Source organism: Rhodanobacter sp. FW106-PBR-R2A-1-15 (assembly GCF_058789735.1).
The window spans coordinates 29,667-72,246 of the sequence record NZ_JBYTEM010000022.1 but is presented as its reverse complement, the minus strand read 5'-3'; the positions used below and the strand labels follow the sequence as shown (position 1 = coordinate 72,246).

Here is a 42,580-nt window from a genome sequence, read left to right as displayed (position 1 = left end):
GTCTTGCCGTGATCCACGTGACCAATCGTGCCGACGTTCACGTGCGGCTTGGTGCGTTCGAATTTACCCTTTGCCATAGCGCGCTAAACCCCGATGGAGTCAATGAATTGAAGAAACCTGCCCGTTCCGGGCCGGCCATGATGGCCGAATGGATGGTGCTCATGACAGGAATCGAACCTGTGACCTCTTCCTTACCAAGGAAGTGCTCTACCGACTGAGCTACATGAGCGGAGATTTCAGCCATCTTCCATGATGGCAAACCACAGACCGGCATCCTGCCGGACTCTTCGAAAAAGCTTCGACCCTTGTTCCGGTCGGCCTGCGTGACAAGGGCAGCGCAATGGAGCGGAAGGCGGGAATCGAACCCGCGTAATCAGTTTGGAAAACTGATGTTCTACCATTGAACTACTCCCGCCCTGCGCGGAACGCCTGCCGAACATCCTGTCCCTTCCCTCGCGGGTCGCGCCGCTCTCGCGTCGCGTATCGGAGCGCTCCTGCGACTCCGGTGAAACCTGCCATCGGTCAAAGCGGCCATCCGATGTCAACTTGCTCTGGTGGAGGGAGGTGGATTCGAACCACCGAAGGCGTAAGCCAGCAGATTTACAGTCTGCCCCCGTTGGCCGCTTGGGTATCCCTCCAGAATCTTTGCGTGTCGCGGAACCGGCAGATCTGCAATCTGCCTTCGTTGGCAGTCTGGAGATTCAGCCAACAAAGAACGCGTATTGTGTGGATCGAACCCCGGACTGTCAACACCTTGCAGCAGCGATGACGCACCAGCAGCCCACCCTTCCGCGGATAACATCAGTCCGGCGCAGCCGCACGCAGGTCGACCAGCCGTTCCATGCCCTTGGACAGTTCCAGCAGCTGTCTTGCCTGCTCCTGCAGCCGTCGCTCGTTGTCGTTGCGCGGCTCCCAATGCGGCACCGGGGTGGGTTTGCCGTCTGGGCTGTCCAGCGCCACGAAGACCATCACGCAACTGGTCGCCAGGCGCTGCTCATCCTTGCGCAGGTCGCGCGCCAGCACGTCGACGGCCATGTGCATGCTGCTGGTGCCGGTACGGATCAGGCGCGCCCGCACGGTGACCAGGTCGCCGATCAGGATCGGCGCCACGAACTGGATTCCGCTGACCGAGGCGGTGACGCAGTACGCCCCGCTCCAGGCCACCGCGCAGGCATAGCCGGCCTGGTCGATCCATTTCATCGCCATGCCGCCGTGCACCTTGCCGCCGAAGTTGACGTCGGTGGGCTGGGCGAGAAAGCGGAAGCTCACTTCGTGCTGCTGTCCGGGCATGGCTGGCGACCTCATCGCGGGTCCTAAAGCGGGATTATGCCTGACCGTGTGCACTTTCCCGCGTCCGGATACGGCTTGTCGGCTTGCAGCCCACCTGGCTTCATGGCTAGATGAGCCAGGGGAAACGGGGAGATCCGGCGGTGGCCTTGCGCAGTATTGCATCACGGATGGCGCTATGGGTTCTGGTCGGCTCCGCCGTGGTACTGGCCGCCACCGGTGCCTTGCTGCTCGGCCTGACCCGTGCGCAGATCCTCGAACACACCCACCGCGAAGCGGCCTCCCTGGCAGCCGACGCCGGCAACCAGATTCAGGCCCGGATCGACCGTGTCGCGGTTTCGGCACGCATGCTTGCCGCGATCATCGGCAGCCGCCGCGACGACGCCGAACCGCTGCTGCGCGACACGCTGGCCGCCGACCTGGACATGGACGGGCTGGCCGCAGCGTTCCGGCCCTCGGCGGATCCGGCCGCACCCCCGCCGTACTCGCCCTTCGTGCGCCGGCTGGACCACGGCAGCCTGGCTGACCGCGACCTCTCGCGCGACGCCAACCCCTACTGGAACAGCAACTGGTTCCTCGGCGGGCTCGGCTGCAGCAACGGCTGCTGGCAGCGGCCGTTCTTTTCGCAATCCCGCCGCCGCCAGCTGATCAACTACTCCGTAGCCATCCGTCGCGACGGGCATCCCGTCGGGGTGATCAACGCCGACGTCACGCTCGACTGGCTGCACCGGATACTCGGCGGCCTGGCCAAGCCCGCCGGCGCCTACGCCTTCGTGCTGGACAGCGACGGCAACTTCCTGGCCCACGACAACCCCACCATGGTCGGCCAGCGCGGCATGCCGGCGCTGCTCGGGGTGCTGGCCAGCGACCGCGCCGAGTCGACGCGCCTGCCGAAGGCGCAGAACCCGCGCGCGAACGGGCCGGTCTGGGTCTATTCCGCCCCGATCGAAGGTACCCGCTGGCGATTCGGCCTGGTGATTCCCGAGCAGCACATCTACGCCGGGGTAAGACACATCTTCCTGCTGAGCCTCGCGCTGGGCTTGTTGGCGCTGCTGGGCGTCGCGCTGATCACGCTGCTGACCATTCGCCGCACGATGGCGCCACTGAAGGTACTGGTCGACCGCGTCGAGCACGTCGCCCGCGGCGAGCTGGATTTCGAACTGCCGCCGGCCCGCCGTCCCGACGAGGTCGGTCGCCTCACCCAGTCCTTCGACCAGATGCGGCGCGAACTGGCCCTGCACCTCGAAGACCTCGCACGGGTGGCACGCGAAAAACAGCGCCTGGCCAGCGAACTGGAGATCGCGCACCAGATCCAGCTCGGGCTGCTGCCGAGCAAGCACTACCTCGATGCCGTCTGCGCCCAGTTCGAGCTGCACGCGGCGCTGCGTCCGGCGCGAGCGGTGGGCGGCGACCTGTACAGTTATTTCATGCTCGATCCGCAGCGCTTCTTCGTGATGGTCGGCGATGTTTCCGACAAGGGCATCCCGGCGGCCCTGTTCATGGCGCAGACGATCACCCTGGCCAAGGTGCTGGCGCCGCGCGCGCAGACCCCGCGGAGCCTGCTGCAACTGCTCAACCTCGAACTTTGCCGCGGCAACGACAGCTGCATGTTCGCGACCCTGCTGTGCGGCCTGCTCGATACCGGCAGCGGCAGCCTGCTGCTGGCCAGCGCCGGCCATGAGCCGCCGATCCTGTGCGGCCGCGGCGCGCCGCAGCTGCTGGAGTTCCCCACGGGTGCGGTGCTCGGGCTGTATGAGGACTCCGACTACCACGAGCACCGCCTGCGCCTGCACCAGGGCGAAACGCTGCTGATGTACACCGACGGCATCACCGAGGCCAGCAACCGCGAGCAGCGGATGTACGGCATCGAACGCACCGTGGAAAGCCTCGCCATGGTGCCGCCGGCGGCGCCGACTGCCGACTACATCGAACGGCTGCTGGGCGACGTGGATCGCTTCGTGGCGGACGCCGCGCAAACCGACGACATCACCGTGCTGGCGCTGACCTGGCACGGCGCCACACCGCCGGCTGCCCGGATCAGCATCGGCACCCAACTGGTGGACGTGTTCGGCGCGCTCGACCGCTGCGAGAACCTGCTGGAGGACGCCGAGGTGCCCGCCAGCCTGCGCAGCGACATGCGGCTGGTGCTGGAGGAGTTGATGGTCAACACCGTCGAGTACGGCTACCCCGACGGCCGCCCGGGCCAGATCCGCCTGCTGCTGCAGCCGCAGCCGGAGGCGGTCGTGGTCGAGCTGATCGACGACGGCATCGCCTTCGACCCGCTGCAGTCCGCCGCGCCGGACCTCACCGGCGACCTTGCCGACCGCGAGCAGCTCGGCGGGCTCGGCATCCACCTCGCGCGTACCATGGCCAGCGAAATGCGCTATACACGGGACGCCGACGGCAACCACCTGCTGCTTCGCTTCGCCTACCCAAACCTGGACGAATCTTCATCATGACGCTCAGCCTGCACCATGAATTCCCCGCCACCGATCGCGTCGTCGTGTACGTCGGCGGCCGCCTGGACGCCATGAGCTTCGGCGAATTCGATGAAGCCATGCTGGTCCTGCTGCCCCGGCTCGATGAAGGCGGCACCGTGGTGGTCGACCTGGCCGGGCTGGAGTACGTGAGCAGCGCCGGCCTGCGCAGCCTGGCCAGGATTCGCAAGAGCATGCGCGCGCGCAACGGCCACACCCTACTGCTGAACCCGCAGCCGCAGGTACGCAAGGTGTTCGACATCGTCAAGGCGGTGCCGGTGAACGAGGTCTTCACCAGCACGCAGGAACTCGACGCCTACCTGGACCGCATGCAACGGCAGGTCATCGAGGGCAACGGCGACGCCTGAGAGGTTGTGATTTTTTCAACCTCTCAGGCCGGCCACGGCGAGGGCATGGCGAGGGCATGGCGAGGGCATGGATGCCCGAGTTGAGGCAACGCAGGAGCAGTTGCCCGCTGGCCGGACATGAAACAGTCACCCCAGTGACTGTTTCATGTGAGCGAGTCCGGGCATGTACCGGATTCGCGATCAAAGAAAGCCACAGGATGTGGTTTTCTTCACAAGCTCTGAGCGACGCGTCAGACGTTGAACAGGAAGTGCAGCACGTCGCCGTCCTTGACGATGTAGTCCTTGCCTTCCTTGCGCAGCCGACCGGCCGCCGCCGCGCCGGCTTCGCCCTTGTACTGGATGAAGTCGTCGTAGCCGACCGTCTCGGCGCGGATGAAGCCGCGCTCGAAATCGGTGTGGATCACCCCGGCGGCCTGCGGCGCGGTGGCGCCGCGCTTCACCTGCCACGCGCGCACTTCCTTCACGCCGGCGGTGAAATAGGTCTGCAGGTCGAGCAGCTTGTAGCCGGCGCGGATCACCCGGTTCAGGCCTGGCTCGTCCAGGCCCATGTCCTTCAGGAACTCGTCGCGGTCGGCCTCGTCGAGTTGGGCCAGCTCCTCCTCGATCGCCGCGCACACCGGCACCACCTCGGCGCCCTCGCTCACCGCGCGTTCGCGCACGGCGTCCAGCAGCGGGTTGTTCTCGAAGCCGTCGTCGGCGACGTTGGCGATGTACATCAGCGGCTTCAGGGTGAGCAGGAACAGGTCACGCACCAGCGCCTTCTCCTCCTCGTCCAGCCCGACGCTGCGCGCGGAGCGACCTTCGTTGAGCGCAGCGGCCAGCTTCTGCAGCACCGGCTTGCGCGCCAGCGCCTCCTTGTCGTTCGCCTTGGCCGCGCGCTCGGCGCGGTTCAGCGCCTTGTCCACCGACTCCAGGTCGGCCAGCGCCAGTTCGGTGTCGATCGTCTCGATGTCGGCGATCGGATCGACCTTGCCGGCGACGTGGATCACGTCACCCTCGAAGCAGCGCACCACGTGGGCGATCGCGTCCACCTCGCGGATGTGCGCCAGGAACTTGTTGCCCAGGCCCTCGCCCTTCGACGCGCCGGCGACCAGGCCGGCGATGTCGACGAACTCCACCGCGGTCGGCACCACTTTCTGCGGGTTGACGATGGTGGCCAGCGCATTCAGCCGCGGATCCGGCACCGGCACCACGCCGACGTTCGGTTCGATCGTACAGAACGGGAAGTTCGCCGCGGCGATGCCCGCCTTGGTCAGCGCGTTGAACAGGGTGGACTTGCCGACGTTGGGCAAGCCGACGATGCCGCATTTGATGCCCATTTGAAGCTCCGGGATTCGGGATTGGGGATTCGGGATTCGGAGAGCGGGCGTCGTGCTTTTGACGAATCCCGAATCCCGAATCCCGAATCCCGGCTATTTCGTATGCAGCAACTGCATCGCCTTGTCGAACTGGCCGTCCACGGCCAGCGGCAGCACGTCCAGCGCGCGGCCGATGCCGTCGAGGATCGCGTCCTCGTCCGCGGCCGAGGGCCGGCCCAGCACCCACGGCGTGACCTGGTCGCGCTGGCCAGGGTGACCGATGCCCACGCGCAGCCGATGGAACCTGCCGTGACCGAGGTGGCCGATGATGTCGCGCAGGCCGTTCTGGCCGCCGTGGCCGCCGTCGAATTTCAGGCGCACGGTGCCGGGCGGCAGGTCCAGGTCGTCGTGCGCGACCAGACACTGCTCCGGCTCGATCTTGTAATAGCGCAGCGCCGAGACCACGGCGATGCCGCTCTTGTTCATGAAGGTGGCCGGCTTGAGCAGCCATACCGGTTCGCCGCCGAGGCGCACGCGGCAGGCTTCGCCGTGCAGCTTGCCGTCGAAGGCAAAGCGCTCGCTCTGCGCGCTGGCGAGGGCATCAACTAGCCAGAACCCGGCGTTGTGCCGGGTTCGGAAGTATTCGGTGCTGGGGTTGCCCAGCCCGACGATGAGTCGCAAACCAGCCATGCGGACAAGCAGCAGTGACGGCCCGCGCTCCAGACGAGCGCGGGCCGACGCGGCTTACTTCTTGTCGTCCTTCTTGGCCGGCGCGGCGGCGGCCGGAGCCGCAGCCGGCGCAGCAGCCTCGGCGGCCGGCGCTTCCTCGGCTTCTTCCAGCACCGTGTTGGCCGTGACCACCGCGATGTCGTGGCCTTCGCCGCCGTGCAAGGCGACCAGCTCGACGTTCTTCGGCAGCTTCAGCTGCGACAGGTGGATGATGTCGCCCGGCTTCAGGTCGACCAGGTCCAGCTCGATGGCTTCCGGCAGATCCTTCGGCAGGCAGGTGATTTCCACTTCGGTCAGGTTGTGCGAGATCACCACACCGGAGGTCTTCGCTGCCGCGGACTTTTCCTTGTTCAGGAAGTGCAGCGGCACGTTGACGCGGATCGCGGCATTCTCGTCCACGCGCAGGAAGTCCATGTGCATCATCAGCTGCTTGAACGGGTGCTTCTGCCAGTCGCGCACCAGCACCTTCTGCACCTTGCCGTCGACGTTCAGGTCGAGCACCGAGGAGAAGAACCACTCGTTCTTGGCGGCGAGCAGGATGGTGTTGTGCTCGATCTGGATGCTCTCGGGAGCCTGACCGGCGCCGTACACGACGGCCGGCACGAAGCTCGCACGACGCAGGCGGCGGCTCGCACCTTTCCCCTCGTCCTTGCGGCTTTGCGCCTTGATCTCATGAGTCTTGGACATTTCGTTGCTACCTTGGTTGGTGTTGGCCGCCTCGCGACGGCCGGGTAACTCCCCCGCGACCAGGGAAGTTGGTGTTTCGGGATTAGGATTCGAGATGGAGATTCGTCAGTGCCAACGCCGGCACTTTTGCGAATCCCCAATCCCGAATCCCGAATCCCGGCTCTCAATCCACATACAGCGAGCTCACCGACTCGCCGAAGGCGATGCGGCGAATGGTTTCGGCCAGCAGCTCGGCGACCGAGAGCTGGCGGATCTTGGCGCAGGCCTGCACTTCCGGACGCAGCGGCAAGGTGTTGGTGACCACCAGCTGGTCGAGGCTCGAATTCTCCAGGTTGCTGATCGCCGGGCCCGACAGCACCGGGTGCACGCAGTAGGCCACCACCTTGCGCGCGCCGCGGTCCTTCAGCGCGGCGGCCGCCGCGCACAGCGTGCCGGCGGTATCGACGATGTCGTCGACCATCACGCAGGTCTTGCCGTCCACGTCGCCGATGATGTTCATCACGGTGGACACGTTGGCGCGCGGGCGGCGCTTGTCGATGATCGCCAGGTCGGCGTCGTCCAGCCGCTTGGCGATCGCGCGCGCACGCACCACGCCGCCCACGTCCGGGCTGACCACGATCAGGTCGTCCATGCTGTGGCTGCGCCAGATGTCGGCCAGCAGCACCGGTGAGGCGTACACGTTGTCGACCGGGATATCGAAGAAGCCCTGGATCTGGTCGGCGTGCAGGTCGACCGTCAGCACCCGGTCGACGCCGGCGGCGCCGATCATGCTGGCAGCCAGCTTGGCGGTAATCGGCACCCGCGCCGAGCGTGGCCGGCGATCCTGCCGGGCGTAGCCGAAGTACGGGATCACCGCGGTGACGCTGGCCGCCGAGGCGCGCTTGAGCGCATCGGTCAGTGCCAGCAGCTCGAACAGGTTGACCGCGCTGGGCGCGCCGGTCGGCTGGATCACGAACACTTCCTGCTTGCGGACGTTCTCCTCGATCTCGATCTGCACCTCGCCGTCACTGAACGTGCCGACCAGCGCCTTGCCCAGCGGCACGCCCAGGCGATGGGCGACGTCCTCGGCGAGCGCGCGATGGGCGTTCCCGGTAAACAGCATCATCGGAGTGGACGTGTCCACGGTGGTTACCTCGAAACAAAAGCCATCATGAAATGGCTGGGGCGGCAGGATTCGAACCTGCGAATGCGGGAATCAAAATCCCGTGCCTTAACCAGCTTGGCGACGCCCCAGTGGTATGTGTGTATTGCCGAACCTGATCCGTCTCCAGCCGCCAACCGTCACGCCGCATGCCGGTGGCGCGCCGCGGCCTCGTGCAGGGGCGACACCTCGACACCCGTGGCCAGATGCGCCGTGAACGTCGCCGGGCACTGCCGCGCCACCGCCTGCGCCCGCTCCAGCGAGCGCAGCTCCAGGAACACGCAACCGCCGCTGCCGGAAAGCCGCGCCTGGCCGAAACCGCCCAGCCAGTCCAGCGCCGCGGCCACCCGCGGGTGTCGCGCGCGCACTGCTGGCGTGAAGGCGTTTTCCGTCGTTTCGCCGGAAACAAAGGATGAAATTGTCGCCGGCGGGGCATTTCGTGTCAATTCAGGCGCTTGAAACAGCGCCGCGGTCGGCACCGGCTCGCGCGGGTCGAGCACCACGTAATGGCGTGTCGGCAAGGCCAGCGGGGTGAGCCGCTCGCCGACGCCCTCGGCCCAGGCCGAGCGGCAGCGCACGAACACCGGCACGTCGGCGCCCAGCCGGCACCCCAGCTCCGCCAGCCCATCCTCGCCCAGGCCCAGCTGCCACAGCTGGTTCAGCGCCACCAGCACGGTCGCCGCGTCGGAGCTGCCGCCGCCCAGCCCGCCGCCCATCGGGATGCGCTTGTCCACGGCGATGTCGACGCCCAGCGGCGTGCCGGTGCGTTCCCGCAGCAACTGTGCCGCCCGCATCACCAGGTCGGCGGCTTCGGGGACACCCGCCACCTCGCGCGTGCGCCGGACCACACCGTCGTCGCGCACGCGCAGGCGTACCTCGTCGCCCCAGTCGAGCAGGCGGAACACCGTCTGCAGCTCGTGATAGCCGTCCGCCCGCCGCCCGGTGATGCGCAGGAACAGGTTCAGCTTGGCCGGCGCCGGCCACACCGTCCACCCGCCGGGCGCCGGCGGTGCCAGCGGCCGGCTCATGAATACCCGCAGCTCGTCGGGGAAGCCGTTCTCGCGATCGCGCTCACGCGCAAACGCAAACGCTGGATCGTCCTTGTCGACCACGGCAAAACCGTGTTTGGCGTAGAACGGCGCGTTCCACGGCACCTCGGCCAGGGTGCCCAGGCCCACCCACCGGTAACCGGCCTCGCGCGCCCAGGCGCAGGCATGCTCGAGCAGGGCCGCACCGATGCCGCGCCGGCCGTACGCCGGCAGCACGTCGATCTCGGCAATGCCGATCGCGCCATCGGACAGTTCCGTGTCCAGCCAGACGAAGCCGACCGGCTCGCCGGTGCCATCCCGCGCCACCCAGACCAGGCCGCGGCCAATTGCCTGGCCCAGCAGTTCCGACGGGATCGCCATGGCCGAGTAGCTGGGCCACGCCGGATGGCCGCGAAACAGTTGCACCGCCTGGCGCTCGATCGCGCACAGCGCCTCGACCTGGTTCGGCTCGGCGCGTTCGATCGGGAAAGGCATGCTCGGGTTCCGGTGCTGCGGCGACGCCAGCGGGGCGCCAAGCCTAACCCATCAGCGGAACTGCCAGGACTCGATCGACAGCTTCACCTTGTACGGCGGCTTGCCGGCGAACACCTTGGTCGGCAACGGCGGCTGGCGCGCCTCGTCCCACTCGCGGTAGTCGACCGTCCAGCCGTCCTGCTGCAGCAGCGAGGGCAACCGGTTCTCGCCAAAGCTCAGCTCGGCCGGGCCGCTGTCCGCGCGCAGGCCGAGCACCCAGGCGCGCAGATCGCGCAGCGGCACTTCCCAGCCGAGCGCCTTGTGCATCAGCGCCTCCGCATCGGGGCCACGCAGTGGACCATGCTCCACGCCTTCCAGCAGCGCACCGTCCGGGCCGCCGCTGAGGCGGAAATTCATGCCGCTGATCGCCGGCCCGCGCAGCACGAACTCGTACTGCGCGCCGTCCTGGGTCCAGCTGAAGCTGCCGCTGCCGCCGTCCTTGCCGTTGGAAACGCCAAGCCGGCCCTGCAACTCCCAGTGATCGACCCGCGCCAGCGCATGCTCGCGCGCGAATTGCGCGTCGAACAAGGCGGCGTCGCCCTTCACGCGCACCGCCGGCGGCACGCAGGCAGCAAGCAGCAGCGGCAGGGCGACGGCGGCGACAAGACGCAGCCAGCGCCTCATGGATGCAGCCGCTTCAGGGTTTCCTGCAGGGCGGCGTTGCGCGGATCGAGCTTGCGCACCTCGTCGAAGACCCGCTGCGCGTCCTGCCGGTGACCCTGCTGCCACAGCACCTCGCCCAGGTGCACGCCGACGTCGGCATCCTTGCGGGCCAGCCAGGCGCCACGCAGGGCCTGCGCGGCCTGCTCCAGGTTGCCCTTGCGGTACTGCAGCCAACCCCAGGAATCGGCGATCGCCGGGTCGTCCGGCTTGGCGGCGCGCGCGGCGCTGATCAGCCGCTCGGCCTCGGGCAGGTCGCGGTTCGCGTCGGCCAGGGTGTAGCCCAGCGCGTTGCTGGCGTCGACATCGCCCGGCTTGATCTTCAGCAGGCGCTGGAAATCGCTCACCGCCTGGTCGATCTGGCCGCCCTCGGCATAGGCCAGGCCGCGGCCGTACAGCAGCCCCGGGTCGTCCGGCACCACCTGCAGCGCATGGCTGAACGCCGCCTCGGCCTTGGCGTAGTTCTGTTCGCGCAGGTACAGCTCGGCATCCGCCTGCCAGGCCTGCCGCAGCTGCTCGGGCTGGTCGAGGTAGGCCAGCTGCAGCTGGCCCAGCAATTCATGCGCCTCGGCGAGCTTGCCTTGCGTGTGCAGGATCATGGCGCTGCGCAGGTCGGCGTCGAACGCATGCTCGTCGGCGTCGCCGACCTGGTCGTACCAGGCCAGCGCCTCGGCCTCGCGATGCTGCATCTCGGCCAGTTGGCCGAGCAGGTACGCGCTGCTTTCGCGGATGTCCGGCGGTGCGTTCTGCAGTTCCCGGTACAACGCGGTCAGCGCCTTGCCACCCTTCTCGTGCGCCGCCAGACCGGCGCGCATCGCATAGGTGTCGGCGTTCTGCGGGCCGCGCGCCAGCAAGCGGCCGGCGCCGGCGTAGTCGCCGGCCTGGCCGAGCATGCCGGCATAGGCCAGGCGTAACTGGATGCTCTGCGGTTCCTTCGCCAGCGCTTTCTGCAGCAGGGCACGGGCGCCGTCACGGTCGCCGTCCTTGAACTTCATCTGCGCCGCCCAGGCGTAGGTCTCGGCGCTCCTGAACCGCTGCATCGCGGCGTCGGCGATCTGCACCGCATAGGCGTGCCGGCCAAGGCGGTCGCCCAGCTCGCTCATCGCCAGCCAGGCGTGCGCGTCGGCGGGCAGGCGCGGCGGCGTGGCCAGCGCCTCCAGCAGGCGGGCCGCCTGGGCCTGGTCGCGGGCGCCCACCAGCACGCGGCCAAACTGGCGCCAGGCGTCCTTGTCACCGGTGTCGATCAAACGTTCCAGCTGCTGCCGCGCCTCGGCGGTATCGCCACGGTCCAGCGCCAGCTGGGCGCGTGCCTGTGCCAGCGCGGCCGGCGCGGCGCCCAGCACCTGCCAGCGCTGCAGCGCGCGTTCGGCGGCGGCGCCGTCATGCACGGCGATCGCCAGCCCGGCGGCGCGCTCGGCCACCTTGGGGTCGTTGCTCAGGGCCATCGCCTTGTCGTAATGCGCGGAGGCCGTCTTCAGGTCGGTGCGGGTCAGCGCCATCTCGCCGGCCAGCAGCTGCGCCAGCGCGTCGTGGTCGGCGTCCGGCGTGGCCACCGTCAGGTGCGCCAGCGGTTGCGGCGTGGCGATTGTCTTCGAGGCGGAACGCAGTGGCACGCCGGTACAGCCGACCAGGCCCAGCAGCAACGCCGCTGCTGCCGTAAAATGCCGCAGTTGCTTGAACTTGCCCGCACCGCTGCCCACACTACCGTCCATCCACATGCCTGCTCTAGTCACCACCTGGCGACGTCCCGCCAAGCTTAGCCTACGCCGCCGGATTCCTGCCGCCGAGATGTTCCGACCACCATGCCGTTGATCGCCCTCGGGCTCAATCACCTCACCGCGCCGGTCAGCCTGCGCGAGCAGGTGGCGTTCGACACGGACGCCACCGGCGAGGCCCTGCACGAGCTCACCCGCGAGCCCGGCGTGGAGGAGGCGATGATCCTGTCCACCTGCAACCGCACCGAGCTGTACGTGGGCGTCGCGGCGGGCGCGGAGAACATCCCGCAGGCATGGCTGAATCGTCATCACCATCTGACTCCCGGCAAGCTGGACGAGTTCCTGTACCGGCACGACGAGGACCAGGCGGTGCGGCACATGTTCCGCGTCGCCACCGGGCTGGACTCGATGGTGCTGGGCGAGCCGCAGATCCTCGGCCAGGTAAAGGACGCCTACCAGCTGGCGCGCGAGGCGCAGGCGCTGAAGGCGCCGATGGATCGCCTGCTGCAGCACACTTTCGCGGTGGCCAAGCGGGTGCGCACGGACACCCGCATCGGCGCGCACACGGTCTCGGTCGCGTTCACCGCGGTGCGCCTGGCCGAGCAGGTGTTCGCCGACCTGAAGCAGGCGTGCGTGCTGCTGATCGGCGCCGGCGACACCATCGAACTGGCCGCGCGGCACCTGGCCGAGAAGCAGGCGCGCCGGCTGATCGTGGCCAACCGCACGCCGGAAACCGCGCAGGAGCTGGCCGGCCGCCACGGCGGCTACGCGATCGCGCTGGCCGACCTGCCGCAGCACCTGGCCGAGGCCGACATCGTGATCTCCTCCACCGCCGCGCGGCAGCCGATCGTGACCCGCGCGATGGTCGAGCAGGCGATGGCCGCGCGCAAGCGCAAGCCGATGTTCATGGTCGACATCGCGGTGCCGCGCGACATCGAGGCCGACGTGGGCGAGTTGCCCGACGTGTACCTCTACGGCATCGACGACCTGCGCCAGGTGATCGACGACAACCTGCGCTCGCGCGCCGCCGCTGCACACGAGGCCGAAGCGATCATCGACCTGCAGGTGGAGCGTTACATGGCCTGGCGCCGTACGTTGACCCTGCGCAACCCGGCCATCGACATGCGCCAGCACGCCGAGGTCTACCGCGACGAGGTGCTGGGCAAGGCCCGTGCGATGCTGGCCCACGGCAAGTCGCCGGACGAGGCGCTGGCCTTCCTCGCCAACACGCTGACCAACAAGCTGCTGCACCACCCCAGCGCGCGCCTGCGCGAGGCCGCGCTGGCCGGCGACCTGGACCTGTTGCATGCCGCCGGGCGGCTGTACGGGCTGGACGACGACGCCGGGGCACCGTAGGCGCACCCTGTGCGCGAATGCTTTTCACCGGTCCCCGTCAAATAGCCATCGCGCACAGGGTGCGCTCCTACACAAGCGAACGCCCACGCATGACTCCATCGATCCGCCGCAAGCTCGAGGCCCTGGCCGAGCGCCACGAGGAAATCGGGCTGCTGCTCTCGCAGCCGGAAGTGCTGGCCGACAACACGCGCTTCCGCGAGCTGTCGCAGGAGTACGCCCAGCTCGAACCGGTCGCCGCCTCGCTGCGCGAGCACGACCGGGCCGAGCGCGAACTGGCGGAAACCCGCGCGATGCTGGACGACCCCGAACTGCGCGAGATGGCGGCCGACGACGTGCACCGGCTGGAGCGGCGCCTGCACGACCTCGACGACGAACTGCAGCTCGTGCTGCTGCCGAAGGACCCGCGCGACGAGGCCAACCTGTACCTCGAAGTGCGCGCCGGCACCGGCGGCGACGAAGCGGCGATCTTCGCCGGCGACCTGCTGCGCATGTACCTGCGCTACGCCGAAAGCCGCCGCTGGTGCGTCGAGATCCTCAGCGAGCACGAGGGCGAGCACGGCGGCTACAAGGAAGTCGTAGCGCGCATCGAAGGCAAGGGCGCGTACTCGCGACTGAAGTTCGAATCCGGCACGCACCGCGTGCAGCGCGTGCCGGAAACCGAGTCGCAGGGGCGCATCCACACCTCGGCCGCGACCGTGGCGATCCTGCCCGAGCTGGACGAGATCGACGACATCGAGATCAACCCGGCCGACCTCAAGGTCGACACCTTCCGCGCCTCCGGCGCCGGCGGCCAGCACGTCAACAAGACCGACTCGGCGATCCGCATCACCCACCTGCCCACCGGCACCGTGGTGGAGTGCCAGGACGAACGCAGCCAGCACAAGAACCGCGCCCGTGCGATGAGCCTGCTGAAGGCGCGCCTGCTCGACGAGGCGCAGAGCAAGCAGAGCGCGGCGCAGGCGCAGGAGCGCCGCTTGCAGGTCGGCTCCGGCGACCGCAGCCAGCGCATCCGCACCTACAACTACCCGCAGGGCCGGATCACCGACCACCGCATCAACCTCACCCTGTACCGCCTGCCCGAGATCATGCAGGGCGACCTGGGCGAACTGATCGACACGCTCACCCGCGAACACCAGGCCGATTTGCTGCAGGCGCTCGGCGGAACCTGAAAGCAGTACCAGCGGCAGGCAGCTCCGGCCCTTGCGCCCTCCCCTGCTTGTGGGGGAGGGCTGGGGTGGGGTCGCTCTTCATCGAGTCAGAATCAAAAGCTCACCCCCTCCCAGCCTCCCCCTGCAAGCAGGGGGAGGGGCCAAAACCGCCGCACTCGCCCCTGGCAAGAGCAGATCTGCTCCCTCCCCTGCTTGCAGGGGAGGGCTGAGGTGGGGTTCGCTCTTGATCTTCAACGCCTGAACCTCGCCGTCACGGCGGTCTGAATTACCCTGCAGCCACCCCTCCCTGTCGTCATTCCGGCGAAGGCCGGAATCGCTCTTGCGGTGTACGAGAGGCAGATGCGATGACCAGCTTCGCTGTTGAAAAACTCCTCCGGACTTCGCCGGAATGACGAAAAAAAAACGGTTCTTCGAGGCGTACATGAGCAAGCACTACCGCAAGGCGATCGAGGCACTGCAGCTCGACCTGATCCGGCTGCAACGCGGCCTGCGCAGCAGCGGCAAGCGCTTGCTGGTGATCTTCGAAGGCCGCGACACCGCCGGCAAGGGCGGCACCATCAAGGCGATCACCGAAAGCCTGGACACGCGCGGCTACCGCGTCGCCGCCTTGCCGAAGCCGAGCGAGGCCGAGACCACCCAGTGGTACTTCCAGCGCTACGTCGCCCACCTGCCCAGCGCCGGCGAGTTCGTGCTGTTCGACCGCAGCTGGTACAACCGCGCCGTGGTGGAACCGGCGATGGGCTTCTGCAGCAGCACGCAATACGAGGCCTTCCTCAATGCCGTGCCGGCATTCGAGAAGCTGCTGACCGACGACGGCATCATCCTCATCAAGTACTGGCTGGCGGTGGACCAGGTCGAGCAGGAAAAGCGCTTCGCCGAACGCGCCGACGACCCGCTGAAGCGCTGGAAGCTGTCGCCGGTGGACCTGGTCGCGCGGCAGAAATACGCCGAGATGGGCCGGCTGCGCGACGTGATGATCGAACGCACGCACGCCAGGCATGCACCGTGGTTCGTGGTCGATTTCAACGACCAGAAGCGCGGCCGGCTCAACCTGATCCACCACCTGCTGCAGCAGGTGCCGCTGCACGAGGAAGCCGTGCCCGCGGTGAAACTGCCCAAGCTCAAGGGCAAGCCGAAGACCGAGCAGGTCACCGACAGGGCACTGTGGGTACCGGCAGCCGAATGACCTCAGGGTTCGCGGACGGGATCCGGCAACGGGTTCGCTTTCACGGCATCCTGCGGGATCAGCCTCCGGTAAATCGTGCTGCGACTGACACCCAGTTTGCGCGCTGCCGCCGCGACGTTACCGTCGCAGGCTGAAATGGCCAAGTCGATCGCCTGCTGCCCGATCGCATGGAGGTCACCGGACAAATCGGTAGCCATCGGTGCCGTCGTCGATGGTGGCTTTTTCATGTCGGCCGGCAAGTCGTCGATGGTGAGCGTCGAACCGACCTCGCCCAGAGCCATGAAGCTGCGCAGCAAGCCGACCAGCTGGCGCTGGTTGCCCGGCCACGACATCGAGGCAAGATCTTTTACAAGAGTGGGATGCAGGTGCATCGGGATCTGCTCTGCGCCCAGCGCATGCCAGAGCTGGCGAATCACCGCAGCAATCTCCGGATGCCCCCGCAGCGCCGGCAGGCGCAAGGTCGACTGTGCGATGCGGTAATAGAGATCGGCGCGGAATTCGCCGCGCTCTACGGCGGTGGCGAGGTCGCGGTGCGTGGCGGCGACCACGGTGATGTCGATGGCATGGGCGCGGCTGCCGCCGAGAGGCGTGACCTCACGTTCCTGCAATACGCGCAGCAGGCGGCTCTGCGTACCCAGCGGCATGTCGCCCAGTTCATCCAGGAACAGGATGCCACCATCAGCGCTACGCAGCAGGCCGGGAGCGCCCTCGCGCCGCGCGCCGGTGAACGCGCCGGGCATGTAGCCGAACAATTCGGATTCGATCAGGTTTTCCGGCAACGCCGCGCAGTTCACCGCGACGAATGGCATCCCGGCACGCTGGCTGCGCTTGTGCAACTCGCGCGCTACCACTTCCTTGCCGGTGCCGGTTTCGCCCTGCAGCAGCAGCGGAATGTCGGCATTGAGCAGGCGCACGCTGCGGTCGATCTCGGCGTCCAGCGCCGCGGAAAAGACCGCTACGGGAGCGCGTGCCGGCCGGGCTCGTGCATTGCGCGGCACGCGCGGGGCGATGCTGTTGTAGCTCAGCGCGTCACGCCAGGCATGCAGCATCTCGCCATTCTGGCAGCGCATGTCAGCGAGGCTGCCCGGCCGCGGCAGCGCCGAGGCGAACAATTCGTCGTAGCGACGCTTGCCCAGTTCGCTCCAGTCGACGCCAAGCAGGCGCAAGGCATGGCGGTTCGCGGCCACTAACCGATGTGCCTCGAACACCAGCATGCCTTCGCGCGCGGTGCCGAGCAGGTCGGGATCGGGCTGGATGCGCACGATGTCGGTGCGGTCGAAATGACCTTCGAACAGGCGGTGCTCGATCTGTTCCACTGCCAACTGCACCATTCCCAGCGCGTGCAGGTGGTGCACCGAGGATTCGCCGGAGAGATCGAGCACGCCGACCACGTTGCCGTGAGGGTCGAAGATCGGCGAGGCCGAGCAGCTCAGCACGCGATGCGGCGCGTAGTAATGCTCCCCGCCATGCACCTCGACCGCGCAACGTTCGATTAGTGCCGTGCCGATCGCATTGGTGCCGGTGACCGACTCGTTCCACGGTGATCCGGGGCGCAAGGCCACCCGTGCCGCCTTGTCCAGGAAGTCCGTATTACCGAGGGCATCGAGGATGAAACCATCCGGTGCCGTGAGTATCACGATGCTGCCGGCCTGGTTGGCGCTGGCATACAGTGTTTCAAGTTCCGGCCGGCACATCCGGCGCAACGCTTCGTACCGTTCCTGCATCTCGCTCAGGGCATGTCGCTCGACCGGCGCGACATCGGGACATGCATTCGCCACCAGGCCCTGCTGCCGGCAGCGATGCCACGAGGCAAGGATGTTGTCGGGCACCAGTCCACGCGGTTCCAAACCACCGTCGAAGAAGCTGCGGCGGGCCGTGTTGATCGATTCGACCAAAGCCGGATGGCGCACGTGGAACCTCATGTGTTGCATTTTGCGACATCGTCAGAAACGGATGTCTCGATAGAAGACACAAGGCCGCCCAAAGTGCAACAACGGCGCCTCCATACCGATGTTGCGTTGCGGCGGATGAAATAAATCTGTCAAGACTTTCGGCGTAACACGGCGCCATGGTCAATTGCGCCGGTGCAGCAAAATCATCTTCATGCAGACCGTGGCACGGCTCCTGCTCTGACGTCATTACCTTTCCACCGACGCAGAGCAAGCCACTATGACCAAGCTCGAACAGCAACATCTCGCCGTGCAGGTTCCCTTTAAACAGCGCTATGGCAACTTCATCGGCGGCAAGTGGACGGCGCCGGCCAATGGCAAGTACTTCGAGAACGTCACGCCGATCACCGGCCGTCCGTTCTGCGAGATTCCGCGCTCGGACAAGGACGACATCGAGGCGGCGCTGGATGCCGCGCACGCTGCCAAGGACGCGTGGGGCAAGACCTCGGTGGCCGAGCGCGCGCTGATTCTCAACCGGATCGCCGATCGAATGGAGCAGAACATCGACCTGCTCGCCTACGCCGAGACCTGGGACAACGGCAAGCCGATCCGCGAGACCATCAACGCCGACGTGCCCCTGGCGATCGACCACTTCCGCTATTTCGCCGGCTGCATCCGCGCGCAGGAAGGCTCGATCGGCGAGATCGACCATGACACCGTGGCTTACCAGTTTCACGAACCGCTGGGCGTGGTCGGGCAGATCATCCCGTGGAACTTCCCGCTGCTGATGGCCTGCTGGAAGCTGGCGCCGGCGCTGGCTGCTGGCAACTGCGTGGTGCTCAAGCCGGCCGAGCAGACCCCGGTCAGCATTTTGGTGTGGGCAGAGCTGATCGGCGACCTGCTGCCGCCCGGCGTGCTCAACATCGTCAACGGTTTCGGCCTGGAGGCCGGCAAGCCGCTGGCATCGAGCCCGCGCATCGCCAAGATCGCGTTCACCGGCGAAACCACCACCGGCCGGCTGATCAGCCAGTACGCCAGCCAGAACCTGATCCCGGCAACGCTGGAGCTGGGCGGCAAATCGCCGAACATCTTCTTCGCCGATGTCGCCGATGCCGACGACGATTTCTTCGACAAGGCGATCGAAGGCTTCGTGCTGTTCGCCTTCAACCAGGGCGAGGTGTGCACCTGCCCGAGTCGCGCACTGATCCAGGAGTCGATCTACGACAAGTTCATGGAACGTGCGCTCAAACGCGTCGCCGCGATCGTCCAGGGCAATCCGCTCGATCCGAAGACCATGCTCGGTGCGCAGGCCTCTGGCGAACAAATGGAGAAGATCCTGTCGTACTTCGACATTGGTCGACAGGAAGGCGCCAAGGTGCTGATTGGCGGCGAGCGCAACACCTTGGGCGGCGAGCTGAAGGAAGGCTACTACGTGAAACCGACGGTGTTGTTCGGTCACAACAAGATGCGCGTATTCCAGGAAGAGATTTTCGGTCCGGTGGTTTCCGTGACGACCTTCAAGACCGATGAGGAGGCGTTGGCCATTGCCAACGACACGCTGTACGGGCTGGGCGCCGGCGTGTGGACGCGCGATGGCACCCGCGCTTACCGCTTCGGGCGCAGCATCCAGGCTGGCCGCGTGTGGACCAACTGCTACCACGCCTATCCGGCGCATGCGGCATTCGGCGGTTACAAGCAGTCGGGTATCGGCCGCGAGAATCACAAGATGATGCTCGACCACTACCAGCAGACCAAGAACCTGCTGGTCAGCTACTCGCCGAAGAAACTCGGCTTTTTCTGAGTCGACCGATAGCGAATGGCCGTCTGGCCGTCCGCTGTCTAACCATCGCCACGGATGAAGAACGGGCACGGATGCCCACCATTCCATAGCGACTTCACCGGGAAAAACCCGTACGCGAATTGTCTGCGGCAATCGCGCGGGATCGGCTTGGCCTCTGATTGGCTGACCGAAGCGCAACCACACGTGCCAACAACAGCGGCGTGTCGATCGAAGCCAAGACGTCGCAATTCATCAATCATCAATGGGGAGAGGCATGATGAAAAAACACACAAAGCAATGAGGACACGACGACGTGTCGGAGTAGCGCAGGCCAGCCTGTCGGCGGGGATCGTGTTGCTGGGTCTGGCGGCATGTCCGTTGACGGCCGGTGCCACCGAGATCAGTGGCGACAGCTGGAAGGTGGACATCAGAGGCTACGTCAATGCCTTCTATACGACGGTGAGCTGTTCGGGTGCCGCCGTGGGCGGCACCGCCCTGGCCTCGCAGGGGCTGGGCTGCGGCGGGCAGCAAAACCGCACGACGATCGGCAACGGCTTGCTGCCGGATGCCCTGATCAGCAAGTTCAGCACCAGCCAGGAAGGCATTGACGTCACCGCCCAGGTCGGCCTGATGGTGCACACGGCGACCTTCGATGCCCTAGCGGCAAACAACGGCATCGACGTCCGCCAGGCGTACTTCACCCTGGGCACACCGGATTTTGGCGCCGTCAAGCTTGGCCGTGACTACGGCATCTTCGGCTCCAATGCGATCCTGACCGACATGACGTTGCTGGGCGTGGGGGCACCCGTACAGGCCACGCAACGCGGTCGCGTGGCGTTGGGCCACATCGGCGCCGGTTACAGCTATCTGGGCAATTACGGCCAGATCGGCTAGCGCAGACGGTCATCTCTACGCATTCGATGCCAAGACGGGCAAGGTGCTGTGGAAGAGTGCGCAGCTGAGCTCCGGCGTGGAAGGTGTCCCCAGTACCTGGAAGGTCAATGGCAAGCAGTACGTGGGTGTGTATGCGGGCTGGGGCGGCGCCACACCGATCTGGGGTGGCGACATGGCCAACGACCCGCGTGTGGCCAACATCCCGGTGGGTGGTCACCCGTACGCAGGTCGATGTCGACCCGCGCCAGGCGACGTCGGTTGCCAGCCTCTACAACACGCGCAAGAGCATTCGCCAGAACCAGCTCGGCGCGATCTACGAACAGCAGACGGACAACGGCGACCAATGGCGGCTGATGGGCTATTACGGCCGGCGCAGCATCGTGCAGCACCTGTCGATTCCTCCCGGGGCACAAAAAAACCCGCTGCAGTCGGGTGGCGTGATCTCGCCTGATACCGGCTATGGCGGTGCCGACCTGCGCTGGACCCATCGTGGCCTGCTCGCCGACCGAAGCTATGAACTCGTCGTGGGTGCCAGCGGCGACTACCAGCGCCAGCATCGTACCGGCCACGAGAACTTCATCGGCAGCACACTGGGTGTCCACGGCCAGCTGCGCCGGAACGAACACGACAACGTCAACGACGTGGCCGAATACGCGCAGTGGTATTGGTACATGGCCCAGCACTGGTCGCTGCTGCTGGGCCTGCGGCATGACCGGGTGCGCTTCTCCGAACACGATTTCTACATCACCGCAAGCAACCCGAACGACAGCGGCCACGTCACCTACAGCGCCACCACGCCAGTGCCAGGGCTGCAATTCCACCCGAACGACAACCTGCGGCTTTACGTGAGCTACGGCAGGGGATTCGAAACGCCAAGCTACAACGAGCTGGGCTATCGCAGTGACGGCCGAGCCGGCCTGGCCTTCAACCTGCGTCCGGCACGCAGTCGCAATCTGGAACTGGGCGCGAAGTGGCAGCTGGACCACGGACTGGAATTCGATGCGGCGGCTTTCCGCGCCGACACCAGCAACGAGCTGGCGGTCGCGACCAATCAGAACGGCCGCGCCACCTACAGCAATGTCGGCAAGGCGCGCCGGCAGGGCGTGGAGCTGTCGCTGGCCGGTGAACTGGATAATTCGTGGCGGATCAAAGCAGGCCTTACCCATCTGCAGGCACGCTTCCGCAGCGACTTTCTCACCTGTACCGGCACTCCCTGTTCCACAGCCACCACCGCAGTACCCACCGGCTCGCGCATCCCCGGCGTGCCCGACAACTATGCTTCACTGCGAATCGAGCATGGCGACGAGCTGGGCTGGCGCGAAGGCGTGACCGCCAGCACCGTGGATGCTGTTGTCGTCAATGACACCAACACGCAACGCGCGCCCGGCTATGGCCTGGTCGACCTCGACGTGGACTACGCATTCATGCTGGATAGCGGCACCAGATTGCAGCTCAGCGCACGCGTGGACAATGTCGCCAACCGCCGCTACATCGGTTCGGTCATCGTCAATGATGGCAATGACCGCTACTTCGAGCCCGGTCCCGATCGCACCTATATGCTGGGCGCGCGGCTTGCATTTCAGGAGCCTGCCGGGCTTGAGTCGGTCGCGTAGCCGAATTTGACCAGCTTCGCTGTTGTGAGGCTCCTCGCCTCGACCACTCAAGTCTGACAGGCTCCTACCATCCGCTCAGGGAGAACACCATGTCCGCATCCGCAACCATCACCAAGGTCACAGCCACTAACGCCGCCGAGGCACTCATCGAGCAGTTGCGGGAAAAGCACGGGCCGGTACTTTTCCACCAGTCCGGCGGTTGTTGCGACGGTTCGTCGCCGATGTGCTACCCACAGGACGATTTCATCGTCGGCGACCGCGACGTCAAGCTGGGCGAGATTGCCGGTGCACCGTTCTACATGAGTCCGTCGCAGTACGAATACTGGAAGCACACTCAGCTGATCATCGACGTGGTTGCAGGTCGTGGCGGCATGTTCTCGCTCGATAACGGCGAGGGCATGCGCTTCCTCACCCGCTCGCGCCTGTTCACCGACAGCGAAATCGAACAGCTGAAAAGGGAGGAGCGGTTTTGAGCGGCATGCGCAGCGAATGAGTTCCCACGCTAGCCGGTGTGGAAGCCGTGCAGATCCTGCTCCGGCAGGTCCTCGCGGCTGACCGTTTCGACCCGCGCCGCGGACGGTCCCTGGTGCAGCCAGCGTTCCAGCGCATCGAGCGCCTCCGCCGTGCCGCAGGCCAGCACCTCGACGCTGCCGTCCGGCCGGTTCCTCGCGTGCCCGGCCACCCCGAGCGCCAGCGCCTGTCCGTGGGTGCTGGCGCGATAGAACACGCCCTGCACCCGGCCGCTGACGATGAAGCGCGCGGTGGGCATCACTTGCCCCCGATGATCGCTTCCAGCGACGCCTCGGTCACCGGCCCCACGATGTGTTTCGCCACCTCGCCGTCGGGGTTGATCAGGTAGGTGGTGGGCAACCCGCGCGGTTCGTCGAAGTCCTTCGGCGGCTGGTCCAGGCTGACCTGGGCGATCGGATACACCACCGGATGCTTGGCCAGGAACGCCCTGATGTCGGCCGGCTCGCTGTCCTCGTAGGCCAGGCCGATCGCGGTGGCGTTCTGGTGCGCGGCGACGAAGCGCGAGATGTCCGGCATCTCCTTGATGCACGGCACGCACCAGGTCGCCCAGTAGTTGACGATCACCCACTTGCCGCGCTGCGCGGCCAGGTCGAAGGTCCTGCCGTCCAGCGTGGTGACGTGCAGGGTCGGCTGCGCCGGCATGGCCGCCTGCACGGGTATGGCGAACGCGAGCGCGATGGCCAGCGCGGCGGCCGATCGGCACAGCGATGTGAACAGTGTCATGCAGGGAGTTCCTCGGGGTCGGCCGCCGGGTCGGCGGCAGGGGGATAGATCTCGTCGAGCCGCGCGCCCAGCTTCGCCCGCAGCACCGCGGCCAGTTCGGTCAGCATCGCCAGCAGCTCCGGCGGCAGCGCGATGCCCAGCGCGGCTGCCTCATTCTGCGGCTGCAGCGGCAGGCGGTAGTCGGTGTGCCGGTATACGCGCAGCAGGTCGGTGCTGTCCAGGCTGCGGCACAGCAGCCAGCCGCCGGTTTCGCCGCGCCGGATCAGCTCGGCCCGCTGCAGGTCGTCGAAGTAGTCGGCGATCAGCGCGCTGCGCAGGTACGGCTCGCTCGCACGCAGCTCGGCGGGATCCACGCAGCCGCCACGGCGTTGGGCCTCGACGAGGTGGCGCAGCACCACCAGCAAGCCGAGGAACTCGGCGCCTTCGGGCAGCGTCTGCATCGGCGCGTGGTATTCGAACGCGGAGGCGGCCGCAGCGACCGACGCGGCCAGGATCACGATCACCCACGACAGGTAGATCCACAGCAGGAAGATCGGGATCGCCGCCAGCACGCCGTAGATCTGCTGGTAGGTCTGCGCCTGCTGCACGAACTGGCCGAAGCCCCAGCGCGCGATCTCGAACAGCACCGCGCCGAGCAGCGCGCCGATCGCCGCGTCGCGGCGCGACACCTTGCAGTTCGGGATCACCGAATACATCAGCCACAGCGTGAAGAACGTCACCACGAACGGCAGCGTGCTCAACAGGCCTTGCGCGACCCCGCCGAGCTGGTCGGCGGCGCTGTGCAGCAGCGGCGCAGCGATCAGGTAGGAAGTCACCGCGATGCCGCCGACCACCAGGATCGGCCCCAGCGTCAACGCCGCCCAGTACAGCAGCAGCCGCGAACTCCAGCTGCGCGCCTGCTGCACGCGCCAGATCCGGTTCAGCCGGTCCTCGATGCTGATCATCATCGAAAGCGCGCTGAACAGCATCACCAGGATGCTGATGCCGGTGAGCTTGCTGGCGTTCGCCGCGAAGCCGAGCATGGTCGCCTGCACCGCCTCACCGGTCGACGGCACGAAGTTGCTGAACACGAAGTCGATCAGCGTGTCGCGCGCCGGCTGGAACACCGGGAACGCCGAGAACATCGCCAGCACCGCCACCGTCAGCGGCACCAGCGAGACCAGCGTGGTGTACGACAACGCGCCGGCCGTCTCGAAGCACTTGTCGTCGACGAAGCGCCGCCAGAGGAAACGGCCGAGGCTCTTCGTGCGGTCGCGGTTGAAACGCCGGATCATCGCTTTCCTGTCAGTGTCGGCATGGGCAAACCACCGACATCGTGGGTACCGGCCGGTACACTAGCGCACTGGCTGTGAATGCCTCAAACGGGCGGGTCGACGCCACATGAACCAAGAAATCCTGGTCCTCTACTACAGCCGCAGCGGCCACACTGCCCAATTGGCGCGGCTGGTCGCGCGCGGCATCGAGGAAGTGCCCGGCATGCGCGCGCGCCTGCGCCAGGTGCCGCCGGTGGCGCCGGTCACCGAGGTGGCCCAGCCGCCCGAGCCCGAGGACGGCGCGCCGTACGCGACGAAGCAGGACCTGCTCGACTGCGCCGGCCTGGCCATGGGCAGCCCCACCCGCTTCGGCAACATGGCTGCGCCGCTGAAACACTTCCTCGACACCACCGGCGCCGAATGGGCCAGCGGCGCGCTGGTCGGCAAGCCGGCGGCGCTGTTCACCTCCACCAGCACCATGCACGGCGGCCAGGAATCCACCCTGCTGTCGATGGCGCTGCCGCTGCTGCACCACGGCATGCTGCTGCTCGGCGTGCCGTACACCGAGCCGGCGCTGACCAGCACGCAAAGCGGCGGCACCCCCTACGGCGCCAGCCACGTCGCCGGCGCCAAGGGCGACAACCCGATCAGCGAACACGAACGCGAACTGGCCCGCGCACTGGGCCACCGCCTCGCCGATACCGCGCGCAAGCTGGCGGCCAGCGCATGAACGCACGCCCCGCCCTGCCGACCGAACAGCGCGTCGGCCTGTTCGCCTGGGCCGCGCTGGTCGCGCTGCAGTTCGCCTGGCACGTCTGGCTGTTCCCGCCGAGGACCCTCCCGCTCTGGCTGGTGCTGGCGCTCGCCGTCGTCCCGCTGTTGCTGCCGCTGCTGGCCATCCGCGACGTGCGCCGCGCCCTGCTCTGGGTCGGCATCCTCAGCCTGTTCTACTTCTGCCACGGCGTGTCCGAAGCATGGAGTTCGGCCGGCGAGCGCTGGTTGGCGGTGACGGAAATCGTGCTGACCGTGCTGCTGATCGCGACGCTGGGGGCAGGGGTGCGCGGCGGCGGCGACCGGCGTCGCCGCCAACGCGCGATTGATCGACGGCGCCGCGCCTGACCGTAAGTGAACCTGACCCCGTTCGGAAACGGGGTCTGCTACCGATGCCGCCGAATGCTGATCAGCGGGCGCGTTTGCGGCGGCTGCAACGGCTAAATGCGAGTCCGGCCAGGCCAAGGCCGAAAAGTACGGGTGTTGGTGGTTCGGGGACTGATACACCGCCGCCGCCGCCCGTAACGGTCTTACCGTTCGCCAACAGGCTGGAGAAGCCAGCAGGATAATCGGGGCCACCGTTGAAGTAGCTGGTTGTGAACCCTAGCGCAGCAAAAAAACCTGCCTGGTCATAGGCCTGATGGCTCCAGCACCTAATAAGGCCTGGCTGTGTGAAGCCATTCAAGGTCCCGGCGGCTGTGACTGTCTCGCCATCGCTGCAGCCTGAACCGGCCAGACCGCCGCCAAGACCGGAAACGTGCGCATTGCCGGCACCGCCGGCACCAACGGCAAAGTCCCATGCCACACCGCCGGTGTAGTTCTCGATCATCACCGTGCCGCCGGCCGTCAAGTAGGCGCTGATAGCCGCCTCTGCACCAGAAGCAGTGACCAAGCTGTCATCCTCAACACAACAACCACCGCCGGAGGAGATGAAGTACAGAGCGACATAATCACTCAAAGGCCCCGCAGCGGCCACGCTCGCGAAGTTCACGATAGAGTGAGTCCCCGAAGACAACGTGGCGCTGCCGATCGCAGCAATTGGTCTTGCATCGCTGCCTCCAATCGCTGTCCAAGTCTGATCGCGGTAGGCGACCGCATTTGGATCACCGAATCTAGAGTGGAGCCCGATCGCATCGCTGCCTTCCAAGATGACGGTCGCGTTAGCCGGCTGAATCAGGGCGCCCGCAAGAATCAGAACAGCGGCGCCGACCCAAGTGCTCCTCAACACACCTCTTATGGTCTTCAACATGACATGGCTCCTTTAATTAAACAGTGAAACAGTGGAGAGCCGGGACAGGCGGGACCTCCACATGATCTCAAACCCAAACTGCTTATCAGGCTGGGATTTACATTTAGGAGGTTAGCGAGTGTCTCAGACGTTTTTTTACGTGAGCTGCCTGGACCAATAGTCCCAAGCACCAATTTTTAGCACACTTCGTGCCAGAGCATAAAATTTTGTTTTATCAATGCGTTGCATTTATTTAACAAGTGATTTTAAGCGATTCTTGTAATCCCTTCCGACACTTTCGCAAAGCACTCCGGGAAACCGGAAGAAGGTGGCATGTTCATGCCGTAACGACATGGTTCGGCTGGATCACCGCGCCGGATTGATCCGACGAACCTGAGTCGGGTCATGGAAAAGAAATGGGGCCTAGGCACCAGGTTCCGTGTGATTCTCTAGAGCAACGGGTCTGGCGTTTGAGCGCGGCCCGTGTGCGTTGAGCCAACTCTATCCGTACCTTGGAGCCTGAGACAGGCTGACCCTGCACCCTCTTGCCCGCACCACGCCGCGCACGATTTCGGTGCGCGCGCCGCACACGAAACACTCACCGCATCACCCAAACACCACCATGCTCTGCCGACTCAACGCCACCGGCTCGCCACCCGGCCCCCACAGCATCACGCTCTGGTTGGTATAGCCATCGCGTGCAGCAATCAGTTCGGCATCCACTCGCCAATCATCCAGGCCAAGGTCGTCGTAACGGTCGCGCAGCAGTTCGAGCATCCAGGTGAGCGAGCTGCCGGGGGTGGGGGCGGCGAACATCGACAGGGCGATCGGCGGGATGAAGTCGGCGAAGGCGAGGACGTGGGTTTCGTCGACGGGGCCTTCGTCGCGCAGCGAAAGCTGCAGCACGCTTTCGCGCTGATGGCCGCCGCTGAACGGCAGGTCGCCGCGCAGCCAGCGTGCGCGGAAGTGCTGGGTGAAGGCGGGCATGCGGCCTTCGACGTAGCGCAGCTCCGACGCTGCTGCATGTTCCACTGGCGATTGCACGGGCTGGAAATCCAGTATCGACGGCCGCGCGCTGCCGAACACGCCGAGCAGGCGGCACAGGATCTGCTCGCCGTCGCACAGGCTGGCCTCGACCTGGATCGCGCTGCGACCCGCGCGCAGGCGCTGTGCACGGATGCTCACCGTGCCAGCCGGCACCGGCGCCACGAAGGTGGTCTGCAGGCTGCGCAAGGGCATGTCCGCCGGCACCCATTCGCGCATGGCGCGCAGCGCCAGCGCCGCCTGCAGGCCGCCAAAGGCGCTGCGCCCCTGCAGCCAGTCTTCACTAACCGTGGCCTGCCAGCCGTCGCCGTGGCGGGCGACCGTCTGCATCGCTTCGGAAAATCGCATGGGTGGCGCCTGCATCCGAGAAGGGCTTTCGATAATGCCAGCGCGGCGCATCGAACGCCGCACGCCTATACTTGACACCTCAACTCTGGACGGAGCGCGCCATGGCTTTCCTGCAGGATCCGCCGCAACTCCCCCATCCGTATCGCAGCGACCGCGTTCTGCTGGCCCTGCTCGATCGCGCACTGCCCGCCGACCGCCGCGCCGCGCTGGACGCCGACCTGGCCGCACTGGGCGATTACGCGCAGATGGCTTGGCGACGTGCGTGCACCACGACGCCGCGCAAGCCGGTACTGACGCCATGGGATGCATGGGGTCGCCGCATCGACCGTATCGAGCTGACGCCGGCGTGGCAGGATGGCGCGGCGATGACGACGCGGCACGCGGTGCTCGCCGCCGGCCACGCGGACAGCGAGCATGCGCGGCTGGAAGAGTTTGCCCGCGTCTACCTGTATCACCTCGCCAGCGAGTTCTACACCTGCCCGCTGGCGATGACCGACGGCGCGGCCACCGCGATCAAGGCCTCCGGCAACCGCGAGCTGATCGAGCGTGCGTTGCCGCGTTTCCTCAGCCGCGATACGGCCACGTTCTGGCTCAGCGGGCAATGGATGACCGAGAACGTCGGCGGTTCCGACGTGGGCCACACCGAAACCGTCGCGCGGCAGGATGCGAGCGGCCAGTGGCGGCTGTACGGGCGCAAGTGGTTCAGCTCGGCGGTGGTCGGCGAGGCCGCGCTGGCGCTGGCGCGACCGGAAGGCTCCGGCCAGGGCGGTGCCGCGCTGGCGCTGTTCTACGTCGAGACGATGGACGGCGAGCGACGCAAGCCAGAGCTGGTGATCGACCGCTTGAAGGACAAGCTCGGCACGCAGGAACTGCCCACCGCGGAGATCCATCTGGACGGCCTGCCCGCGTGGCCGCTGGGCGAACTGGCCCACGGCGTGCGCCAGGTGACGCCGGTGCTCAACATCACGCGCACCTGGAACGCGGTCTGCGCGGTCGCCAGCATGGCGCGTGCGATCGGCCTGGCGCGCGACTTCGCCGAGCGCCGGCGCGCGTTTGGCCGTCCGTTGATCGAGCAGCCGCTGCACGCGCAGACGCTGGCCGACATGCAGGCGGAGTTCGAGGGCGCATTCGCGCTGGCGTTCGAGGTCACGCATCTGCTCGGCCGCGTCGAACAGGGCGCGGCCGCGCCGCACGAGGCGGCACTGCTGCGCCTGCTCACGCCGCTGGCCAAGTTGTGGACCGGCAAACTGGCGGTGCAAATCTGCTCGGAAGCGATCGAATGTTTTGGCGGCGCCGGCTACATCGAGGACACCGGCCTGCCGCAACTGCTGCGCGACGCGCAGGTCTACCCGATCTGGGAAGGCACCACCAATGTGCTGTCGCTGGACAGCCTGCGCGCACTGGTTGGCGACGGCCTCGACGCGTTGCGCACGGCCTGCGCCGGCTGGCTGGACGGCAACGATGACATGCACGCGGCCAACGCGATCCGGCAGACGCTGGACGCGGCGGCGCGCTGGCTCGACCAGCACGCGACCGCGCGCGACACGCTGGAAGCCGGCGCACGCGGCCTCGCCTTCACCCTGGCGCGCTGCGCCGGGGCGGCGCTGCTGGCGCGCCAGGCGCGCTGGTCGAGCCGCCACGGCGACCGGCGACCGGCCGCGGCACTGCACCGCTTCGTCGGCCACGGCCTCGACCGGCTGGTCACGCCAGACACGGACAACACCGCATTGCTGCTGAGCTAACGCGTACCGTAAGGCGGGCACCGCCCGCCGCCCTTCCACGCGCATCGCCACGAACCAGGATCAAAAGCCGGCGGGCCGTGCCCGCCCTACGAACTGCGCTGACAATTTTCGAAGTTGAGACGAGCACCACGGCCACGACCGGCCGCCACCGGATGCTCCAGGCCACCCCTGATTTTTCCAGGCCCCCGAAACCTGTAGGAGCCCGCTCGCGGGCGATGCTTCTGCTCTTGCGAATCCCGAATCCCGAATCCCGAATCCCGAATCCCGAATCCCGAATCCCGAATCCCGAATCCCGGCCTTCAAAGCATCGCCCGCCAGCGGGCTCCTACAAGAAAATGCTGCGGCAAGCGTTCCACATGCGCGCGGGCTAAAATGCCGCCATTCCCTCCACGGCCCACCGACATGCAGCATCTGACCATCGTCACCACCGGCGGCACCATCGACAAGATCTACTTTGACGACAAGTCGGACTACAAGATCGGTGCGCCGCAGATCGGCGAGATCCTCGGCCAGCTCGGGGTGGCGTTCCAGTTCGACGTGATTCCGATCCTGCGCAAGGACAGCCTGCACATGGGCGCCGAGGACCGCGCGCTGGTGCGCTCGACGATCGAGGCGCAGCCGCACCGCCACGTGCTGGTCACCCACGGCACCGACACCATGGTCGAGACCGCGCGCGAGCTGGCGAACATCAAGGGCAAGGTGATCGTGCTGACCGGCGCGCTGAACCCGGCACGCTTCCAGGGTTCCGACGCGGTGTTCAACATCGGCTGCGCGGTGGCGGCGGTGCAGACCCTGCCCGACGGCGTCTACATCGCCATGAACGGCCGCGTGTGGGACCCGGCCAAGGTACGCAAGAATCGCGACGCCAACCGCTTCGAGGAAGTGGCCGGCTGAGCCGCGCCATGAAAAAGGGCCCGGTCGATTCGACCGGGCCCGGGGTGCAGCTCCTTGAGTAGAACGGCGAGCCGTCCCTGGTCCGTCAGGGGGCTTACCAGGTGGCTTTCAGCGACACGCCGGAGAACGACGAGTAGCCGCGCACCTTGATGTAGTACGTACCCGACGCCGCGGTAAACGAGCAGCTCTCGTTGTTGCCGGTCAGGTACGGGCGGCAGTCGTAGGTGGTGGTGGTCGGGGCCGAGCCCTTCCTCACGTACAGGTCGGCATCGCCGGTGCCGCTGGAGATCGCGATGGTCAGGTTGCTGCCCGTCGGCACGGTCACCGTGTAGCTCAGCTCCTGCCCGGCCGAGCCGGCCAGGCCGGTCACCGGTACGCCGTTCTGCAGGCCGCCGGTGCTGCCGCCGGTGCTGTAGGACGCCTTGACGGTGACGCCGGAGTACGCCGAATAACCGTGCACCTTGATGTAGTACTTGCCGGCGCTTGGCGCAGCCACGCTGCAGCTTTCCGCATTGCCGGTCTTGTACGGGCGGCAGTCGTAGCTGGTGGTGGTCGGCGCGCTGCCGAACTTGGTGTACAGGTCGGCGTCGCCAGTGCCGCCGGAGATCGACATCATCAGGTTGCTGGCGCCGGTCGGCACGGTGATGAAGTAGTCGTTGTCGCCGCCCGCGGCACCCGACACGCCGGTGACGCCGACGTTGTTCTGCAGCTCGGTGGTGGTGCTGCCGCCACCGCCTGCGCAGGCCACGCCCACGCCGGTGAACGCGGCGGTCACGTCGCTCTTGTTGTAGACCAGATCCTGGGCCGCCGACTCCACGCCGCAAGCGCCGGAGTTGAAGGTGGTGGTGGCGTTCCAGTAGACCTTGTTGGCCAGCGCAAAGACCTGGAAGGCCTTCTTGGTATCCCAGCCGGCGGTCTTGGCGAGCAGGCAGAACGCCTTGTTGTACACGCCGCTGCTGTAGTGCACGTCCATGGTGGAGGTGAAGTTGGCGGCGTTGTCGATCGAGCTGCCGTCCTGCGTCGGCGTGCACATCCAGCGCAGCGCGGTGCCGGTCTTCATGATGTCGGCGCCGACCAGCCAGTCGTTGCTGCCGCGGTCGTAGAACTCGGCCGCCTCGCCGGCGATGTCCGAATAAGCCTCGTTGATGCCGCCCGACTGCCCGGAGTACTGCAGCGCGGAATGCTGCTCGGTGTAGCCGTGGCTGATTTCGTGGCTGGTCACGTCCAGCGACACCAGCGGGTAGAACGTGCTGGCGCCGTCGCCGAAGTACATCGCGGTACCGTTCCAGAACGCGTTCTCGTAGCTGGCCTTGTAGTGCACGTTCATCACCAGCTGGAAGGTCAGTGGTGCCACGCCGACGTAGGCCGTGTACATGTCGTGGGTCACGCCGCCGAAGTGGTGCGCGTCGTTGACCGGCGAATAGGCGCCGTTGATCGCGTCGGTGTCGCTGTTCGGGCAGGTGAAGCTGGCCACCGAGCCGGTGGTGCCCTGGTGCAGGTTGTTGGTCACGACGTCGGTGTTCTGCAGCGTGCAGGTGCTGCCGGACTGGGTCACGTTGAGCGCCGCGTAGTTGGTGCCGTAGACGTACCTGCCGGTCTTGGTGTTGCCGCCGGGACCGGTGGCGGAAGCATCGGTCAGGCCGTTCCAGCTCTGGATCACCTCGCCGGTGTTGGCATCGACGATCGCGGTCGGACGCGACGGATTCGCGCCGTCGACGAAGTAGGACACGCGGTAGACCAGGCGGGCCGGGCCATTCTCCTGCGGGTACACGAACAGGTCGGTCTGCTGGTTGCTGATGGTGGCGCCACCGATCAGGGTGGTGTGCGCGTGCGACTTCAGCGCCGAGATGGCACGGTCACCGCTCAGTCTGGGCGCAACCGAGGCCAAGCCAACCTGGTCTTCCTGCATCAGCTCACCGGTGGCGCGCAACGCGTTGCCATTGGCGTCCTGCACCACGGCAATGCTGCGGCCGTAGACCGGCACGCCGCGGTACATCTGCTGCTGGCGCACGACCTGGTGCCCGTTGGCAATGGCGGCCGCGCCACGCGGCGCCAGCGACATGTTCTGGCCAAGGTTGAGCTGGGCGGCCAGCGAGCTGACCGGTACCGCACCGAGATTCTGTGCATGCAAGGTCTTCGTGTTGGCAGCCGTGGCCACCGAGGCGGCAGCCATGCCGACGGCGGCCACCAGCAGCTTCAGACGGTAATGATTGGGCATTGAAAACTCCTAGACAATTTTCTCGGGACAAACGGGCCCGATGCGGCCACGTAGACCCCATGCAGAATTGCCGTGCAAGGCACGGCCCCTTATTTGGTGCTGTCTAGCGATCCCCAGATACGTCCGGATCGGCTGCCACCCCCTGGCATTCCGTTGCATGGGCAGCGCGTGGACGCGTAGTTGCAAGACGGCGATGACGCCGCCAAAGGATCATCCGTCAACCTCCCCGATGACGAATCCGCCTACGTTATTCCTTGCGGACCACCGCAACAATCTGACTTTTTCCTACGCCGGGTGATGGCAATCACAAGAACGCACGCTGGATGCGCCGCGGCACCAACGGTCGGCGGCACACATGCGCCGCGTGCCGGCGCTGTTTTTGCGCGTGGTGATGCGAACTTGCGTGCGGCGAAGCCGCGGAGCGCCGGCAACTACACGGCGCAAGAAAACGCGGCACAGAAGCCCGCAGGTGTTCCAACCAGTGCGCCGGCGCCACGGCCAGCGGACGGATTCACAGCATGCCGGTCTCGAGCTTGGCCGCGTCGGACATCATCGAATGGGTCCATGGCGGGTCGAACACCAGGTCCACGTCGGCTTCGGCGATGGTGGGGATCATCTCCAGCTTGGTCCGCGCGTCGTCGACCAGGATGTCACCCATGCCGCAGCCGGGAGCGGTCAGGGTGAGCTTCACGTAGACCTTGCGCTCGCCGGACGCGGTCTGCTCCAGGCTGAGGTCGTAAACCAGGCCCAGCTCGACCACGTTCACCGGGATCTCCGGATCGAACACCGTGCGCAACTGGTCCCACGCCAGTTTCTCCACGTCCGCGTTGGTGGCGTCCGCCGGTACCTCGATCGGCGCCGGCCGTTCCTTGCCCAGCGCATCGGCATCGTCGCCGGCGATGCGGAACAGGTTGCCTTCCACGTAGACGGTGAAGCTGCCGCCCAGGGCCTGGGTGATGTAGCCGATCTGCCCGGCCGGCAGGGTGACCTCGTCGCCTTGCGGCACCATCACGGCGCTGCAGTCGCGCACCAGGGTGAAGGGTTCACTGCTTAGACTGAAACCGCTCATGCCAACGCCAATCCTGTCTCTGCGGGCACCGCCTTGCGCCGAGCCCAGGTTGCCTATTATGCCGCCGGCTGCGCGGGGCCGCTTGTCCCAGATCAGGGCGGAACCCGCCGAAGCCAAGGGGCGACACGTTATGATGTGCGCTTTATCCGGCGGAAAAACGCATGCGCCCTGCTCTCCCGATCCGTCGTTGCCGATGAGCATGCGCACCGTCGTGCTGTCGGTGTTCGCGCTGTTCAGCGCCGTCATGCTGGGCCTGGCCGCCGGCGCCGTATGGATGGTGGTGGCGCTGTACCTGCGCCACCCACTGCCGTGGCTGGCGTTGCCGATCGGCGCGCTGCTGGCGTGGATCATCCGCGCCAGCGTGCGCCCGGCGGGCCGGTTCGCGGCGTCGCTGGCCGCGGGCGCCACCGCGCTGGCCGCGCTGTACGTCAACATGCTGGTCGCCGGCGTGCTGATCGCCGGCAACATGGGCATGGGCCTGATCGAAGCGATGCGCACCGCCGGCCTCGGCATGCTGTGGCAGCTGACCCGCATGGCGCTGTCGCCGGCGGACCTGGCCGGTGCCGCACTGGGCATGCTGCTGGCCGCATGGCTGGCCTGGCGCCGGCCGCGCCGGGGTTGAAATTCGGCGTCGAACGGCCGCATCCACCGCCGTTGTAGGAGCGCGCTTGCGCGCGATGCTCTACGCCACGTGACGAAAAGCATCGCGCGCAAGCGCGCTCCTACAAAAAAGTGAGCTGTACCGACCCTGCGAAAGCGCGGCCAGCTCAGGCGTCGATTTCCTTCAGCGCCGCCACCAGTTCGCCCACCGCCGCCTGGCCGTCGCCGTACAGCATGCGGGTGTTGTCGGCGTAGAACAGCGCGTTCTCGATGCCGGCGAAACCGGTGCCCTTGCCGCGTTTGATCACGATCACGTGCTTGGCCGCGCTGACATCGAGGATCGGCATGCCGTAGATCGGCGAGGCCGGGTCGGTCTTGGCCAGCGGATTGACCACATCGTTGGCGCCGATCACCAGCGCCACGTCGGTGGCGGGGAACTCCGGGTTGATGTCGTCCATGTCGGCGATCAGGTCGTACGGCACGCCGGCCTCGGCCAGCAGCACGTTCATGTGGCCGGGCATGCGGCCGGCCACCGGGTGGATGGCGAACTTCACCTTCACCCCGCGCTTGATCAGCAGCTGGGCGAACTCCCACACCTTGTGCTGCGCCTGCGCCACCGCCAGGCCGTAGCCGGGCACGATCACCACGCGCTCGGCGTAGGCCATCATCACCGCCGCGTCGCTGGCGTCCACTGGCTTCTGTGCCCCGCTGATCGCCTGCGCCTCGCCGCCGGCCGCGCCGAAGCTGCCGAACAGCACGTTGCCGATCGAGCGGTTCATCGCCTTGGCCATCAGCTGGGTCAGCAGGGTGCCGGCCGCGCCGACCACCATGCCGGCGATGATCATCGCCTCGTTGCCCAGCACGAAACCCTCGAACGACACCGCCAGGCCGGTGAACGCGTTGTACAGCGAGATCACCACCGGCATGTCGGCGCCGCCGATCGGCAAGGTCATCATCAGGCCGAACAGCAGCGCCAGCGCGAAGAACGTCGCGATCAGCGCCGGGCTGGCATGGCCGGTGGCCAGCAGCACGCCTGCGACCACCGCCGCCGCCAGCAGCAACAGGTTCACCGCGCGCTGGCCGGGGAACACGAAGCGCTTGTCCATCCAGCCCTGCAGTTTGGCGAACGCGACCAGCGAGCCGGAGAAGCTCACCGCGCCGATCAGCGCGCCCAGCACACCCAGCGCCAGCTCGGTCGGCGACAGCGTCGGCGGCAGGCCGTTCACTGCCCAGGCTTCCGGCCGCAGCGGCGAGGTATCCGGCACCACATGCAGCAGCCCCGACGAACGCGCGTAGCCGATCAGCTCGACCGCGCCGATCGCCGCCGCCGCGCCGCCGCCCATGCCGTTGTACAGCGCCACCATCTGCGGCATCGCGGTCATCGCCACGCGCCGGCCGGTCCACCACGCGGCACTGACGCCGATCAGCACCGCGGCAATGATCAGCCCGCGGTTGTGCATGTCCGGCAGGAAGAACGTGGCCAGCACCGCCAGCAGCATGCCGTAGCCGGCCCAGACGATGCCGCCGCGTGCGGTGCGCGGCGAGCTCATGCGTTTCAGGCCGAGGATGAACAGCAGCGCGGCGAGGAAGTAGCACGCCTTGATCACGGTGGGTAGCCAGCTCATCACTTGGCCCCCTTGCCGGCGTCCGGCTTGCTGGACTTGAACATCTCCAGCATCCGCTCGGTCACCACGTAGCCGCCGGCGGCGTTGCCGGCGCCCAGCAGCACGCCGATGAAGCCGATCGCGATCTCGAACGGGGTATTCGCGTGGCCTAGCGCGATCATCGCCCCGACCAGCACAATGCCGTGCACGAAGTTGGAGCCGGACATCAGCGGCGTGTGCAGGATCACCGGCACCCGCGCGATGATTTCATAGCCGGTGAACGCGGCCAGCATGAAGATGTACAGCGCCAGGAAACCGTCGATCATGAGCCCACTCCCCTTCAGAGCCGCCCGCCAGGGCGTCGAGTTCGCATCATACGGGTGCCGGTCAACCCGTGCGAGCCTGCCGCGTTGAACCACGGGAACCCACCGCTGGAGCCCGAGGATGCTTCACCCGATGCTGTGGCCGACGAGCCCATGAACGGCGTGGCCGGCACGCTCGGCACGGACCTGCTGGGCGAGGCCCGCGAAACCCCTGCCACGCTGGACGCGTTCCTGGCGCAGGTCGAGCGGCGCGCGTTCCGCATGGCCGAGCTGCAGCTGCGCCACCGCGAGGACGCCATGGACGCGGTGCAGGACGCCATGCTGCGGCTGGTCAGGCATTACCGCGACAAGCCCGCCACGGAGTGGGCGCCGCTGTTCTGGGGCATCCTGCGCCGGCGCGTGGTCGACCTGCAGCGCCGCCGCAAGGTGCGCTCGATCGTGGTGGGCTGGCTCGGCGGCGGCCGCGACGACGACGGCGGCGAGCTGCCCGCCTGGGAGCCGGCCGATCCCGGCCAGGATCCGCTGGGCCGGCTGCACGACGTACAGTCGTATGCGGAACTGGTGGCCGCGATCCGGCAACTGCCGCAACGCCAGCGCGAAGCGTTCATGCTGCGCATGCTGGAAGGGCTGGACGTGGCCGAAACCGCCCGCGCCATGGGCTGCTCCGAGGGCAGCGTGAAAACCCATCTGTCGCGCGCGATGCACCACCTGCGCGACCAACTGGAGGACTGGCGATGAACTCGCCCGATAGCAGCAGGCCCGATAACAGCAGACACGACAACGGCGGGCCCGACCGGCAGCTCGAACAGCACGCCCGCAAACTCTGGCGCGAGGCTGCGCAGCGCATCGACCCGGGCACGGCCGGACGCCTGCGCGCGGCACGGCGACAGGCGCTGGAAACCGCGCAGACCCCGGCGCGCCGCGCCGTGCGCTGGCTGATCCCCACCGGTGCGTTCGCCGTCATCGCGCTGGCGGCGGTGATGGTGTGGCAGCAGCCCTTGCCGCAGCACACCCCTACCACGCTGCACGCCGCCGGCAGCATCGACGAGGTGGACACCGAACTGCCGCCTGACGCCGACAAGGCCGACCCGAACCTCTACCAGAACCTCGATTTCTACGGCTGGCTGGCCTCCACCGGTAACCATACGGCGGCCCGCTGAGCCATGATCCGAATTCTCCGCCCGCTCCTGCCGCTGCTGCTGGCCGCCCTGCTCGGCGGCGTTGCGACGCCATCGCTGCATGCGCAGGAGGCGCCAGTATCGCCGCCGCCCGCTGGCGACATGCCGGCGCCGCGCCCGTGGAGCAGCCTCGACTCAAGCCAGCACGAGGTGCTGGCGCCGCTGCAGAAAACCTGGGACAGCATGTCGCCACGCAAGCAGTCGCGCATGCTCCAGCGCGCCGAGCACTGGGTTACCCTGCCGCCGGAACGGCGCGAGGAAATCCGCCAGCACATCACCCGCTGGCAGCAGATGACGCCGGACGAACGGCGCCAGGCACGCGAGAACATGCACAAGTTCCACCAGTTGCCGCCGCAGCAGCGCGAGCGGCTGCACGCCACCTTCGAGCATTTCCAGCAGCTGCCGCCCGATCAACGCGAGAAACTGATCCGCGAATGGCACGCGCTGCCGCCCGCCGAACGCCTGCACTGGGACGAGCACCACGGCCACGACCGGCCGCCGCCGGGTGCTCCAGGCCACCCCTGATTTTTCCAGGCCCCCCGAAACCTGTAGGAGCCCGCTCGCGGGCGATGCTTCTGCTCTTGCGAATCCCGAATCCCGAATCCCGAATCCCGGCCTTCAAGGCATCGCTCGCGAGCGGGCTCCTACAAACGGGTTTGGGCGCTGCCCCTACGGTGCCGCGAAGTACGTAGGGCGGGCACTGCCCGCCGGCATGTGACGGCAAGAGCGGCGGGCCGTGCCCGCCCTACGAAACGGCGAAGCGCGTCTCGCCGGCGTGAGTGAGGCAGCTCTTCGCCACCAGCTCGTCGTCGAAATCCGGCTTCAACGCGCCATCGTGCAGCAGCAGTTCCAGGAAGTTGAACACGTTGCGCGCGTACATCTCCGATGCATGCAGCGGCGCCCCGGCCGGCAGGTTGAGCGGGCCCAGGATCACCACGCCGCCGTGCTCGACGCGCTCGCCCGGCCGGGTCAGCTCGCAGTTGCCGCCGCTCTCGGCGGCCAGGTCGACGATCAGCGCACCCGGCTTCATGCCCTCGACCATCGCCGTGCCGAGGATCTTCGGTGCCGGCCGCCCCGGCACCGCCGCGGTGCTGACCACCACGTCGAACGATTTCAGGTGCTCGGCCAGCGCCTGCTGCTGCGCGGCGCGTTCCTCCGCCGACAGCTCGCGCGCGTAACCGCCGCTGCCGGCGGCGCTGACGCCAAGATCGAGGAACTTCGCGCCCAGCGATTCCACCTGCTCGCGCGTTTCCGGGCGTACGTCGTAGCCCTCGGTCTGCGCGCCGAGCCGGCGCGCGGTGGCGATCGCCTGCAGGCCGGCCACACCGGCGCCGATCACCAGCACCTTCGACGGCCGGATGGTACCGGCAGCGGTGGTCAGCATCGGGAAAAACTTTGGCGAGGCCTCGGCCGCGATCAGCATGGCGCGGTAACCGGCCACCGCCGCCTGCGAGCTCAAGACGTCCATCGCCTGGGCGCGGGTGGTGCGCGGCAGCAGCTCCAGCGAGAACGCGGTGAGCTTGCGTGCGGTCAGCGCGGCGATGCGGGCGGTCGCGCCGTAAGGACGCAACTGGCCGACCACCACGCTGCCTTCACGCAGGCCGGCGAATACCGCATCGTCCGGCGGCAGCACGCAGGCCAGCACGTCGGCCTGCGCCAGCACACTGGCGGCATCGGCGAACTCGGCCTCGGCATAGCTGGCGTCAGGAAAACCCGCGGCACGCCCGGCGTCGTGTTCCAGCAGCACGCGCAGGCCCTTGCCGCGCAGTTTCTTCGCCATCTCGGGCGTGATCGCCACGCGCCGCTCCCCGGCGGCGGTCTCACGCAGGGCGGCTACAGTGATCGGCATGGTGCTGTCCCCTCGGCAGTGGTCCGGCCATCTTAGCGGCAGTGGCGGCCTTTGATCCGAACCGATCCGAAAGAGTAAGCTGGCCCGCCGGCAGCGACTGGCCGGGGTCATCGCCGGAGATCCCGATGCCCGCCATGCCCGACGCTTTCCACGACCTGCTGGCCCTGGCGCGCAGCGCGCGCGAACAGGCCTATGCGCCGTATTCGAACTTCCTGGTCGGCGCCGCCCTGCTGACCCGCGACGGCCGCCGCTTCAGCGGCTGCAACGTGGAAAACGCCTCCTACGGCCTGTGCAACTGCGCCGAGCGCACCGCCCTGTGCAATGCCATCGCCGCCGGCTGCCGCCCCGGCGACTTCGCCGCTATCGCGGTGATCGCCGACAGCGATGCGCCGGTCAGCCCCTGCGGCGCCTGCCGCCAGGTGATGGCCGAACTGTGCGGCGACGCCATGCCGGTGCTGCTGGCGAACCTGCACGGCGATACCGAGCAGACCAGCGTGGCCGCCCTGCTGCCCGGCTCGTTCAAGTTGCCGTTGTCGGCCTGACGGTTCGCGCGGAACGGCCGCGCCGGCTAGCATGGGCATTCCCCGGCGAAAGTACCGCTCCATGTCCGCTGCCCTGTCCCTGCTTCAGCAACGCCATTCCGTACCCTCGCGCCAGCTCGGCGAGCCGGCGCCGGACGAGGCCACCCTGCACGAGTTGCTGGCAGCGGCGATCCGCGTGCCCGACCACGGCAGGCTGGTGCCGTTCCGGCTGATCCGCCTTGAAGGCGCGGCGAAGCTGGCGTTCGGCGAGCGGCTGGCGGCGATCGCCATCCGCAATCACCCGGAGATGTCCGAAGCCAAGCTGGAGAAGGAGCGCACCCGCTATACCTTCGCGCCACTGGTGATCGCGGTGGTCGCACGCCTGCACGCCGACAGCACGGTGCCCGAGATCGAGCAGAAGCTGTGCGCCGGCAACGTCGCCTACAACATCTTGCTCGGCGCGTACGCACTGGGCTACGGCGGCCAGTGGCTGACCGGCTGGGCCGCCTACGACCGCGAGGCAGCCGGCGTCCTCGGTCTGGCCGACAACGAGCACGTGGTCGGCTTCGTCCACCTCGGCACGCCGCAGATCGACGTGCCCGATCGCGAGCGCCCGGCGCTGGAGGAGTTGCTCTCCACGTGGGCACCGTGAGCGCGCCGGTGAACGGACGTCCAGCCGTCCATCTGATTGATGGCAGCATGTACGTTTTCCGCGCCTGGCACTCGATGCCGGACGAGTTCTTCGACGCCGACGGCCACCCGGTCAACGCAGTGCACGGCTACACCCGCTTCCTGTGCGAACTGCTGGAACGCGTGCAGCCCGAACACGTCGCGGTGGCGTTCGACGCCTCGCTAACCAGCTCGTTCCGCAACGCGATCTACCCGCCGTACAAAGCCAACCGCGAATTGCCGCCGCCCGACCTGGAGCGGCAGTTCGTGCAGTGCCGCGCGATCACCGAGGCGCTCGGCGTGCACCTGATGATCGACCACAGTTTCGAGGCCGACGACCTGATCGGCAGCACCGTGTGGAACCTGCGCGCGCAGGGCTGGCGCAGCGTGATCGTTTCCGCCGACAAGGACTTCGGCCAGCTGCTGGGCGAGCACGACGAGCAATGGGACTACGCCCGCGGCCTACGCTGGGGGCCGGCCGGCGTGCACGAGAAACTCGGCGTGCACCCGCACCAGGTGGCCGACTACCTGGCGCTGTGCGGCGACAGCGTGGACAACATCCCCGGCGTGCCCGGCGTCGGCGCCAAGACCGCCGCCGCCCTGCTCAGCCACTTCGGCAGTCTCGACGCCCTGCTCGACCGCGTCGACGAAGTCGCCTTCCTGCGCCTGCGCGGCGCCGCCACCTGCGCCGCGAAGCTGCGCGAGCACGCCGAACAGGCGCGGCTGTATCGCCGACTCACCCGCATTGCGCTGGATGCTCCGGGGGCCAGCACTGTCGAAACGCTGCAGCGCCAACCTCGCCAACCCGACCAGCTCGAAGCCCTGTGCGAACAACTCCGCCTCGGCGCCTTCACCCGCAGCCGCCTGCGCGCGCTGCTGCGCTGACGCTTTTCCCCACCAGGTAGGGCGGGCACCGCCCGCCAGCTCTCCACCTGGCCATGCGCCCCGACAGCGGCGGCGGGCGGTGCCCGCCCTACGAAACTAACCGAAAGTCCAGAAGAGCACCCCCACCCAACCTCCCCCTGCGGTGCAGGGGGAGGGGCCAAACCCCTGCAACCTTGCTCCCTCCCCTGCATCGCAGGGGAGGGCTGTGACCGAAGGGAATCCCTTGCGGAGGGTGGGGCGCTTTTGACCCTGTCATGCTCCACAAAAAGAGCGCTCGGACGAGCTACGCCTCGTCGGCAGGATTTGCCGTGAGCATCTCGCGCACAGCGGACTCCAGGGGTGGGAGGTGTTGCTGCACCACCATCAACACAGTCTGCGCATCGATGTCACCCAGATAGTTGTGCACCAGGATGTTGCGAAAACTGCTTCCAGGGAATGGCCGGATATTGGGCCTTGACGACCTCGGGCAACTGCTGGGTGGCTTCCGACAAGGTTTGCAGATTGCGCAGACTGGCGTCGTACAGCACCTCGTCACGCGTCAGGTCACCGCGCTGCTGGATACGGTCGATTTTTCCGATGGTATCCAGAATATGTCTGGCATAGGCCTGTCATGCCTCACTCACAGATCGACCGCCTCTTGCAGCACGCGCGCTCGAATATGGCGGTTCAACTCGTGCTCAGGAACGACATCCAGCCGGCGCCCGGTAATCTCGGCCAACCGTTCGGCCAGCGGCAGGCGTTGTGCGAACAAGTCATAACCCCGGGGAAAATCGACCAGGAAATCGATGTCGCTGTCCGGCCGCTCCTCGCCCCGAGCCACTGAACCAAACACACGAATCCGCCGCGCACCATATTGACAGCACGCGGCATGGATCGCGTCCTTCTGTGCGTGCAGCGCATCGAGCAACATGACTGACGTTCCTGTAACCAAGGCTTGGCCCGTGCAACGGCCTTGATCGTACTGCATGCCTTCCGCCACCTGCCAGTCGTCGCATGAGGGAAGGCCCAGGCAGGAGAAGCCAACCTGAAGCCGCACGCCTTGCTCCCTCCCCTGCATCGCAGGGGAGGGTTGGGGCGGGGTGCTCTTGATCTTCCCGCCAGCCCGGAGCCACCCCCTCCTAACCTCCCCCTGCCTTGCAGGGGGAGGAACCGAGAACCTGCATCGCCGCGGCTTTGCTCCCTCCCCTGCATCGCAGGGGAGGGCTGGGGTGGGGTGCTCTTGATCTTCTTCGCCAGCCCGGAGCCACCCCCTCCTAACCTCCCCCTGCCTTGCAGGGGGAGGAACCGAGAACCTGCATCGCCGCGGCTTTGCTCCCTCC

Annotated in this window: 40 protein-coding genes, 4 tRNA genes and 2 pseudogenes; 21 read left to right on the top strand and 25 right to left on the bottom strand. The window is 67.1% G+C overall.

The window, feature by feature from the left end; genetic code table 11:
• Positions 1-153: 153 nt before the first annotated feature.
• From AC3WTD_RS12405 to AC3WTD_RS12390, 4 genes are all read right to left on the bottom strand, one after another.
• A tRNA-Thr gene (locus AC3WTD_RS12405) sits at positions 154-229 on the bottom strand.
• Positions 230-341: 112 nt separating this feature from the next.
• Positions 342-415: transfer RNA gene (locus AC3WTD_RS12400), tRNA-Gly, on the bottom strand.
• 137 nt (positions 416-552) lie between these two features.
• Positions 553-638: transfer RNA gene (locus AC3WTD_RS12395), tRNA-Tyr, on the bottom strand.
• A gap of 163 nt (positions 639-801) precedes the next feature.
• On the bottom strand, positions 802-1,290 hold the full coding sequence (locus AC3WTD_RS12390) for an acyl-CoA thioesterase (RefSeq protein WP_027493505.1): 489 nt from the start codon (positions 1,288-1,290) through the stop codon (positions 802-804).
• 167 nt (positions 1,291-1,457) lie between these two features.
• Here AC3WTD_RS12390 and AC3WTD_RS12385 point away from each other — a divergent pair, with 167 nt between their 5' ends.
• Entirely contained in the window at positions 1,458-3,746 is a 2,289-nt protein-coding gene (locus AC3WTD_RS12385; protein ID WP_235642567.1) for a SpoIIE family protein phosphatase, read from the top strand.
• Positions 3,740-4,132, top strand: a complete 393-nt coding sequence (locus AC3WTD_RS12380; protein WP_027493506.1) for an STAS domain-containing protein — start codon at positions 3,740-3,742, stop codon at positions 4,130-4,132. Before AC3WTD_RS12385 ends, AC3WTD_RS12380 begins: the two co-directional genes overlap by 7 nt.
• A gap of 230 nt (positions 4,133-4,362) precedes the next feature.
• On the opposite strand, the gene ychF is transcribed toward AC3WTD_RS12380, so the two are convergent.
• From ychF to AC3WTD_RS12340, 8 genes are all read right to left on the bottom strand, one after another.
• Positions 4,363-5,451, bottom strand: a complete 1,089-nt coding sequence (ychF, locus tag AC3WTD_RS12375; protein ID WP_027493507.1) for a redox-regulated ATPase YchF — start codon at positions 5,449-5,451, stop codon at positions 4,363-4,365.
• A 93-nt stretch (positions 5,452-5,544) separates the two neighbouring features.
• Complete coding sequence (gene pth, locus AC3WTD_RS12370; RefSeq protein ID WP_492613963.1) at positions 5,545-6,120, bottom strand: aminoacyl-tRNA hydrolase; 576 nt, start codon at positions 6,118-6,120, stop codon at positions 5,545-5,547.
• A gap of 54 nt (positions 6,121-6,174) precedes the next feature.
• Positions 6,175-6,846, bottom strand: coding sequence for a 50S ribosomal protein L25/general stress protein Ctc (locus AC3WTD_RS12365; RefSeq protein ID WP_492613962.1), 672 nt, complete (start codon positions 6,844-6,846; stop codon positions 6,175-6,177).
• A 163-nt stretch (positions 6,847-7,009) separates the two neighbouring features.
• Positions 7,010-7,951, bottom strand: coding sequence for a ribose-phosphate diphosphokinase (locus AC3WTD_RS12360; RefSeq protein WP_185754685.1), 942 nt, complete (start codon positions 7,949-7,951; stop codon positions 7,010-7,012).
• 51 nt (positions 7,952-8,002) lie between these two features.
• Positions 8,003-8,079, bottom strand: a tRNA-Gln gene (locus AC3WTD_RS12355).
• 48 nt (positions 8,080-8,127) lie between these two features.
• Positions 8,128-9,510 carry a 4-(cytidine 5'-diphospho)-2-C-methyl-D-erythritol kinase gene (gene ispE / locus AC3WTD_RS12350; RefSeq protein ID WP_492613961.1) on the bottom strand — a complete coding sequence of 461 codons (1,383 nt, stop codon included), beginning with the start codon at positions 9,508-9,510 and terminating at the stop codon, positions 8,128-8,130.
• Positions 9,511-9,561: 51 nt separating this feature from the next.
• Positions 9,562-10,173 carry a lipoprotein insertase outer membrane protein LolB gene (gene lolB / locus AC3WTD_RS12345; RefSeq protein ID WP_492613960.1) on the bottom strand — a complete coding sequence of 204 codons (612 nt, stop codon included), beginning with the start codon at positions 10,171-10,173 and terminating at the stop codon, positions 9,562-9,564.
• A complete protein-coding gene (locus AC3WTD_RS12340) occupies positions 10,170-11,927 on the bottom strand; it encodes a tetratricopeptide repeat protein (protein ID WP_235642566.1) in 1,758 nt (585 codons plus the stop codon). Before AC3WTD_RS12340 ends, lolB begins: the two co-directional genes overlap by 4 nt.
• Positions 11,928-12,011: 84 nt before the next feature.
• Between AC3WTD_RS12340 and hemA the strand changes: the two genes are divergently transcribed.
• The 3 genes from hemA (at position 12,012) to ppk2 (ending at position 15,635) form a co-directional block, all read left to right on the top strand.
• Positions 12,012-13,280 carry a glutamyl-tRNA reductase gene (gene hemA, locus AC3WTD_RS12335; RefSeq protein WP_492613959.1) on the top strand — a complete coding sequence of 423 codons (1,269 nt, stop codon included), beginning with the start codon at positions 12,012-12,014 and terminating at the stop codon, positions 13,278-13,280.
• 89 nt (positions 13,281-13,369) lie between these two features.
• Positions 13,370-14,449: a peptide chain release factor 1 gene (prfA, locus tag AC3WTD_RS12330; protein WP_492613958.1), complete on the top strand. Its 1,080-nt coding sequence runs from the start codon at positions 13,370-13,372 to the stop codon at positions 14,447-14,449.
• A gap of 421 nt (positions 14,450-14,870) precedes the next feature.
• A complete protein-coding gene (gene ppk2, locus AC3WTD_RS12325; protein WP_027493516.1) occupies positions 14,871-15,635 on the top strand; it encodes a polyphosphate kinase 2 in 765 nt (254 codons plus the stop codon).
• Positions 15,636-15,637: 2 nt separating this feature from the next.
• Here the strand turns inward: ppk2 and AC3WTD_RS12320 are convergent, their stop codons facing one another.
• The gene (locus tag AC3WTD_RS12320; RefSeq protein ID WP_492613957.1) at positions 15,638-17,566 is read right to left on the bottom strand and encodes a sigma-54-dependent Fis family transcriptional regulator; all 1,929 of its coding nucleotides are present in this window, start codon (positions 17,564-17,566) and stop codon (positions 15,638-15,640) included.
• 238 nt (positions 17,567-17,804) lie between these two features.
• Between AC3WTD_RS12320 and adh the strand changes: the two genes are divergently transcribed.
• The 5 genes and pseudogenes from adh (at position 17,805) to AC3WTD_RS12295 (ending at position 22,284) form a co-directional block, all read left to right on the top strand.
• Positions 17,805-19,325 carry an aldehyde dehydrogenase gene (gene adh / locus AC3WTD_RS12315; RefSeq protein ID WP_492613956.1) on the top strand — a complete coding sequence of 507 codons (1,521 nt, stop codon included), beginning with the start codon at positions 17,805-17,807 and terminating at the stop codon, positions 19,323-19,325.
• 276 nt (positions 19,326-19,601) lie between these two features.
• Positions 19,602-20,198, top strand: coding sequence for a hypothetical protein (locus AC3WTD_RS12310; RefSeq protein ID WP_492613955.1), 597 nt, complete (start codon positions 19,602-19,604; stop codon positions 20,196-20,198).
• A pseudogene (locus AC3WTD_RS12305) lies at positions 20,170-20,262 on the top strand (PQQ-binding-like beta-propeller repeat protein); the annotation flags it as partial. The gene AC3WTD_RS12310 and the pseudogene AC3WTD_RS12305, both read left to right, overlap by 29 nt.
• A gap of 145 nt (positions 20,263-20,407) precedes the next feature.
• The gene (locus AC3WTD_RS12300) at positions 20,408-21,811 is read left to right on the top strand and encodes a TonB-dependent receptor family protein (protein WP_492613954.1); all 1,404 of its coding nucleotides are present in this window, start codon (positions 20,408-20,410) and stop codon (positions 21,809-21,811) included.
• 89 nt (positions 21,812-21,900) lie between these two features.
• Complete coding sequence (locus tag AC3WTD_RS12295; RefSeq protein WP_027493518.1) at positions 21,901-22,284, top strand: DUF779 domain-containing protein; 384 nt, start codon at positions 21,901-21,903, stop codon at positions 22,282-22,284.
• 29 nt (positions 22,285-22,313) lie between these two features.
• On the opposite strand, the gene AC3WTD_RS12290 is transcribed toward AC3WTD_RS12295, so the two are convergent.
• From AC3WTD_RS12290 to AC3WTD_RS12280, 3 genes are read right to left on the bottom strand one after another with little or no spacing between them, the layout of a single operon-like run.
• Positions 22,314-22,580: an acylphosphatase gene (locus AC3WTD_RS12290; RefSeq protein ID WP_027493519.1), complete on the bottom strand. Its 267-nt coding sequence runs from the start codon at positions 22,578-22,580 to the stop codon at positions 22,314-22,316.
• The gene (locus AC3WTD_RS12285) at positions 22,580-23,065 is read right to left on the bottom strand and encodes a TlpA family protein disulfide reductase (protein WP_492613953.1); all 486 of its coding nucleotides are present in this window, start codon (positions 23,063-23,065) and stop codon (positions 22,580-22,582) included. Before AC3WTD_RS12285 ends, AC3WTD_RS12290 begins: the two co-directional genes overlap by 1 nt.
• The gene (locus tag AC3WTD_RS12280; protein ID WP_027493521.1) at positions 23,062-24,339 is read right to left on the bottom strand and encodes a YihY family inner membrane protein; all 1,278 of its coding nucleotides are present in this window, start codon (positions 24,337-24,339) and stop codon (positions 23,062-23,064) included. The genes AC3WTD_RS12285 and AC3WTD_RS12280 overlap by 4 nt, the downstream gene beginning before the upstream one ends.
• A 106-nt stretch (positions 24,340-24,445) precedes the next feature.
• Between AC3WTD_RS12280 and wrbA the strand changes: the two genes are divergently transcribed.
• Complete coding sequence (gene wrbA, locus AC3WTD_RS12275; RefSeq protein WP_027493522.1) at positions 24,446-25,048, top strand: NAD(P)H:quinone oxidoreductase; 603 nt, start codon at positions 24,446-24,448, stop codon at positions 25,046-25,048.
• The gene (locus AC3WTD_RS12270; RefSeq protein ID WP_492613952.1) at positions 25,045-25,437 is read left to right on the top strand and encodes a DUF2069 domain-containing protein; all 393 of its coding nucleotides are present in this window, start codon (positions 25,045-25,047) and stop codon (positions 25,435-25,437) included. Before wrbA ends, AC3WTD_RS12270 begins: the two co-directional genes overlap by 4 nt.
• Before the next feature lie 61 nt (positions 25,438-25,498).
• Here AC3WTD_RS12270 and AC3WTD_RS12265 read toward each other — a convergent pair whose 3' ends face one another.
• Positions 25,499-26,338: a PEP-CTERM sorting domain-containing protein gene (locus tag AC3WTD_RS12265; RefSeq protein WP_492613951.1), complete on the bottom strand. Its 840-nt coding sequence runs from the start codon at positions 26,336-26,338 to the stop codon at positions 25,499-25,501.
• A gap of 585 nt (positions 26,339-26,923) precedes the next feature.
• Positions 26,924-27,709 carry an acyl-CoA thioesterase gene (locus AC3WTD_RS12260; RefSeq protein WP_492613950.1) on the bottom strand — a complete coding sequence of 262 codons (786 nt, stop codon included), beginning with the start codon at positions 27,707-27,709 and terminating at the stop codon, positions 26,924-26,926.
• 101 nt (positions 27,710-27,810) lie between these two features.
• Between AC3WTD_RS12260 and AC3WTD_RS12255 the strand changes: the two genes are divergently transcribed.
• Positions 27,811-29,451 carry an acyl-CoA dehydrogenase family protein gene (locus AC3WTD_RS12255; protein WP_027493525.1) on the top strand — a complete coding sequence of 547 codons (1,641 nt, stop codon included), beginning with the start codon at positions 27,811-27,813 and terminating at the stop codon, positions 29,449-29,451.
• A gap of 402 nt (positions 29,452-29,853) precedes the next feature.
• Positions 29,854-30,345, top strand: a complete 492-nt coding sequence (locus tag AC3WTD_RS12250; RefSeq protein WP_114344459.1) for an asparaginase domain-containing protein — start codon at positions 29,854-29,856, stop codon at positions 30,343-30,345.
• Positions 30,346-30,439: 94 nt separating this feature from the next.
• Here AC3WTD_RS12250 and AC3WTD_RS12245 read toward each other — a convergent pair whose 3' ends face one another.
• Together AC3WTD_RS12245 and sufT are read right to left on the bottom strand one after the other, a co-directional pair.
• Complete coding sequence (locus tag AC3WTD_RS12245) at positions 30,440-32,563, bottom strand: M4 family metallopeptidase (RefSeq protein ID WP_492613949.1); 2,124 nt, start codon at positions 32,561-32,563, stop codon at positions 30,440-30,442.
• 511 nt (positions 32,564-33,074) lie between these two features.
• On the bottom strand, positions 33,075-33,632 hold the full coding sequence (sufT, locus tag AC3WTD_RS12240; RefSeq protein ID WP_027493528.1) for a putative Fe-S cluster assembly protein SufT: 558 nt from the start codon (positions 33,630-33,632) through the stop codon (positions 33,075-33,077).
• A 193-nt stretch (positions 33,633-33,825) separates the two neighbouring features.
• Here sufT and AC3WTD_RS12235 point away from each other — a divergent pair, with 193 nt between their 5' ends.
• Positions 33,826-34,254 (top strand): hypothetical protein, encoded by a 429-nt coding sequence (locus AC3WTD_RS12235; protein ID WP_492613948.1) that lies wholly within the window; start codon positions 33,826-33,828, stop codon positions 34,252-34,254.
• 145 nt (positions 34,255-34,399) lie between these two features.
• Here AC3WTD_RS12235 and AC3WTD_RS12230 read toward each other — a convergent pair whose 3' ends face one another.
• Complete coding sequence (locus tag AC3WTD_RS12230; RefSeq protein WP_027493530.1) at positions 34,400-35,857, bottom strand: NAD(P)(+) transhydrogenase (Re/Si-specific) subunit beta; 1,458 nt, start codon at positions 35,855-35,857, stop codon at positions 34,400-34,402.
• On the bottom strand, positions 35,857-36,162 hold the full coding sequence (locus tag AC3WTD_RS12225; protein ID WP_027493531.1) for an NAD(P) transhydrogenase subunit alpha part 2: 306 nt from the start codon (positions 36,160-36,162) through the stop codon (positions 35,857-35,859). Before AC3WTD_RS12225 ends, AC3WTD_RS12230 begins: the two co-directional genes overlap by 1 nt.
• Before the next feature lie 150 nt (positions 36,163-36,312).
• Between AC3WTD_RS12225 and AC3WTD_RS12220 the strand changes: the two genes are divergently transcribed.
• The 3 genes from AC3WTD_RS12220 to AC3WTD_RS12210 are packed head-to-tail and all read left to right on the top strand — an operon-like array spanning position 36,313 to position 37,862.
• Positions 36,313-36,897: an RNA polymerase sigma factor gene (locus tag AC3WTD_RS12220; protein ID WP_492613947.1), complete on the top strand. Its 585-nt coding sequence runs from the start codon at positions 36,313-36,315 to the stop codon at positions 36,895-36,897.
• Positions 36,894-37,319: a hypothetical protein gene (locus AC3WTD_RS12215; protein ID WP_027493533.1), complete on the top strand. Its 426-nt coding sequence runs from the start codon at positions 36,894-36,896 to the stop codon at positions 37,317-37,319. The genes AC3WTD_RS12220 and AC3WTD_RS12215 overlap by 4 nt, the downstream gene beginning before the upstream one ends.
• 3 nt (positions 37,320-37,322) lie before the next feature.
• Positions 37,323-37,862 (top strand): DUF3106 domain-containing protein, encoded by a 540-nt coding sequence (locus AC3WTD_RS12210; protein WP_027493534.1) that lies wholly within the window; start codon positions 37,323-37,325, stop codon positions 37,860-37,862.
• A gap of 220 nt (positions 37,863-38,082) precedes the next feature.
• Here the strand turns inward: AC3WTD_RS12210 and AC3WTD_RS12205 are convergent, their stop codons facing one another.
• Positions 38,083-39,186, bottom strand: coding sequence for an NAD(P) transhydrogenase subunit alpha (locus AC3WTD_RS12205; RefSeq protein ID WP_492613946.1), 1,104 nt, complete (start codon positions 39,184-39,186; stop codon positions 38,083-38,085).
• Positions 39,187-39,311: 125 nt separating this feature from the next.
• On the opposite strand from AC3WTD_RS12205, the gene cdd reads away from it, so the two are divergent.
• The 3 genes from cdd to AC3WTD_RS12190 all read left to right on the top strand — a co-directional run bounded on the left by cdd (position 39,312) and on the right by AC3WTD_RS12190 (position 41,261).
• Positions 39,312-39,728 (top strand): cytidine deaminase, encoded by a 417-nt coding sequence (cdd, locus tag AC3WTD_RS12200; RefSeq protein WP_027493536.1) that lies wholly within the window; start codon positions 39,312-39,314, stop codon positions 39,726-39,728.
• Between the two features lie 61 nt (positions 39,729-39,789).
• Positions 39,790-40,359: a nitroreductase family protein gene (locus tag AC3WTD_RS12195; RefSeq protein ID WP_492613945.1), complete on the top strand. Its 570-nt coding sequence runs from the start codon at positions 39,790-39,792 to the stop codon at positions 40,357-40,359.
• On the top strand, positions 40,347-41,261 hold the full coding sequence (locus AC3WTD_RS12190; protein WP_027493538.1) for a 5'-3' exonuclease: 915 nt from the start codon (positions 40,347-40,349) through the stop codon (positions 41,259-41,261). The genes AC3WTD_RS12195 and AC3WTD_RS12190 overlap by 13 nt, the downstream gene beginning before the upstream one ends.
• 283 nt (positions 41,262-41,544) lie before the next feature.
• Here the strand turns inward: AC3WTD_RS12190 and AC3WTD_RS12185 are convergent.
• Both AC3WTD_RS12185 and AC3WTD_RS12180 read right to left on the bottom strand, forming a co-directional pair.
• Positions 41,545-41,839 (bottom strand): annotated as a pseudogene (locus AC3WTD_RS12185) (HepT-like ribonuclease domain-containing protein).
• 41 nt (positions 41,840-41,880) lie between these two features.
• Positions 41,881-42,171: a nucleotidyltransferase family protein gene (locus AC3WTD_RS12180; RefSeq protein ID WP_492613944.1), complete on the bottom strand. Its 291-nt coding sequence runs from the start codon at positions 42,169-42,171 to the stop codon at positions 41,881-41,883.
• Positions 42,172-42,580: the final 409 nt, after the last annotated feature.

Bases quoted from the DNA above. Each gene is read 5' to 3' on its own strand.
- AC3WTD_RS12360 (WP_185754685.1), bottom strand. From the start codon at position 7,951: ATGATGCTGTTTACCGGGAACGCCCATCGCGCGCTCGCCGAGGACGTC.
- ppk2 (WP_027493516.1), top strand. From the start codon at position 14,871: ATGAGCAAGCACTACCGCAAGGCGATCGAGGCACTGCAGCTCGACCTG.
- pth (WP_492613963.1), bottom strand. From the start codon at position 6,120: ATGGCTGGTTTGCGACTCATCGTCGGGCTGGGCAACCCCAGCACCGAA.
- AC3WTD_RS12270 (WP_492613952.1), top strand. From the start codon at position 25,045: ATGAACGCACGCCCCGCCCTGCCGACCGAACAGCGCGTCGGCCTGTTC.
- AC3WTD_RS12250 (WP_114344459.1), top strand. From the start codon at position 29,854: ATGCAGCATCTGACCATCGTCACCACCGGCGGCACCATCGACAAGATC.
- adh (WP_492613956.1), top strand. From the start codon at position 17,805: ATGACCAAGCTCGAACAGCAACATCTCGCCGTGCAGGTTCCCTTTAAA.
- prfA (WP_492613958.1), top strand. From the start codon at position 13,370: ATGACTCCATCGATCCGCCGCAAGCTCGAGGCCCTGGCCGAGCGCCAC.
- AC3WTD_RS12205 (WP_492613946.1), bottom strand. From the start codon at position 39,186: ATGCCGATCACTGTAGCCGCCCTGCGTGAGACCGCCGCCGGGGAGCGG.
- cdd (WP_027493536.1), top strand. From the start codon at position 39,312: ATGCCCGCCATGCCCGACGCTTTCCACGACCTGCTGGCCCTGGCGCGC.
- AC3WTD_RS12215 (WP_027493533.1), top strand. From the start codon at position 36,894: ATGAACTCGCCCGATAGCAGCAGGCCCGATAACAGCAGACACGACAAC.
- AC3WTD_RS12365 (WP_492613962.1), bottom strand. From the start codon at position 6,846: ATGTCCAAGACTCATGAGATCAAGGCGCAAAGCCGCAAGGACGAGGGG.
- AC3WTD_RS12260 (WP_492613950.1), bottom strand. From the start codon at position 27,709: ATGCGATTTTCCGAAGCGATGCAGACGGTCGCCCGCCACGGCGACGGC.
- AC3WTD_RS12195 (WP_492613945.1), top strand. From the start codon at position 39,790: ATGTCCGCTGCCCTGTCCCTGCTTCAGCAACGCCATTCCGTACCCTCG.
- wrbA (WP_027493522.1), top strand. From the start codon at position 24,446: ATGAACCAAGAAATCCTGGTCCTCTACTACAGCCGCAGCGGCCACACT.
- AC3WTD_RS12290 (WP_027493519.1), bottom strand. From the start codon at position 22,580: ATGCCCACCGCGCGCTTCATCGTCAGCGGCCGGGTGCAGGGCGTGTTC.
- AC3WTD_RS12180 (WP_492613944.1), bottom strand. From the start codon at position 42,171: ATGTTGCTCGATGCGCTGCACGCACAGAAGGACGCGATCCATGCCGCG.
- AC3WTD_RS12220 (WP_492613947.1), top strand. From the start codon at position 36,313: ATGAACGGCGTGGCCGGCACGCTCGGCACGGACCTGCTGGGCGAGGCC.
- ispE (WP_492613961.1), bottom strand. From the start codon at position 9,510: ATGCCTTTCCCGATCGAACGCGCCGAGCCGAACCAGGTCGAGGCGCTG.
- AC3WTD_RS12320 (WP_492613957.1), bottom strand. From the start codon at position 17,566: ATGCAACACATGAGGTTCCACGTGCGCCATCCGGCTTTGGTCGAATCG.
- AC3WTD_RS12225 (WP_027493531.1), bottom strand. From the start codon at position 36,162: ATGATCGACGGTTTCCTGGCGCTGTACATCTTCATGCTGGCCGCGTTC.
- AC3WTD_RS12285 (WP_492613953.1), bottom strand. From the start codon at position 23,065: ATGACACTGTTCACATCGCTGTGCCGATCGGCCGCCGCGCTGGCCATC.
- lolB (WP_492613960.1), bottom strand. From the start codon at position 10,173: ATGAGGCGCTGGCTGCGTCTTGTCGCCGCCGTCGCCCTGCCGCTGCTG.
- AC3WTD_RS12295 (WP_027493518.1), top strand. From the start codon at position 21,901: ATGTCCGCATCCGCAACCATCACCAAGGTCACAGCCACTAACGCCGCC.
- AC3WTD_RS12235 (WP_492613948.1), top strand. From the start codon at position 33,826: ATGAGCATGCGCACCGTCGTGCTGTCGGTGTTCGCGCTGTTCAGCGCC.
- AC3WTD_RS12210 (WP_027493534.1), top strand. From the start codon at position 37,323: ATGATCCGAATTCTCCGCCCGCTCCTGCCGCTGCTGCTGGCCGCCCTG.
- AC3WTD_RS12230 (WP_027493530.1), bottom strand. From the start codon at position 35,857: ATGAGCTGGCTACCCACCGTGATCAAGGCGTGCTACTTCCTCGCCGCG.
- ychF (WP_027493507.1), bottom strand. From the start codon at position 5,451: ATGGGCATCAAATGCGGCATCGTCGGCTTGCCCAACGTCGGCAAGTCC.
- AC3WTD_RS12245 (WP_492613949.1), bottom strand. From the start codon at position 32,563: ATGCCCAATCATTACCGTCTGAAGCTGCTGGTGGCCGCCGTCGGCATG.
- hemA (WP_492613959.1), top strand. From the start codon at position 12,012: ATGCCGTTGATCGCCCTCGGGCTCAATCACCTCACCGCGCCGGTCAGC.
- AC3WTD_RS12280 (WP_027493521.1), bottom strand. From the start codon at position 24,339: ATGATCCGGCGTTTCAACCGCGACCGCACGAAGAGCCTCGGCCGTTTC.
- AC3WTD_RS12310 (WP_492613955.1), top strand. From the start codon at position 19,602: ATGAGGACACGACGACGTGTCGGAGTAGCGCAGGCCAGCCTGTCGGCG.
- AC3WTD_RS12390 (WP_027493505.1), bottom strand. From the start codon at position 1,290: ATGCCCGGACAGCAGCACGAAGTGAGCTTCCGCTTTCTCGCCCAGCCC.
- sufT (WP_027493528.1), bottom strand. From the start codon at position 33,632: ATGAGCGGTTTCAGTCTAAGCAGTGAACCCTTCACCCTGGTGCGCGAC.
- AC3WTD_RS12265 (WP_492613951.1), bottom strand. From the start codon at position 26,338: ATGTTGAAGACCATAAGAGGTGTGTTGAGGAGCACTTGGGTCGGCGCC.
- AC3WTD_RS12385 (WP_235642567.1), top strand. From the start codon at position 1,458: ATGGCGCTATGGGTTCTGGTCGGCTCCGCCGTGGTACTGGCCGCCACC.
- AC3WTD_RS12255 (WP_027493525.1), top strand. From the start codon at position 27,811: ATGGCTTTCCTGCAGGATCCGCCGCAACTCCCCCATCCGTATCGCAGC.
- AC3WTD_RS12340 (WP_235642566.1), bottom strand. From the start codon at position 11,927: ATGTGGATGGACGGTAGTGTGGGCAGCGGTGCGGGCAAGTTCAAGCAA.